Here is a 56,881-nt window from a genome sequence, read left to right as displayed (position 1 = left end):
ATGGAGACCCTTGAGACCCACTACAAGGACCTCTGCGACATCGAGTTCACCATCGAGCGCGGCCAGCTCTGGATGCTCCAGACCCGGGTCGGCAAGCGCACCGCCGGTGCCGCCTTCCGCATCGCGACCCAGCTGGTGGACCAGGGCCTGATCGACGAGGCCGAGGCGCTCCAGCGCGTCAACGGCGCCCAGCTCGCCCAGCTGATGTTCCCGCGCTTCGACGAGTCCGCCCGGAGCGAGCAGCTCGGGCGCGGCATCGCCGCCTCGCCGGGCGCGGCGGTCGGCAAGGCGGTCTTCGACTCGTACACCGCCATCAAGTGGTCGCGCTCGGGCGAGAAGGTCATCCTCATCCGCCGCGAGACCAACCCCGACGACCTGGACGGCATGATCGCCGCCGAGGGCATCCTGACCTCGCGCGGCGGCAAGACCTCGCACGCGGCGGTCGTGGCGCGCGGCATGGGCAAGACCTGTGTCTGCGGCGCCGAGGAGCTGGAGGTCGACACCAAGCGGCGCCGGATGACCGCTCCCGGCGGCGTGGTCGTCGAGGAGGGCGACGTCGTCTCCATCGACGGCTCCACCGGCAAGGTGTACCTCGGTGAGGTCCCGGTCGTGCCCTCGCCGGTCGTGGAGTACTTCGAGGGCCGGATGCACGCGGGCGCCGACGACGCCGACGAGCTGGTCGCGGCCGTGCACCGGATCATGGCGTACGCGGACCGGGTACGCCGGCTGCGGGTACGGGCCAACGCCGACAACGCCGAGGACGCCCTGCGGGCGCGCCGCTTCGGCGCCCAGGGCATCGGCCTGTGCCGCACCGAGCACATGTTCCTCGGTGAGCGCCGCGAGATGGTCGAGCGCCTCATCCTCGCCGACACCGACGACGAGCGCGAGAAGGCACTCAGTGCCTTGCTGCCGCTCCAGAAGAAGGACTTCGTCGAGCTCTTCGAGGCGATGGACGGCCTGCCGGTCACCGTGCGCCTGCTCGACCCGCCGCTGCACGAGTTCCTGCCCGACATCACCGAGCTGTCGGTGCGCGTCGCGCTCGCCGAGTCCCGCAAGGACGCCAACGAGAACGACCTGCGCCTGCTCCAGGCCGTCCACAAGCTGCACGAGCAGAACCCGATGCTGGGCCTGCGCGGGGTACGCCTCGGCCTCGTCATCCCGGGCCTGTTCGCCATGCAGGTACGGGCGATCGCGGAGGCGGCGGCCGAGCGCCGGGCCGCCAAGGGCGACCCGCGTGCGGAGATCATGATTCCGCTGGTCGGCACGGTCCAGGAGCTGGAGATCGTCCGCGAGGAGGCCGACCAGGTCATCGCCGAGGTCGAGGCCGCCACCGGCACCGAGCTCAAGCTGACCATCGGCACGATGATCGAGCTGCCGCGCGCCGCCCTGACGGCGGGCCAGATCGCCGAGGCCGCGCAGTTCTTCAGCTTCGGCACCAACGACCTGACCCAGACGGTCTGGGGCTTCTCGCGGGACGACGTGGAGGCGAGCTTCTTCACCGCGTACCTGGAGAAGGGCATCTTCGGGGTCTCGCCGTTCGAGACCATCGACAAGGACGGCGTCGGCTCGCTGGTCCGCTCGGCCGTCGAGGCCGGCCGGGCCACCCGCCCCGACCTGAAGCTGGGCGTCTGCGGCGAGCACGGCGGCGACCCGGAGTCGGTGCACTTCTTCCACGAGGTGGGCCTGGACTACGTCTCCTGCTCCCCGTTCCGCATCCCCGTGGCGCGGCTGGAGGCGGGCCGCGCGGCCGCTGAGTCGCAGGGCAGCGACTCGCGCTGAAGCTCCGGAGCCGCCGTCGGGTCCCCGACCCTCACCACCGATCCGACGGCGGTTCCGGTTCACATGGAAGGGGCGGCACCCTGTGCGGGGGTGCCGCCCCTTCCGCATGTCCGCGCGCGCTTCCGCTTGTTGTTGTTCCGGGCCCGCCGCGGAGGTGTTTCTGGGTGTGCCCCCGCTTAATTCCTGTTGAAGTGCGGACATTTAACGGGCGCGTGGCCCTAAATGCAGAGTGCGGTTCACGGATCCCCATCCGCGAACCGCACTCTGTCATCCCCGCCGGGCACGGAGCCGCCACCATGCCAACCGCCGCCAGACGAAGCAAAGCCCCCCACGGTCCTCACAACGTCTTTCCGGTCGGCCCGGTGTCGTGCCCGACGTCGTACAGCTTTTCGGTACACACCGGCTGCTCGCGATGCCTTTCAACTGTGGCTGAAAGGCCGGTGGTCACGGCCTGTGACGGTAGGCATACTCAGGGGCGGGACGATTGCGGGTGCAACATGATGCGACACGTTGCAACATTCGAGACAGGTGGAGATTCGGTGCTGCGTATTCATTTCACTGGCGTGGACCTGGCCCGGGTGCGCATGGCGCCTGGTCCGGACGCGCTGTGGGAAACGATTCTCAGCTTTCATCGATTAAGAGACCGTCGGGGCGCCCTAGTCTTCGGTGAATGGCGAACGGAAACGCGTACCCGGTTGAACGGTGAAACACGTCTGCTCTCCGCAGTGGTGCCGGGCCGCGGCTATTTTCCCGACTTTCTCACGCCCACCGAAGGGCCGCACACCATCGACTCCGGGCTCGAAGCCGTCCGCGAGACGGGACAGGACCGGCTGCACGACGAGCTGTCCCGGGTCGCGGGGCCCCGAGGGCTGCCCCGGTGGCTGCGGGCGCTCGCCGACGGGAGCGCCGAGCCGCTGGATCGTCTCATGGGCGTCCTGCGCGGCTACCACCGGGCCGCCATAGCGCCGTACTGGACGCACATCCAGGCCCGCGTGGACGCCGACCGGGCGGCCCGGGGGCGCGCGCTCCTGGACGGCGGGGCGGATGAACTCCTCGCCTCGCTCCCGCCGATGATGCGCTGGCGGGCCCCCGTCCTGGAGGCGGACTACCCGGTGGACCGGGACGTGTACCTGGAGGGCCGCGGGCTGCTGCTCCAGCCGTCGTTCTTCTGCCGGCGCACCCCGGTGTCGCTCCAGGACCCGCTGCTGCCGCCGGTGCTGGTCTATCCGGTGACGCACACCCACACGCCGTACGAGCGGCAGGGCGCGGGCACCGCGCCGGGTCCCTCGCTCGGCCGGCTCGTCGGGCACACCCGCTCGGCGGTGCTCCAGTCGATCGGCCACGGCTGCACGACGAGCGAGCTCGCCCGCCGCGCTGGGGTGTCGCTCGCCTCGGCCAGCCAGCACGCCGGCGTCCTGCGGGAGGCCGGTCTGCTGGTGACCCTGCGGCACGGCAGCGCGGTGCTGCACACGCTGACCCCGCTGGGGTCGGCGCTGCTGCGGGGCGGCCAGCCGGCGGTGGCGGAACGTTCCGCCCCGGTTTCGCTGTAGGGCGCGTCGGTACGGGGGGTTCTCCCGGGGGTGGCCGGAAACAGCCGGTCCCGGGAGGGCCGTCCTACAGCCCGTACCGCACCCCGGTCAGTTGCTCGGAGGCCACCCACAGCCGTTCCCCCGCGGTGTCGTCCAGGGTCCACTTCGCCCGGGACGACCGCGCGGGGGCGCCGCGCCAGCCCTGGAGGCGGGGGCCGGTGAAGGAGTCGGGGCGGACGCCGGGGGCCGTGGCCGCGTAGAGGGTCGGCAGGGCGCCCGCCTCGGCGGGCTGGGCCAGCAGGCGGTTGCCGAGCCGGACCACGCGTTCCGCAGCCCGGCGGCCCTCCATGCGGACGCCCGCCGTCTGGAGGTTGGTGGAGGCGTAACCGGGGTGGGCGGCCGCGGCGACCACCGTCGAGCCCGCGGTGCGCAGTTGGCGGGCCAGCTCGTGGATGAAGAGCAGGTTCGCCGTCTTGGAGCGGGCGTAGGCGATCCAGCGCCGGTAGCGGCGCTCGCTGTTGAGGTCGGTGAGGTCGAGGGCGGACAGGGCGTGCAGCCCGCTGGAGACCGAGACCACCCGCGCCGCCGGAGCCGCCCGCAGCCGGGACAGGAGCAGGCCCGTCAGCGCGAAGTGGCCCAGGTGGTTCACCCCGAACTGCCGCTCGAAGCCGTCCGCCGTCGTGCCGTACGGCAGGGCCATCACCCCCGCGTTGTTGATCAGCAGGTCCAGGCGGTCGTGCGGGTACGTTTCCGCGAAGGCGCGGACGGATGACAGGTCCGCCAGGTCCAGGGGCGCGAACTCCACGTGCGCGCCGTAGACCTGACGATGGATCAGGGCCTCGGCCTCCCTGCCCCTGGCCTCGCTGCGGCAGGCCAGGATCACCCGGGCGCCCTTGCGGGCGAGTTCGCGTGCGGTGACGAGCCCTATGCCGCTGTTGGCCCCCGTGACCACCGCCGTACGGCCGCTCTGGTCGGGGATGTCCCTCGCGCTCCAGCCCTCAGTCATGCGGGTACCGTACCGTCCGGTAGGTCCGGACAGCAGGGGGCCGCCGGGCCGCCGGGCTCAGGCGGCGGCGCCCCCGTCGATCACCAGGTCCGTGCCCACCGCCGACGCGGCGTCGTCCGAGGCCAGATAGAGGACCGCCGCGGCGATCTCCTCGGTGGTCGAGACGCGCCCCAGCGGCGACTGCTCCTTCATCCGCACCGCCCGCTCCGCCTCGCTCTCGCCCGCGCGCAGCGACATCGCGGTGGCCGAGGCGCCGGGGCTGACCGCGTTGATGCGGACGCCGTCCTGGATGTGGTCGAGGGCGGCGGCCCGGGTCAGGGCGGAGACCGCGGCCTTGGTGGTGAGGTAGCCGGCGACGCCCGGGAACCGCTTGTGGGCGCCGAGGTTGGAGGCGATGTTGACGATCGCGCCGCCGTGCTCCTGGGCGCGCATCTGGGCGACCTCGGCCCGCAGGGCGAGGAAGACGCCGGTGAGGTTGGTGTCGAGCATGGCCCGCCAGTCCTCGGGCGCCAGGTCGGCGAGGGCCGCGCCGCCCCCGCGCAGCACCCCGGCGTTGTTGACGGCGACGTCGAGCGAGCCGAAGCGGGCGACGACCGCCGCCACCAGGGCCTGGACGTCCTCGGCGCGCGAGACGTCCGCGGTGAACGCGGCGGCCGTCCCGCCCGCCTCCCCGGCCAGGGCCACGGTCTCCTCCAGGGAGGCGAGGGTACGGCCGGCGACCGCCACCTTGGCCCCCTCGGCGGCGAAGGCGAGCGCGACCGCGCGGCCGATCCCGGAGCCCGCGCCCGTGACGAGGACGGTCCTGCCGGTGAAGCGGGCGGCTGAGCGAGCAGACATATTTGACCAACCGTTCTGTTATGAGGAGAGGAAAAAGGGGCGCCGACTCGACGCGGCGCCCCTGGGGGGCCGTTCAGTCCAGCAGGGTCAGCGCGGCCTCGGCCGCCTCCCGCACCCGCGCCGGGTCCTCGCAGGCCCTGCCCATCACCCGCATGCCCTGCATGAGCACCAGGAACATCCGGGCCAGGGCGCGCGGATCGCGTTCCGGCGCCAGCTCGCCCTGGGCCGTTGCGCGTACGAGCGCGGAGTGCAGCAGCGTCTCCAGCCGCTCCCAGGACTGCTCGACCCGGCGGGCCGCGGCGCTGTCGCGCGCCCCCAGCTCGGCGGCCGTGTTGGTGACGAAGCAGCCGTCCCGGCGGGTCGCGGCGGCCGTGGAGTCGGTGGCGAAGCGGCGCACGACCGCGCGCACCGCGGGCAGCGCCGGGCCGGGCCCCGACAGCTCGCGGAGCAGGATCGCGGTGTGCGCCTCGCCGTACCGGTCGAGCGCCTTCAGATACAGCTCGTGCTTGTTGCCGAAGGTCGCGTAGATGCTGGCCCGGCCGATGCCGAGCCGGTCGACGAGGTCCGCCATCGACGTCGCCTCGTAGCCGCGCTGCCAGAACAGCTCCAGGGCCGACTGGAGCGCGGCGTCCGGATCGAATTCCTTGGTTCTGGCCATGAGGACGACAGTACGGCTATCTGGAACGAACGGTCAAGATTCTTTGGGTGGTCCGTTCAGGACGCCTCGGCCGCGTACGCCTGGATGCTGACCTCGTCGTCGTCCAGGCACCGGCCCGTCTCCAGGTCGAAGCGCTGCTTCAGCAGCGGGGAGGCGACGAAGACCCGGCCCCCGGCGGAGCCGAGCAGCCCGCGCGACATGACGTACGCGCCGGTGAACGGGTCGCGGTTGTCGATCGCGTACGCCCGTCCCGTGCGGTCGGTGAAGACCGCCGCCTGGCGCCCGTCGGGCAGCAGCGCGGCGACCCCGCGGCCCGGGATGAGCCGCTCGCGCCCGCAGACCTCGAACCAGCCGTCTTCCAGTCGCAGTCGGATGCTGTTCTCGTTCATCGTGCGGCCACCTCCAGGGCCAGGACGGGCAGTTCGGGCTTGATCTGGCCGCGCTCGGGCACGAACCGGACCGTGGGGTCGGGCGTGCCGGGCGCGTTGACGAAGGAGACGAACCGGGCGAGGCGCTCGGGGTCCTCGACCGTCTCGGCCCACTCGTCGCGGTAGGCGGAGACATGGGCGGCCATCAGCGCCTCCAGCTCGTCGCAGATGCCGAGGGAGTCGTCGACCACCACGTCCTTGACGTGCTTGAGACCGCCCTCTATCCGCTCCAGCCACACCGAGGTGCGCTCCAGGCGGTCGGCGGTGCGGATGTAGAACATGAGGAACCGGTCGATCAGCCGGACAAGTTCGTCGTCGCTCAGATCCTGCGCCAGCAGGTCCGCGTGGCGCGGGGTGGCGCCGCCGTTGCCGCCCACGTACAGGTTCCAGCCGTTGGCCGTGGCGATCACCCCGAAGTCCTTGGACTGGGCCTCGGCGCACTCGCGGGCACACCCCGAGACGGCCGCCTTCAGCTTGTGCGGGGAGCGCAGCCCCCGGTAGCGCAGCTCCAGGTCGATCGCCATCTTCACCGAGTCCTGCACCCCGTAGCGGCACCAGGTCTGCCCCACACAGGACTTCACCGTCCGCAGCGACTTGCCGTAGGCGTGGCCGGACTCGAACCCGGCGGCCACCAGGCGCGCCCAGATCACCGGGAGCTGGTCGACCCGGGCGCCGAAGAGGTCGATGCGCTGACCGCCGGTGATCTTCGTGTAGAGGCCGTAGTCGCGGGCCACCTCGCCGATGACGATCAGCTTGTCCGGGGTGATCTCGCCGCCGGGGATGCGCGGCACGATCGAGTACGAGCCGTTGCGCTGGATGTTGGCGAGGAAGTGGTCGTTGGTGTCCTGGAGCGCGGCCTGCTCGCCGTCGAGGATGTGGCCGTGGCCGAGGCTCGCCAGGATGGAGGCGACCGCGGGCTTGCAGATCTCGCAGCCCTCGCCGCCGCGCGCGGCCGGGCGTCCGTGCTCGTCCAGGAGCTGCCGGTAGGAGCCGACGCGCAGCGCCAGCGCGATCTCGTACAGCTCCTGGCGGGTCTGCGCGAAGCAGTCGCACAGACCGCCGTCGCCGGTCTTGGGGAGCAGCTTCTCCAGCGTCTTGACGCAGCTGCCGCAGCCCGTGCCCGCCCTGGTGCACTTCTTCACCTCGGGCAGCGAGGCGAGCGGGGTGACCTCGCCCTTGGTGACGTTGTGGCAGGAGCAGATCACCGCGTCGTCCGGCAGCGCCTCCGGGCCCAGCGCCACGGGCGCGCCCAGACCCGCCGGGAGCACCAGCTGCTCGGCCGGGATCGGCGGGACGTGGCCGGTGAGCGGGCGCAGCGTGCCGTACATCTCGGCGTCGCCCACCAGGACCCCGCCCAGCAGGGTGCCGTCGGGGGAGACCACCAGCTTCTTGTAGATGCCGGAGCGGGCGTCGGTGTAGACGACGTCGAGGCTGCCCTCGGCACTGCCGTGCGCGTCGCCGAAGGAGGCCACGTCCACGCCGAGCAGCTTGAGCTTGGTGGACATGTCGGCGCCGGTGAAGGACTTCTCCGGCTCCTGATCGCCCCGCGCCAGCGCGTCGGCGACCGCGACCGCCATCTCGTAGCCCGGCGCGACCAGGCCGTACACCTTGCCGTCGCAGGCCAGCGCGCACTCGCCGATCGCGTAGACGGCCGGGTCGGAGGTGCGGCACCGCTCGTCGACCACGATGCCGCCGCGCTCGCCGACCGCCAGACCGCAGTCGCGGGCCAGCTGGTCGCGGGGGCGCACCCCGGCCGAGAAGACGACGAGGTCGGTGTCGAGGCGGGAGCCGTCGGAGAGGAGCATGCCGTCCACGGCCCGCTCGCCGGTGATCTCCTGGGTGCCGACGCCGGTGTGGACCGACAGGCCCATCCCCTCGATGGTGCGCAGCAGGGCCGCGCCGCCCCCGTCGTCGACCTGCGCGGGCATCAGCCGGGGCGCGAACTCCACGATGTGCGTGGCCAGTCCGAGGCCCTTGAGCGCCCCCGCCGCCTCCAGGCCGAGCAGCCCGCCGCCGACCACCGCGCCGGTCGTCGCGGTGCGGGCGTACTCCTCGATGGCGAGCAGGTCCTCGATGGTCCGGTAGACGAAGCAGCCCGTCAGGTCCTTGCCGGGCACCGGCGGCACGAACGGGTAGGAACCGGTGGCGAGCACCAGCACGTCGTACGCGAAGACGCGCCCGGAGCGCGCGGTGACCGTGCGCCCGGCGCGGTCCACGCTCCGCGCCGGGTCGTCCAGGTGCAGTTCGATGCCGTACTTGTCGATGAACCCCTCCTCCACCATGGAGAGTTCCTCGGGGGTGGTGCCGGTGAAGTACGAGGTGAGGTGGACCCGGTCGTAGGCGGGCCGGGGCTCCTCCGCGAGGACCACCACACGGGCGTGGTCGGTGACCCCCTTCTCGGCGAGGGCTTCCAGGAATCGCTGGCCGACCATGCCGTGGCCGACCACGACGATCGTGCGGGCTGCGGCCGAGGGTGCGGGTGTGGTCATGTCGGAACCCTCCGTCGTGGGTGAGCGGGTGCGGCGGGGGCCAGATGGCCGGCGGCGGGCCGGCATGGTGTCCGAACCCATGACCGCAGCCTGCAAGACGGCTGTTTCCCGGTCGGATCTGACCGGTTTCCCGGGCGCAACGGCCCGCTCAGCCCCGCGACGGGGTGCCTGTGAGTGTTCTGCGCCCACGGCCGGGACGGCCGTGAGCCGCCGCACCCGGCGAGGCCGCGCGACGGGCCGCCGGGCGGGTTCCCCGATGGGCTCCCCGAGGGGCCCCGGGGCTCACTCCCTCCCGGTCAGATGGGCGAAGACCACCACGTTCCCCCGGTAGCCCGTCTTCTCTCCGAACCCGCCGCCGCAGGTGATCACCCGCAGCTCGGGGCGCCCGGCCGGGCCGTACACGCGCCGGTCGGGGAAGGCGTCGTTCGGATACACCTCGACCGCGTCGACGGTGAAGACGGCCGTGCGCCGGTCCGCGCGGGCCACCTCGATACGGCTGCCCTTCTTCAGCGCGCCCAGCGCGTAGAAGACGGCGGGCCCGCGGGCGTCGTCGACGTGCCCGGCCATCACGGCCGTACCGTCGGCGCCCGGCGCGGTCCCGTCCTTGTACCACCCGGCCGAGCCGCCGCTGCCCGGCGGCACGTCCAGGGAGCCGTCCCGGGCGAGGCCGAGCCGGATCACCGGCGCGTCCACCCGGATCGCCGGGATCCGCAGGCGTACCGGCTCGGAGGGGGCCAGGGCCGCTCCGGCGAGGGCGCCGCCGGTGCGGGGCCCGTCCCCGCGCGCGGGGGGCGAGCCGGTCCCGGCGGCCGGTGCGGGGGCGGTCCTCGCGCCGACGAACGCCTCCGCGCGCGCGGGCTGCGGCGGCTCGGACGTCTCGGTGCCCTGCCGCAGCAGCCACACCCCGACGCACACGGCGACGCAGACCAGCCAGCCGTTGCGCCGCCGTGCGGCCTCGGCGTCCCGCAGGGCCTGGGCCGAACGCGCCGACAAGAGCGGTCAGCCCCGGTCGCGCGGCTCGCCGGCCCGGCGGCGCAGCAGCAGCCCGCCGGTGACGGCGGCGACGGCCAGGACGGCCGCCCCGGCCGCGATCTCGGTCCGGTTGGAGGTGGCCGTACTGCCGCCCAGCCCCGTCCGCACATGCCCCCGTGGCTCCTGCCGCTCGTCCGAGGGGTGGTGCTCGCGCTCCTCCGAGGGGTGGTGCTCGCCCCAGTCGCGGAAGGTGTTCTCGCCACCGCCCGAGATGGTCAGCTCGCCCCGCGCGGACTTGCCGCTGTCGCAGGCCACCGTGATCTCGAAGGTCCCGGACCTGGCGGTGGGGGGCACCGTGAACTGCCCGGCGAGCACTTCCTTGTGGGTGGATGCGCGCAGCGGGAACTCCCCGTCGCCCACCGCGCGCGCGTCCCCGGTGGCATGGCCGTCATGGCCGCACGCGGTGGTGTTCACGGTGACGGTGGCGCCCGGCGCGGCCGTCGACGGCCACACCTCCACGCCCGCCCCGCCGAAGTCGTTGGCGTACCCGGGTGCGGCGCCCAGGCCCAGCAGGGCGGCCGCGAGCGCGGAACCGGTCAGCAGGCGGGCAGTGCGCATGGGTCCTCCGGGGAGCGGGATGCCGTGCTTCTCCCTCCGAGGTAAGTGGCCCGCGCGGACGCCCGCTCCCCGGCGGGGGGCGAACGAGTGACGGCGGTGCGCCTCCCGTCACCCGTTCGCGCGGGCGCCCGTGCTCGGGCGGGGGTTCCGCAGGCGGCCTCTCAGACCGCGTCCCACGGCACCTCCGCGTACAGCCGCCACAGGGTCTCCATCAGCTCGGTGTCCACGGCGAAGGCGGTGTCGTCGATCCGGGCCACCGGGGCGATGCCCTGCGAGTTGGTGACGAAGGCCGCCCGGTACGCGCCGAGGCCGCCCAGGGTCACCGGGCGCCGGGCCGTGGCCGTGCCGTACCGGGGCAGCCGCTCCTCGACCAGGGCCATGGTGATGCCCCGCAGCGCCGGGCGGTCGGGCCACACCACCGTGCTCCCGTCCCAGAACGCGATGTTGGTGACGGCCCCCTCGGCGACCTCCCCGCCGGGGCCGGTCAGCAGCGCGTCGGTGTAGCCCTGGTGGACGGCGGCCCGGCCGTAGTACCGCTGGGCGAAGCCGCCGAGGTGCTTGACGTGGGCGACCGGCCGCTCGTAGGGCACGGAGAGCAGGTGCTGCGGCTCCGGAGAGAGGTCGATCGGCGGGCGCACGGTCACCATCACGGCCGGATCCTCGTCCGGGCCGTACACATAGACGCGCACCGCCGCGTCCTCGGCGCCGGCCCCGGCCAGGGCGCGGCGGATGAGCGTACGGACCCGCTCGCCGTCGAGACCCGGGCCGAACAGCTCAACGGTCGCCGCGTCCAGCCGCGCCAGGTGCAGGGCGAGTCCGCGCACCCGGCCGCCGCGCACCTGCATCGCGGTGAAATGCCCGTAATTGCCGGTCAGGGCGGGGATGCGGAGATTCTCCGCGTCGGCGGGGAGGCCGTTGATCTCGACATGGGGGCTCGTCATGGGGCCACCGTAGACCGGGCTTGACCTCAAGCTAAGTCGAGGTGTGAGGCTCCTCCGCATGGACCTCACCACCGCTCCCCACGCGGAGCCCACCGACTCCCGCCCCGCCCCCCTGCGCCTCACCGTCGTCCTCGGCTCCGACCGCGAGGGGCGCTTCGGCCCCGTCGTCGGCCGGTGGCTGCTCGCCCGGCTGCGTGAGCGCGACGACTTCGACGTGGAGGTGGTCGACCTCGCCGAGGACCGGCTGCCGACCTCGATCTCCTACGAACCGGCGCCACCGGTCCGGGCGGTCCTCGACACCGTCACGCCGAAGCTCGCCGCGGCGGACGCCTTCCTGGTCCTCACCCCCGAGTACAACCACTCCTTCCCGGCCTCGGTGAAGAACCTCATCGACTGGCACTTCGTCCAGTGGCAGGCCAAGCCGGTCGGCTTCGTCTCCTACGGAGGGATGTCGGGAGGCCTGCGGGCGGTCGAGCACCTGCGTACGGTCTTCGCCGAGATGCACGCGGTCACGGTCCGGGACACGGTCAGCTTCCACCACGCCCACGGCCTGTTCGGGCCCGACGGCGAACTGGCCGAGCCCAGCGGCCCCGAGACCGCCGTCAAGCGGCTGCTGGACCAGCTCGCCTGGTGGGGCAGGACGTTGCGGGACGCCAAGGAGACCCGCCCGTACGCCGCCTGAGCACGGCGTACGGACGGGAACGGGCGCCGGGCTCAGCCGACGGCGACCGCCGACCAGGCGGCGGCGACCGCGTTCTGCTCCGCGCTGCCGCTGCCGTACAGGTCCTTCGCCGCGTTCAGGGTCGCCGTGCGGGCGGCCGCGTAGTTGGTGGAGGACGTCATGTAGACGGTCAGGGCCCGGTACCAGATCTTGCCGACCTTGTCGTGGCCGATGCCGGAGACCGTGGAGCCGTTGCAGGTGGGGCTGTTGTACGAGACGCCGTTGATCACCTTGGCGCCGCTGCCCTCGGAGAGCAGATAGGCGAAGTGGTTGGCGACGCCGGAGGAGTAGTGGACGTCGAGGTTGCCGACGCCCGAGTACCAGCAGTCCGCCGACTTGGTGTCCGTGGACGGCTTGTCCATGAAGCGCAGGGCGGGCTTGCCGAAGCCCGGCTTCACGATCTTCTCGCCGATGAGGTAGTCGCCCTGGTCGGCGGAGTTGCCCGCGTACCACTCGACCATGGTGCCCATGATGTCGCTGGTGGCCTCGTTGAGGCCGCCGGACTCACCGCTGTAGGTGAGGGCGGCGGTCTTGGAGGTGACGCCGTGCGACATCTCGTGCCCCGCGACGTCGAGGGCGACGAGCGGCCCGAACGTGGTGCCGTCGCCGTCGCCGTACGTCATGCAGAAGCAGCTGTCGTCCCAGAAGGCGTTGTTGTAGTTGCTGCCGTAGTGGACGCGGTTGTACGAGCCCTTCCCGTCGCCGGCGATGCCGTTGCGGCCGTGGACGTTCTTGTAGTAGTCCCAGGTCGTGTTGGTGCCGTACTGCGCGTCCACGGCGGCCGTGGCGCGGTCGGTGGTGGCGCCGTTGCCCCAGTGGTTGTCGGCGTCGGTGAACAGGACGGCGGGCGCCCGCACGAAGCAGATGCCGAAGAAGCACAGGTCCGTCTTGTTCTGGGCGTCACCGGTGTAGGTGTTGCCGCGGGTGGGGTCCTTGAGCTGGTACGTGGTCCCGGACAGCGTGGTCTCCAGGGCCACGGTGCCGCTGTAGAGGGACTGGCCGTCGCCGGTCGCGGTCTCGATGGAGTCCCAGGCGTCGATCGCGGCGCCGGTGCGGGCGTCGGTGAGCACCACGCGCGCGACGGGGTTGCCCTGGGAGTCCCGGCCGGCCGTCTGGGTCCGCCAGGCCAGCCTCGGGGCGCCGTGCAGGGCGTCCACGACGAGCTGCGGCTTGGCGGTCAGCCCCTTCAGACCGGGGTGGGCCGCGCGCACCTCGGCGGAGGCGAGGCCCGCGGCGCGGGGCGCGGAGAGCGCCGGGGTCACGGTCGGGACGGAGAGGTCGTTGGCCACGGCGCGGTCGGCGCCGCGGTAGGCGCCGGAGGGGGCGAGGTGGACGACGAAGTCGCCGCCGAGCACGGGCAGTCCGCGGTACGTACGGTCGTAGCGCACATGCCGGCTGCCGTCGGCGTCCGTGATCACGTCCCGTACGGACGTGCCCTGCGCGGCGGTCACGGCGAGCGCGGCGGCGTGGGCCGTGACCGCGCTGTTCGCGGCCTGGACCGCGGCGTCCCGGACGGGGACGTGCGGCCGGGGTTCGGCCACGGCGGAGGTGGGGGCGAGCGCGGCGGCGATCATGGCGCCGGCCGCGACGGCTATCCCGGCGGTGGTGAGGCGCGATGCGTTCCGTGTCGGTCTCATCGGGCTCCTCGGTCATGGGGGGTCGGTCGGCTCGGGTAAAGCTGATGCCGCATCAGTTTTAGGGGGACATGACAGGGGCTGTCCATAGGGCGGGGGCGCTCCGCGGGGGTGGGGTGAAGTGGGGGGTGGGGTGTTGCCGGGGGTGTTTCGGCCGCGGGAGGTGGACGGTCGCTCGCGCAGTTCCCCGCGCCCCTGGGGGGTGGGGTGGGGCGGGCTTGTTCGGGTGCGGGTGGTGGTGGGTTGCTCGCGCAGTTCCCCGCGCCCCTTAGGGGGTGGGGCGCCTGTGGGGTGTTCGGCTGCGGACCGCGGGTGGCTGAGCGCGCAGTTCCCCGCGCCCCTTGGGGGTGGGGTGTGCCGGGCTTGTTTGGGTGCGGGTCGTGGGTGGCTGGTCGCGCAGTTCCCCGCGCCCCTTGGGGGGCGGCGCATCCTGCCGGTTGGCTCGGCCACGGGCTTTTAGGGGCGCGGGGAACTGCGCGCTCAGCCGTCCACGGTCCGCAGGGGGGGGCAGGCGTCGCAATATGGACGGCGGTCCCCCTAGGGGCGCGGGGAACTGCGCGAGCAACCCACCACGGTCCGCAGGGGGTAGGCGTCGCAACATGGATGGCGGTCCCCCTAGGGGCGCGGGGAACTGCGCGATCAGCCACGATCAACCCGGCACCCGGCACCCCGCACCCCGCCACCCGGGACACTGGTAACAGCCGTGCGCATGCACAGGCACAGCCGTCCGTCGACGGACCGGCGAGGCCGCCGAAGCCCCCGCACCCCGAAGGAGCCCCCCCCCGTGACACCCCCCGAGTGCCTGACCGTCCTGACCACGACCGACAGCCGCGCCGAAGCGGACGCCCTCGCCCGGGGCGCGGTCGAGGCCCGTCTCGCCGCCTGTGCGCAGATCACGGGCCCGATGACCTCCGTCTACCGCTGGCAGGGCGCCGTCGAGACCGCCGAGGAGTGGCGGGTCCAGTTCAAGACCGCCGCCGCGCGGTACCCGGACCTGGAGCGCCACCTGCTCGCCGCCCACCCCTACGACACCCCGGAGATCATCGCGACCCCCGTGGTGCGCGGCAGCGCCGACTACCTGGCCTGGCTCGCGGCGGAGACGGCATGAGGGCCGACGCCCCGGCCGCCCCCGCCCTGCCGTTCTTCGTCTACGGCACCCTGCGCCCCGGCGAGCGCTACCACCGGCTGCTGCTGACCGGCCGCACCGCCCACGAGACGCCCGCGCGGCTGCCGGGAGCGGTGCTGTACGAGGGGCCCGGCTATCCGTACGCGGTGCGGGGCGACGGCGTCGTCACCGGCGCGCTGATCACCCCGCGCCCCGAGGCGTACCCCGAAGTCCTGCGCGTACTGGATCAGTTGGAGGAGTACCGCGGGCCGGGCGACCCCCGCAACCTGTACGACCGGGAGGAGCGGACCGTCGAGCTGCCGGACGGGACGGCGGCCCGCGCCTGGGTGTACCTGGCGGCGGCCCCGCTCGCCCGGGAGCTGCGCGAGCACGGCACCCCGCTGCCCGGCGGCGACTGGCTCAGCCCCCGTCCGCCAGCGCCCGCGCCACCCCGTTCTCCTTCGGCCCGAGGAAGCGCGGACCGGGTTTGAAGGCGGCGTCCAGGGCGGCCTTGCCCGCCGCGAACACCTCGCGGGTGGAGCCGTAGTACCAGGTGGCGTCGTGCACGGCGTCCACCGCGACCCCGTAGGAGTCGACCCCGGCCGCCTCGCACAGCGCCACCGCCCGCCGGATGTGGAACCCCTGGCTCACCAGCACCGCCCGCTCCACCCCGAAGATCTTTCTGGCGCGTACGCACGAGTCCCAGGTGTCGAAGCCGGCGAAGTCGCTGACCACCCGCCCGTCCGGGACGCCGTGCCGCACCAGGTAGGCGCGCATGGCGTCCGGCTCGTCGTACTCGGGCCGCCCGTTGTCCCCGGTCACCAGGACCGCCCTGACCTTTCCGGCCCGGTACAGCTCGACGGCCGCGTCGAGGCGGTGCGCCAGGTACGGCGAGGGCTCGCCCTGCCAGAGCCCGGCCCCGAACACCACCGCGACGCCGGACGCGGGCGCCCGCGCCACCGTGCCGACCTTGCCGTCGGCGGCCGTGAACATCCACGCGGCGGGCGTCAGGGCCAGCGTGCACAGTGCCGCGACGGCCTGCACGGCACGCCGCTGCCCCGTGCGGGTGCGCGGCAGAGCGATCCGTAGGCGAAGGCGCGGCAGGCGCATGGGGTCCCCCTGGGATCGACGGTCCGGCGACGGCGTTACGGGTGGTCGGACGCGGGGGAGGGGGCGCGCGGTTCTGCCCCCGCGCCCCTTCGTGCGAGATCCCGCCGAGATCCCGCCGAGATCCCTCCGCGCGCCCCGCCTCCGTGAGGCGGCGGAAAACACTCGTCACCACGACGCAACGCCATGGCAATGTGGGCCCGGCAGGATCGGTCCACGACGAAGACGCGGCGGATACGGATACGGAGACCGAGACGGATACCGATACCGATACCGATACGGATACGGATACGGATACGGATACCGGCCCCCGGATACCTGGCCCCGGACCGTCCGCACCTCCCGCCCGCCCCGCCCGGGCGGCCGGCTCAGCCACGTACGACTGAACGGGAGCCGCAAGCCGATGCCCACGACCTCCCGGCCCACCCTGGTCGCCGTCGCCCACGGCAGCCGCGACCCCAGGGCCCTGCGCACCGTCACCGCCCTGCTCGACCTGGTCCGCGACCTGCGTCCCGGACTCGACGTGCGGCTCGGCCACATCGAGATCGACGAGCCCGCGCTGCCCGACACCCTCGCCGGACTCGCCGCCGGGCACGGTGACACCGCCACCGACGCCACCGCCATCGAAGCCGACGCCACCGTCGACGCCGTTCTCGTACCGCTGCTGCTGAGCCGCGGCTACCACGTCAAGCAGGACATCCCGGCCGCCGCCGCCGACGCCCCGCGGCTGCGCACCCGTATCGCCCGGCCGCTCGGCCCGCACCCGCTGCTCGTCGAGGCGCTGTACGAACGGCTCGTCGAGGCCGGGTGGGACGACGACCCGCGCGCGCGGGGCGGGCGGGCGGTGGTGCTCGCCGGGGCCGGATCGCGCGATCCCGAGTCGGCCGCCGACACCCGCCGCACCGCCGCGCTGCTCGCCGACCGCCTCGGCGTACCGGTGATGCCCGCCTACGCCTCGGCCGCCGCCCCCACCGTCCCCGACGCCCTGCGGGCGCTCGCCGCGCGCGGCCGCCACCGGGTCGCGATCGCCTCCTACTTCACCGCGCCCGGCCGGTTCGCCACGCAGAGCGCCGCCCACGCGCGCGGGGTCGCCGCCGCCCCGCTCGGCGCCCACCGGGCCGTCGCCCGTCTCGTCCTGCACCGTTACGACCAGGCGCTCGCCGGGGCCCCGTTCACCGCCGCGCCCCGCGAACTCGCCACGGCCTGAACCCCCGCGCCGCCCCGCTTGTCAGTGGTTCCGTTTACTGTCGGTGCATGGAAGGCATCGCAGCACACCACCCCGGGTACGAGTCGACCGACGTCGAGCGGTGGGCCGCCGAGCCGGACAAACGGCCGGGCCGCACCGCCTTCCAGCGCGACCGCGCCCGCGTGCTGCACTCCGGCGCACTGCGCCGGCTCGCGGGCAAGACGCAGGTCGTGACCCCCGGCGAGACCGGCCGCCTCTGGGACGCCAGCCCGCGCACCCGGCTCACCCACTCCCTGGAGTGCGCCCAGGTCGGCCGCGAGCTCGGCGCCGCCCTCGGCTGCGACCCCGACCTCGTCGAGGCGGCCTGCCTCGCGCACGACATGGGCCACCCGCCCTTCGGGCACAACGGCGAGCAGGCGCTCAACGACTTCGCCAAGGACTGCGGCGGCTTCGAGGGCAACGCCCAGTCGCTGCGCCTGCTCACCCGCCTCGAACCCAAGCGCTTCGTGCGCGACGAGCAGAGCGGCGAGCCCGTCAGCGTCGGCCTCAACCTCACCAGGGCCGCCCTGGACGCGGCCACCAAGTACCCCTGGCCGCGCGGCGGGCACCCCACCGACCCGCAGTCCACGAAGTTCGGGGTCTACGAGGACGACCTGCCGGTCTTCGACTGGGTCCGCCGGGGCGCCGTGCCCGACCGCACGTGCTTCGAGGCCCAGGTCATGGACTGGGCGGACGACGTGGCGTACTCCGTCCACGACTTCGAGGACGGGCTGCACGCCGGGCACATCGACCCCAACCTGCTCTTCTCCGAGCCCGAGCGCGAGGACATCTGGCGCGTGGCGATCGGGCGGTACGTGCCGTCCGGCACCGACCCGCAGGAACTGGCGGACGCGCTGGACCGGCTGATGGACGAGGAGTGGTGGCCGCACGGGTACGACGGCTCGGCGGTCGCCCAGGCCCGCCTCAAGGACGCCACCAGCCAGCTCATCGGCCGGTTCTGCCTGGCCGCCGAGGGCGCGACCCGCGAGCGCTGGGGCTCGGGCCGGCTGACCAGGTACGGGGCGGAGCTGGTGGTGCCGCGCGCCGCGCGCAACGAGTGCGCGGTGCTCAAGGCGGTGGCGGTCCGCTATGTGATGCAGCGTGACGAGCAGGAGCGGCTCCGCGCCGACCAGCGCGTCATTCTGGCCGAACTGGCCGAAGCGCTCACGGCGCGCGCTCCGGCGGACGGGCTCGACCCGCAGTTCCGCGCGCTCTTCGCCGCAGCCGGTGACGACCGCGCCCGGCAACGCGTGATCGTCGACCAGATCGGGTCCCTGACGGACGCGGCGGCCCTGTCCCTGCACGCCAGACTCGCCATGCCGCCCCGCTGAGCCGCGGCGGAGCGGCCTTTCCGGCGCCGCACCCCGCCGTATCCCCGTCGTCCCATCGCATTTCCGTACGTATGACGCACCGATCAAGCCCGGCCACTCGGCGCCCCCAACGGAGCAAGCCCTCTTCCCCCATCACGCTCCGTGCGGGACGCTCGCAGATGGCGGTTGAGCAACGAGGAGGCATCAAGTGGTCGACGCAGACCGGACATTTGTCATTGTCGGTGGAGGACTGGCCGGGGCCAAGGCCGCCGAGACCCTGCGCGCCGAGGGGTTCAACGGCCGGGTGATCCTCATCGGCGACGAGCGGGAGCACCCCTACGAACGGCCTCCCCTGTCCAAGGGCTTCCTCTCCGGCAAGGAGGAACGCGACGGCGTCTTCGTCCACGAACCCGGCTGGTACGCGCAGAACGACATCGAGCTCCACCTCGGCCAGACCGTCACCGCCATCGACCGCGAGGCCAGGACCGTCCGCCTGGGCGACGGCACCGTCATCGGCTACGACAAGCTGCTCCTCGCCACCGGCTCCGAGCCGCGCCGCCTGGAGATCCCCGGCACCGACCTCGCGGGCGTCCACCACCTGCGCCGCCTCGCCCACTCCGAGCGGCTGCGCAACACCCTCAAGGCCCTCGGCCGCGACAACGGCCACCTGGTGATCGCCGGGGCGGGCTGGATCGGCCTGGAGGTCGCCGCCGCCGCGCGCGGCTACGGCGCCGAGGTCACCGTCGTCGAGCCCGAGCAGACCCCGCTGCACCAGGTCATCGGCCCCGAGCTCGGCCAGATCTTCACCGAGCTGCACGCCGAGCACGGCGTCCGCTTCCACTTCGGCGCGCGGCTCACCGAGATCGTCGGCCAGGACGGCATGGTCCTCGCCGCCCGCACCGACGACGGCGAGGAGCACCCGGCGCACGACGTGCTCGCCGCGATCGGGGCGGCCCCGCGCACCGCGCTCGCCGAGGCCGCCGGGCTCGCCCTCGTCGACCGCGCCCACGGCGGCGGGGTCGCGGTCGACGCCTCGCTGCGCACCTCCGACCCGGACGTCTTCGCCGCGGGCGACGTGGCCGCGGCCCACCACCCGCTGCTGGACACCCGGCTGCGGGTGGAGCACTGGGCCAACGCCCTCAACGGCGGCCCGGCCGCGGCGCGCGCGATGCTGGGCCAGGAGACCGCCTACGACCGGGTGCCGTACTTCTTCTCCGACCAGTACGACCTGGGCCTGGAGTACTCGGGCTGGGCGCCCCCCGGCAGCTACGACCAGGTGGTGCTCAGGGGCGACGCGGGCAAGCGCGAGTTCATCGCCTTCTGGCTGAGCGAGCGGCGGGTGCTGGCGGGGATGAACGTGAACGTGTGGGACGTCACAGAGGCGATCCAGGACCTGATCAGGGCGGGAACGAAGGGCGTCCAGGTCGACCCGGACCGCCTGGCGGACCCGTCAGTCCCCCTGGCCGACGTGACCAGGCCCTGACATTCGACCCCGAGCCGCCCGCACCCGGCCGGGCGGCGAGGGGGCCGGGGGCCCGACAGGCACCCGGGCCCCCGCCCCGGCGACCGCCGGCACTGTCCTCCCCGCACCGTAGACTTGCCGCGTGGCGGGCAGGATCAACGATGACGACGTGAAGGCGGTCCGGGACGCGGTCCCGATCGACGCCGTCGTGTCCGAGTACCTCCAGCTGCGCAACGCGGGCGGCGGCAACCTCAAGGGCCTGTGCCCCTTCCACGACGAGAAGTCCCCGTCGTTCCAGGTCAGCCCCAGCAAGGGTCTCTTCCACTGCTTCGGCTGCCAGGAGGGCGGCGACACGATCGCCTTCGTCCGGAAGATCGACCACCTGTCGTTCTCCGAGGCCGTGGAGCGCCTGGCCGCCACCGCCGGCATCACCCTGCGGTACGAGGAGGGCGGCTACAACCCCTCCCACCAGCGCGGCGAGCGCATCCGCCTGGTCGAGGCCCACAAGATCGCGGCGCAGTTCTACATCGAGCAGCTCGGCACCAGCCCCGAGGCCGAGATCGGCCGCAAGTTCCTCGCCGAGCGCGGCTTCGACCAGGCCGCCGCCGCGCACTTCGGCGTCGGCTACAGCCCGGCCGGCTGGGACCACCTCACCCGCTTCCTGCGCGGCAAGGGCTTCAGCGACAAGGAGCTGACCCTCTCCGGGCTCTCCCAGGAGGGTCGCCGCGGCCCCATCGACCGCTTCCGCGGCCGGCTGATGTGGCCGATCCGCGACGTCTCCGGCGAAGTCGTCGGCTTCGGCGCCCGCAAGCTCCGCGACGACGACAACGGCCCCAAGTACCTCAACACCCCCGAGACCGCGATCTACAAGAAGTCGCAGGTCCTGTACGGGATCGACCTGGCCAAGAAGGACATCGCCAAGTCCAGCCGCGCCGTGGTCGTCGAGGGCTACACCGATGTGATGGCCTGTCACCTCGCCGGGGTCACCACCGCCATCGCCACCTGTGGCACGGCCTTCGGCGGCGACCACATCAAGATCCTGCGCCGCCTCCTGATGGACAACGGCAGCGCGCGCGTGATCTTCACCTTCGACGGTGACGCGGCGGGCCAGAAGGCCGCCCTGCGCGCCTTCGAGGACGACCAGAAGTTCGCCGCCGAGACCTACATCGCCATCGCCCCCGACGGCATGGACCCCTGCGAACTGCGCCTGGCCAAGGGCAACGAGGCGGTCGCCGACCTGGTCCAGCCCCGCACCCCGCTCTTCGAGTTCGCCATCCGCCAGATCGTCCAGCGCTACGACCTGGAGACCCCGGCGGGCCGCGCCGCCGCCCTCGACGAGGCCGCCCCGATCGTCGCCCGCATCAAGAACGTCGCCTCCCAGCACGAGGTGGCCGTCCAGCTGGCCGGCATCCTCGGCATCCTGGACACCCAGTTCGTCGTCAAGCGCGTGGCCCAGCTGGCCCGTTGGGCCCGCGACCGCGGCGGCAAGGGCCCCGCCCCGGACCGCGGCCGCCCGTACGGGGAGGTGCGGGCCCCGGCCGCCGCCTCCGGGCCCGCCCTGAACCTGCGCAGCCCCGCCCACCGCACCGAGCGCGAGCTCCTCAAGCTTGCCCTGCAGCACCCGCACCTGGTCTCCCCGGCCTTCGACGCGTACGGGGTGGACGAGTTCACGGCCCCGCCGTACGCGGCGGTGCGCCAGTGCATCATGGAGGCCGGCGGCGCCACGGACGCCCCCTCCGACTACCTCCAGGCCGTCATGGAGTCGGCGCCCAACGACACCGTGCGCGCCCTGGTCACCGAGCTCGCCGTGGAGGCGGTCCACGCCCGCGTGGTCGACGAGGCCTACGCGGGCGAGCAGCTCGTCGCCGTCCGCCGCCGCGCCGTCGACCGCCGCCTCCTCGACATCCAGGGCACCCTGGCCCGCCTCGGGCAGAACGGCGACCCCGAGCGACTGGCCGCCGTCCAGAACGAGTTGTGGGTCCTCCAGCAGTACGGCCAGGCGCTGCGCAACCGGGGCGCGGAAGCCCTCTGAGCGCCGGGCGCGGCCCCCTCGGGCGCGCCAGCCCGGACTGCCCGGGCCGCCGCGGGGTACCCGGACCCGTGACAGCGCGGCGCGAGCCGCTCCCGTTGCCACCGCGGTAACCGCCCGGTCACGGACCGGCTTCAAAAAGTCACCGCACGCCCCTCGTGGCGGAGATGTGTCTTACCCCACACTGGGGTGCGGTGCCTGAGTCCTCGGAGCGCGGCCGGCCCACCGAAGGTGGGTACCACACCCCCGCGGATCCGCTCATCGTGTACGGGACGGACAGCGGCCCGGCCGCCCCCGTCCCGCTGCCGCACGCCCCCGATCCGGCAGCGATCACCCTGGAGGTCGCCCCCGTGCAGACCCAGACCCTGACCGACAACGACGTCGTGGCCACCGTGCCCCCGCAGACCCGGGCCGTGCTCCACCCCGAGACCGAAACGCCCCCCGTCGAACTCGTCGACGACGTGGTGGAGGTGCCCGAGCCGCCCGAGCGGGTGCCGGGGCGCGCCGACACCGGCGGCCCCTCCTCCGACCTGTTCCGCCAGTACCTGCGCGAGATCGGGCGCATCCCGCTGCTCACCGCCGCGGAGGAGGTCGAGCTGGCGCGCCGGGTGGAGGCGGGGCTTTTCGCCGAGGAGAAGCTCGCCGGCACCCCGGACCCCGACTCCCAACTCGCCGTGGACCTCGACAAGTTGGTCGTCATGGGCCGGATGGCCAAACGCCGGCTGATCGAGGCGAACCTGCGTCTGGTCGTCTCCGTCGCCAAGCGCTATGTGGGGCGCGGGCTCACCATGCTCGACCTGGTCCAGGAGGGCAACCTCGGGCTGATCCGCGCGGTCGAGAAGTTCGACTACGCGCGCGGCTACAAGTTCTCCACGTACGCGACGTGGTGGATCCGCCAGGCCATGTCGCGCGCGCTCGCCGACCAGGCCCGCACCATCCGCGTCCCCGTCCATGTGGTCGAGCTGATCAACCGCGTGGTGCGGGTGCAGCGCCGGATGCTCCAGGAGCGCGGCTACGAGCCGACGCCCGAGGAGGTCGCCGCCCACCTCGACCTGCCGCCCGAGCGCGTGAGCGAGGTGCTCCGGCTCGCCCAGGAGCCGGTCTCGCTGCACGCCCCCGTGGGCGAGGAGGACGACGTGGCGCTCGGCGACCTGATCGAGGACGGCGACGCGGCGTCCCCCGTGGAGTCGGCGGCCTTCCTGCTGCTGCGCGAGCACCTGGAGGCCGTGCTGTCCACGCTGGGCGAGCGCGAACGCAAGGTGGTCCAGCTGCGCTACGGGCTCGCCGACGGGCGCCCGCGCACGCTGGAGGAGATCGGCCGCATCTTCGGCGTCACCCGCGAACGCATCCGCCAGATCGAGTCCAAGACGCTGAACAAACTCCGCGACCACGCCTTCGCCGACCAGCTGCGGGGCTATCTGGACTGAGCCCCGGCGCCGGGACGGCCCGGCGCCGGAACGGCCTAGTCGACCTCCGCCACCGCCTGCGCGAACTGCGCCGCGTACAGCCGTGCGTACGCGCCCTCGGCGGCCAGCAGTTCGTCGTGCGTGCCCTGCTCCACGATGGCGCCGTTCTCCATGACCAGGATGACGTCGGCGTCCCGGATCGTGGAGAGCCGGTGGGCGATGACGAACGACGTCCGCCCGTGGGCCAGCCGCGCCATCGCCTTCTGGATCAATACCTCGGTACGGGTGTCCACCGAGCTCGTCGCCTCGTCGAGGACCAGGATCACCGGGTCGGACAGGAACGCCCGCGCGATGGTGATCAGCTGCTTCTCGCCCGCGCTCACCCCCGTGCCCTCGTCGTCGATCACCGTGTCGTACCCGTCCGGCAGCGTCCGGACGAACCGGTCCGCGTGCGCCGCCCGGGCCGCCTCCTCGATCTCCTCGCGGGTCACCGGCCGGTCCGCGCCGTACGCGATGTTGTCCGCGATGGTGCCGCCGAACAGCCAGGTGTCCTGAAGCACCATGCCGATGCCCGAGCGCAGCTCCCGGCGCGACATCCGGGCCGCGTCAACCCCGTCCAGGGTGATCCGCCCGTCCGTCACCTCGTAGAACCGCATCAGCAGGTTGACCAGCGTCGTCTTGCCCGCGCCCGTCGGGCCGACGATCGCGACCGTCTGCCCGGGCTCGACCTTCAGCGACAGGTCCTCGATCAGCGGCTTCTCCGGGTCGTACCGGAACGCCACCTTCTCCAGGGTCACCGCGCCGCGCCGCTCCACCGGCCGCTCGGCCGACTCCGCGTCCGGCTCCTGCTCGTCCGCGTCGAGCAGCTCGAAGATCCGTTCGGCGGAGGCGACGCCCGACTGCACCAGGTTCGCCATCGAGGCGACCTGGGTGAGCGGCATGGAGAACTGCCGCGAGTACTGGATGAAGGCCTGCACATCGCCGATCGACAGCGCGCCCGAGGCGACCCGCAGTCCGCCGACCACGGCGACCAGCACGTAGTTCAGGTTCGAGATGAACATCATCAGCGGCTGCATCACCCCGCTGTTGAACTGCGCCCGGAACCCGGCCTCGTACAGCGCGTCGTTCTGCTCGTCGAACTGCCGCGCCGACTCCTCCTGGCGCCCGAAGACCTTCACCAGGGTGTGCCCGGTGTACATCTCCTCCACGTGCGCGTTGAGCCGGCCCGTGGTCTTCCACTGCTGCACGAACTGCGGCTGCGACCGCTTGCCGATCCTCGTCGCGACGAACACCGACAGCGGTACGGTCGCCAGCGCCACCAGGGCCAGCAGCGGCGAGATCCAGAACATCATCGCCAGCACGCCGACGATGGTCAGCAGCGAGTTGATGAGCTGCCCCATCGTCTGCTGCATCGTCTGCGAGATGTTGTCGATGTCGTTGGTCGCCCGGCTGAGCACCTCGCCCCGCTTGGCGCGGTCGAAGTACGACAGCGGCAGCCTCGACAGCTTCGCCTGCACCTGCTCGCGGATCCGGAACACCGTACGGTTGATCGCCCGGTTGGAGAGCCGGGTCGCCACCAGCATCAGCAGTCCCGCGCCCACGTACACCGCGAGCGCCACCAGCAGCACCCGGCCGACCTCGCCGAAGTCGATGCCGTGGCCGGGGGTGAAGCGCACCCCGGAGAGCATGTCGGCGAGCGAGCCGTCGCCCTTGTCGCGCAGCCGCTGGAGCGCCTGCTCCTTGGTCGTCCCGTCCTGCATCTGCCGGCCGACGACGCCCGCGAAGACCAGGTCGGTCGCCTTGCCGAGGATCTTGGGCCCGACCACCGAGAGCGCCACGCTGAGCACCGCGGCCACGAGCATCACCCAGAGCGTGCCCTTCTCCGGCGCGAGCTGCCTGAGCAGCCGCTTCGACGAACCCTTGAAGTCCATCGAGCGTTTGCCGTCGCCCTGGCCCATCATCCGGGCCATGTTTCCGCTCATGCCGCCTCGGCCTCCGTCAGCTGGGAGAGCACGATCTCCCGGTACGTCTCGTTCTCGGCCATCAGCTCGTGGTGGCGGCCGGTGCCGACGACCCGGCCCTCGTCCAGGACGACGATCCGGTCGGCGTCGCGGATCGTGGAGACCCGCTGGGCCACGATGACGACGGTCGCCTCGCGCGTCTCGCGCAGCAGCGCCGCCCGCAGGGCCGCGTCGGTGGCGTAGTCGAGCGCCGAGAACGAGTCGTCGAAGAGGTAGATCTCCGGGCGCTGCACCAGGGTCCGCGCGATGGCGAGCCGCTGGCGCTGGCCGCCGGAGACATTGGTGCCGCCCTGCGCGATCGGCGCGTTGAGCCCGCCCTCCAGCCTGCCGACGAACTCCTTCGCCTGGGCGACCTCCAGAGCGTGCCAGAGCTCCTCGTCGGTGGCGTCGGGATTGCCGTACCGCAGATTGGTCGCCACCGTCCCGGAGAAGAGGTACGGCTTCTGCGGCACCATCGACACCGTCTTGGCGAGCAGGACGGGATCGATCCCGCGCACGTCCTCGCCGTCCACCAGGACCGAGCCGCCCGTCACGTCGAACAGCCTCGGTACGAGCCCGAGCAGCGTGGACTTGCCGCTGCCGGTCGACCCGATGACCGCGGTGGTCTCGCCGGGGCGGGCCACCAGGTCCACACCCTTCAGGACGGACTCCTCGGCGCCGGGGTAGGTGAAGTCGGCGCCGCGGACCTCCAGATGGCCGCTGCGGCGCAGCTCGCGCACGGGGGCCTTCGGCGGCACCACGCTGCTGTCGGTGCCGAGGACCTCCTCGATCCGCTCGGCGCAGACCTCGGCGCGCGGCACCATCATGAACATGAAGGTGGCCATCATCACGGCCATCACGATCTGCATCAGATACGTGAGGAACGCGGTGAGCTGGCCGATCTGGAGGGAGCCGCTGTCGATCCGGTGGGCGCCGAACCACACCACGGCCACCGAGGAGACGTTCACCACGGTCATCACGGTGGGGAACATCAGCGCCATCAGCCGGCCGGTGCCGAGCGAGACGTCGGTCAGCTCGGTGTTGGCGCCCTTGAAGCGGCCCTTCTCGTAGTCGTCCTTCACGAACGCCCGGATCACGCGGTTGCCGGTGATCTGCTCGCGCAGCACGCGATTGACCGTGTCCAGACGGGTCTGCATGGTGCGGAACAGCGGCCGCATCTTCCGCACGATCAGCGAGACGCAGATGCCCAGCACCGGCACCACGGCGAGCAGCACCGCCGACAGCGGCACGTCCTGGCCGAGCGCCATGACGATGCCGCCCACGCACATGATCGGCGCCGACACCATCAGCGTGAACGACATCAGCGTCAGCATCTGGACCTGCTGCACGTCGTTGGTGGTCCGGGTGATCAGGGACGGCGCCCCGAAGTGGCCCACCTCGCGCGCGGAGAACGACTGCACCCGCGCGAAGACGGCCGCCCGCACGTCCCGGCCCAGGGCGGCGGCGGTGCGGGCGCCGAAGTAGACGGCGCCGACGTTGCAGACCACCTGGACGAGGCTGACGGCGATCATGATGCCGCCGAACTCCAGGATGTAGCCGGTGTCCCCGTGAACGACACCGTTGTCGATGATGTCGGCGTTCAGGGTCGGCAGATAGAGGGTCGCGCAGGTCTGGAGCAGCTGGAGCAGCACCAGGAGCGCGATCGGTTTCTTGTACGGAACCAGATGGGTCCGCAGGAGTCGTATGAGCACGTGAAGGCTCTCCGGGTCGGCAAGATCGAGGGGTTCGACCCCCATCTTGCGACACTCCACCCCTGGAACCTCAAGCGATTAAGCCAAGGGCGAGTCAAAAGGATGAGTCAAGGACGGACCTCCGACGCAGTCAAGACGACACGCCGGAAAATCCCCCGTACGGCTTGTTCCGTGCCCTGGTGACCGGGGCGCGCGCTCATGCCCCGGTGTCGAACGCGCCCGGGTGGATCTCGTCCCGCGTCGCGATGTACTGCTGGCGCACCGCCTGCCCCACGGCCAGCTCCTCGCCCGGCTCGAAGACCTGCGCCGCCGCGCCCTGCCAGGCCGGCGGGGTGTGCGCGGCGAGGGAGCCCTGCGAGACGCCGAGCGCCCAGGCCGCCTGCCGGGCCGCGCCGAGCGCCGCGTACTCGGCGGGCTGCGGCACGACCACCTGGGTGCCCAGGATCGCCGGCGCCGCCGCCTGTACGGCCGGCAGCTCGGCCGCGGCGCCGAGCAGGAAGACCCGGCGCACCTCGACCCCGCGCGAGCGCAGTACGTCCAGCGCGTCCGCCAGGGAGCAGAGCATGCCCTCGAACGCGGCCCGCGCCAGGTGCTCGGGCTTCATCGACTCGCGCCGCAGCCCCGAGAGCGTCCCGGCCGCGTGCGGCAGCCGGGGGGTGCGCTCGCCCTCCAGATACGGCAGCAGGACGAGCCCGCTGGCGCCCGGGGTCGACTTCAGCGCCAGCGCGGAGAGCTCCTCCAGGCTCTCGACGGCGAGCATCTCCGCCGTACCGCGCAGCGCCCGTACCGCGTTGCTCGTATGCACGACGGGCAGATGGCGGCCGGTGGCGTCGGCGAACGACGTAATCATCCCGGCCGGGTCGGCCAGCGCCTCGTGGTGCACGGCCATGACCGAGCCCGAGGCCCCGAGCGAGACGACCGCGTCGCCGGGCCCGACCCCGAGGCCGAAGGCCGCGGCCATCGTCTCGCCGGTCCCGGCCGAGATCAGCAGCCCCTCGGGGGTGGTGCCGGCCGCGTCGGAGGGGCCGAGCACCTCGGGCAGTGCCACGTGGTGGCCGAGCGCGAGTTCGACGAGGTCGGGGCGGTAGAAGCCGGTCGCGGCCGACCAGAAGCCGGTGCCGGAGGCGGCCCCGCGGTCGGTGGTACGGCGGGCCGGGCGGCCCAGCAGCTGCCACACCAGCCAGTCGTGGGCCTGGACGATCGCGGCGGTGCGCTGGGCGGCCTCCGGCTCGCTGCGGGCCAGCCAGCGCAGCTTGGCCACCGCCTGGCCGGCCTGCGGCACGCTGCCGACGGCCTTGGCCCACGCCTCGCGCCCGCCGAGCGCGTCGGTCAGGTCCGCGGCGGCCACCTGGGCGCGCTTGTCGTTGCCGGTCAGCGCGGCCCGTACGAGGGAGCCCTGGGAGTCCAGCGCGATCAGCGCGTGCTGCTGGGCGGCGACCCCGATGGCCTGCACCCCTTCGAGCAGCCCGCCCGCCGCGGCCTCGCCCAGCGAGAGCAGCCAGGCCTGCGGATCGACCTCGGTGGCCTTGGGATCGACGGGATGCGGGGCGTACCCCTGCCGCAGGACGGCACCGGTGTCGGTGTCGCAGACGACGATGCGAGTGAAGGCGGAAGAGCTGTCCAGCCCGGCGACTATCCCCATGCGCACGATTCTGCATCACGCGGGGGCCCACCGGGCCCCCGCGCGACCACCGGCTCCCGCGGGGAGCCGGTGTCAGGTGTTGCTGGTGCCCCAGTCGTCCTCGCCGCCCTGGCCGCGCCCGCGCAGCGAGCGCACCCGGTCGGCGATCGACTTCGGCGCCTTGTCCCCGACCTTGTCGGACACCTTCTCGGTCACCGCGTGGATGGCCTTGCCCGCGTACGCCCGGCCGTTCTGCGCGGCCGACTCCGCGGTGTTGCGCACCGCCGGGTTCTGGGCGACCTGGCGGGCGGACTTCTTCAACTGTTCGTAGCGCTCGCGTCCGGCCCGGGTTCCGAGCACGTACCCGACGACGAGTCCGACGGCGAACGTGAGCCGGTAGCGCATGGCGGTCACCCTTCTGTGGCGTCTGGCGACGTCACTGTGACGTCGTGTGCTGCGCCTACCCGCGAAGCCCCGAGATCACCCGGGGCGGAACCGATTGGCGGAGCACCCCCCTGCTTGCGCTAATGTATGTGTCGCAGCGAGCGCACGCCGCCCGGGGACACCCGGGGTAGGTACGTTCGATGCAACGAGACATTCCCCTGTAGCTCAATTGGCAGAGCAGCCGGCTGTTAACCGGCAGGTTACTGGTTCGAGTCCAGTCGGGGGAGCTCGGTCTCCTGTAGCTCAATTGGCAGAGCAGCCGGCTGTTAACCGGCAGGTTACTGGTTCGAGTCCAGTCGGGAGAGCAGTGAAAAGGGCCCCTCGAGGGTCCTTTTTCATGCCCCGGGGAACCGCGCGGGGCATGACGGGGTCCTCATGGGCGTGCGTTGCCGACCATCCGAGGCAGGAGATCGTATGAGCGGCTATGCTGCGGCAGACGGCGCGCACAAATGTGCGCGACGCGCCGTTAGGGGCGGTAGCTCAGCCGGTTAGAGCAGCGGACTCATAATCCGTCGGCCGTGGGTTCGAGTCCCACCCGCCCCACTCTGCGTTCCCTCCGCAGAAACGTTTCAACCTGCGCGGGCGACGCGGTGCGCCTGCGCGGCGCGACGCGTACACCTGCGGGAGAGAGCCCCGACCATTTTGTGGTCGGGGCTCTTTCGCGTGAGCGGGTCCGGGGGGTGGGGGGTGGTGGCTGTACGTTCCGTGCGGGGGGCGGGGGCGGGCGTCAACACGAGCGGTGAGGGCGTCGGGCTGGACCGGGGTCCCGGACCGGGGTCCCGGACCGGGGTCCTGGGCGGGGGGCCGGGGCTGGGGTCCCGGGCGGGGCCGTCCGGCGGGGCGAGGCGGTCCGGGCGCGGGCGGTGGCGCGGGGGGCGGTATTCCGTTCCCTTCCTCCCTCCCCGTTCCGTAATTCTCTCTCCTGTCAAGCCCTGTTCAACCGCGGAGTTCCCGATATTGCACGTCTGATCAGCCACCCGGGCTTGTCGCCGGAGGATTGGGTCCGGGAGATTGACCGCATCGCTTGATTTCGGCGGACCGTAAACGGGAGGCACCACGTGAGCACGGAGCAGGTCTACACGGCGGGCAGCGCCAACTTCGATCCGCTGTACGCGGGGAAGGTGCGGACGGAGGGGCTGGGGATGAAGTTCGACTTCGCGCCCTGGAACATCCCCGAGCCGCAGCCCGTCGTCGTGGCCCTGGAGGCGTCCGGCGCGTTCCGAGGCAAGGTGCTGGACGCCGGGTGCGGCACCGGGCAGAACTCGCTGCACCTCAAGAGCCGCGGCCACGACGTCACCGGCCTGGACTTCTCGCCGTCCGCCATCGGCCAGGCCCAGGAGCGCGCCCGGGAGCGCGGTCTGGACATGACCTTCGCGGTGTCGGACGCCACGAAGTTCGAGGGGATCGAGGGCGGCTTCGAGACCGTCCTGGACTACGGGCTGTACCACGTGCTCAGCGACGAGCAGCGGCGCGCGTACGCCGCCGCCCTGCACCGGGTGACCGCGCCGGGCGCCAAGCTGCACCTGTTCGCCTTCGCCGAGTCCGAGCTGGTCGGCCTGCCGCCCCAGCAGCTGCGGGTGAGCAAGGACAACTTCCGTACCAACCTGGACGGGCAGTGGCGGATCCTCGCCATCGAGGACAGCCTGTGCACCACCAACCACACCCGTGAGTACTTCGAGAAGCAGCGCGAGGAGACGGGCGGCACCCTGCCGTTCGACCCGGACGCCTTCGACGTGGACGAGAAGGGCCGCATCGTCTACCCGATGTCGTACGTGCACGCCGAGCGGATCTGACCCACGGCCGTGACGGGGCCGGGCGTCCGCGAGGACGTCCCCCCGTCACCCGCCGGCCCGGGGCCCGCCGGTTAGCGTCGCCCGGCGTAGGGGTGCCGGGTGGTGTCTGTTCACCTGTAGGCCGGTGTGCGCGACCACCACTGATCCACGAGCAGAACGACGACCGTACGGCGGCCAAGGCCGCGTCGCCGCTCCCCTTCTGCGCCGCATTCGACCGGCGAAGCCGTGCCGCTTCCTGCTCGGCCTGGTCGCCTGAGCATGAGCCTGGACGGTGCCCGCCACGCCTTGGGTTATGGACTGCGCAAGTCTGTACCGGCGTCGCCAACTGCACCGGTGGCAGACGTGGGACCCACTTCCGACGGGGAGCCGGGACCAATGCGCTCGCGTGCCGCGCCGGACATGAGATAGCTTCGCTCATCTTGTACGGCGCCTGGAGGAAACTGAGTTGACGGTGGACGACGAGTGGAAGCCCGAGTACTGGGACCTGGCAGTCGATCTCCTCAAGAAGTATTTCCCGATGGGCCCGGCAGTCACCTTTCCGACGATGCGCACGGGCTATCCCTGGGCGGACCACCGCCCGCGCGTCGCAGACTCTCGCGTTCACGCCAAGAACAACGACGAGTACCACGGTGTAGAGCGTCACGCATGGCAGTACCACGTCACGGTGCAGTACACCGAGGCGTACCACCACTTCTTGATGGCAGCCGCCATGCGGTACGACGACGCCCAGTTGCTGGGGGCCGCCGACGCGGGTCATTCCAGCGCCATCAGGTACTGCATCCGCCACGCGCTCTACAACAAGGCACTCGCCGAGGTGCTGGGAACGGGCCTGCCCTGGCCACGGCCCGAGCGATTCGGTATCGACCCGGAGCAGCACGCGAAGCGGGAGGCCCGCGCGGAACGCGAACTCGACATCGCGTTCTCGCGAGCGCTTCCGCCCGTGGAGCCTCGCCCTGAGCCAGTGCCTCCAGCCGCGACCAGCGCCGCCAAGACCGTCCACAGAGCCGCAGGCCCCGGTCCGGGGTCCGGGGCGTAGCCCCGGGAAGCGGCTCCCCCACCCACCCCGCAGGATCTAGGGAACGGGCGGGGTGGGGGAGATCACGCCTCGGGCCAGGCCCAGGCGTACCAGGTCCTGGGGGCGGAGGCCCAGCTGGTCCGCCGTCCCCCGGACTTCGCCCTCCCCCCGCTTCAGAATCGCCGCCGCCAACTCCGGCGCGATCACCGAGAAGTAGCTCGACGGGGTCAGCCAGGTGCGGCCGGGGGACGCGAGGGCCAGGGCGCCGCCCGAGCCGCCCTCGCCGATCACCAGCGTCGTCACCGGCACCCCCACCCCCGCCACCGCCCCGAAGCACTCCGCGACGGCCGCCCCCTGCCCGGCCCGTTCCGCCGCCGCGTCGTTCGCCGCGCCCGGGGTGTCGACCAGGGTCAGGACGGGCACGCCGAGGCGGTCGGCCAGGTGGAGGAGGCGGGCGGCGGTGCGGTAGCCCGCGGGGCGGGTCGCGGTGCCGGTCTGGGCCGCGTACGCCACCGTACGGCCGTCCCGCGACCCGAAACCGCACAGCATCCCCGCGTCCACACCCCCGCAGCGGTCCCCGCTGATCGGCAGGCGGTGGGTGAAGTAGGCGTCGAGGTAGGCGGCCGCCCGGGGGCGGGACGCGGCCCGCGCCTGCTCGACCGCCTCCCAGCCCGTCCCCGGCAGCCCCGCCCCGCCCAGCGGCGCGGGCACGTCCGCCGGGGCCACCGGGCCGCCCGGAACCCCGCCGGAGAGCAGCCCCAGCCACCTCCCCAGCACCCCGCGCAGCTCCGCCACCGGCACCACCGCGTCCACCGCCCCGGCCGCGAGCTGCCCCTCGGCCGCGTACGCCGCGGGGTCCGCGTCGGCGGGGCGGACCCGGGAGCCCGCGAAGCCCACCTGCGCGCCCGGCAGCGCCAGGACCACGTCCGCGCCCGCGCCCAGCGTGGCCCAGCCGCCACCGGTCGTCGGGTCGCGCAGGACCGCGATCTGCGGCAGCCCGGCGGCGCGCAGCAGCGCGGACTGGCGGGCCACCCGCTGGAGCTGGGTGAGCGCGACCATGCCCTCCTGCATCCGGCTGCCGCCGGTCGCGATCAGCGACACCAGCGGCAGCCGCCGCTCCCGCGCCGCCCGGTACGCCGCCTCCAGGCGGTCGCCCGTGCGCTGCCCCAACGACCCGCCGAGGAAGCCGAACTCGAAGGCCAGCAGGACACAGGCCCGCCCTTCCGCCTCCGCCAGGCCGTACACCACCGACTCCTGCTCGCCGGTGCGCTCCGCCGCCCGCGCCCTCGACGCCGCGTACCCCTCCCAGCCGAGCGGGCCCTCCGCCGGGCCCGTCTCGCGCTCGGGCGGGAACAGTTCGGTGAAGGCGGACGTGGCCGCCGCGATCGCCGCCCGCGCGGTCAGCCGCTCAGCCATTTCCCAGCGCCCGCTTCATGATCTTGCCCATGTCGTTGCGCGGCAGCGCCTGAAGGAAGCGGACCGTACGCGGCCGTTTGTGCGGGGAGAGCTGGGCCGCCACATGCGCGGCCAACTCCTCGGCCGTGGGCGGCGCCTGGGGATCGGCCGCGACCACCCACGCCACGATCCGTTCCCCGAGATCGGCGTCCGGCTCACCGGTGACGGCGGCCTCGCGCACCGCGGGGTGGTCGAGCAGCGCGTTCTCGATCTCACCCGCCCCGATCTTGTAACCGCCGCTCTTGATCAGGTCGGTGGCCCTGCGGCCCACGATCCGTACGTAACCGTCCGCGTCCAGGCTCGCCATGTCGCCGGTACGGAACCAGCCGTCCTCGGTGAAGGCGGCCGCGGTGGCCTCCGGCCGGTTGAGGTAGCCGGTGAACAGGTGCGGGCCGCGCACCTGGATCTCGCCGATGCCGTCCGACTCGTCCGCGAGACGCAGCTCCACGCCCGGCAGCGGCACGCCGACCGTTCCCGGCCGCGGCTCGCCGTCGACCCGTACGCTCGTGTTCATCAGCGTCTCGGTCATCCCGTACCGCTCGATCACCGTGCGGCCGGTCGCCGCCTCGATCCGGCGGTGGTCGTGGACGGGCAGCGCCGCCGACCCCGACACCAGCAGCCGCGCCCCGGCCAGCGCCTTCGCCAACGCCCGGTCCGTGTCGAGGGATTCGGCGATCCGGTGGTACATCGTCGGCACCCCGAACAGCATCGTCGCCCCCGCCGACAGCTCGCGGGCCACCCCCTCCACCGAGAACCTGCCCAAGTGGCGCACCGAGCCGCCGCGCCGCAGCGGGCCGAGGACGCCGAGGATCAGCCCGTGGACGTGGAAGAGCGGCAGCCCGTGGACGAGGACGTCCCGGTCCGTCCAGGCCCAGACCTCCGCCAGCGCGTCGAGCGTGACGGCGACGGCCCGGCGGGGCAGGACGGCCCCCTTGGGCGGGCCGGTGGTGCCGGAGGTGTAGACGACGAAGGCGGGGGAGGCGGGGTCGGGTTCGGCGGCCGGGAGCTCCGCGCCCGGCTCCGCCGTCGTACGTACGCCGATCCTGGTCAGCGCCTCCAGCGCGGGCGGCAGCGACGCGTCGGGGGCGGCGAGGACGGCCGTCGGCGCGCTGTCCGCCAGGATGTGCGCCAGTTCGCGCCCGCCCGTTTTCGGGTTCAGCGGTACGGCCGGGACCCCGGCCAGCAGCGCCGCCACCACCCCGACGACCGTCTCCGGGCTCGGCGTCGCCCAGACCGCGACACGACCGGCTCCGGCGAGCCGGCCCGCCAGGGCGCCCGCGGCCCCGGCGAGTTCCGCGTAGGTGAGGGAGTGCTCGCCGAACCGCAGGGCTTCCTTGCGGTCGGCGGTGCGCAGCGCGGGAAGGAGAGGGGACACGGGAGAGGGCTCCTCGCAGTCGACGGCGATCAGGCAGGAACACCGGCCCGGAAGGGCCACCCGAAACCCTACGCGGCACCGCGATCAAGGAGGTGGCAGAGCGGTGCGAGGGGGTGGTGGCGCGGTGAGGGAGGTGGCAGTGGGGGCGAGGGGGGCGCGATCAGGGAAGCGGCAGTGGGGGCGAGGGGGTGGCGCCGCGATCAGGGAAGCGGCAGCGCGACCTTGACCGCGTACGCCGCGACCAGCCCGTAGCCGATCCGGAACGTCCACGTCCGGGCCGCCTCGGAGATCCGCGCCCCGGCGAACCCGCTCGCCGCGACGAGCAGTTGCTGCCACACGAAGGAGGCGCCGAACACCGCCGCGACGAACACGGCCCCGCTGCCGCCGCCGTGCAGGGTGCTGCCCTGGGCGGTGGTGAGCGCGGTGAAGTAGAGGGCCGTGGTGGGGTTGACGAGGGTGAGGGCGGCGAAGCGGACGAAGACGCGGGCGGGGGTCGCGTCCGGCGGTACGGCCGCGGGGGCGGTGGCGGTGGTGGCCGGTTCCGCGGGGGCGGGGGAGTGGCCGCCGCCGGGTGAGGTGACGCCCTTCGTCGGGGCGGAGGAGTGCGCGCCGGGTGCGGTGAGGCGCTCCGTGGGGGCGGACGGGCTGCCGTCCGCCCCGGCGATCGCCGGTCCTGTGGCGGCGTGCGAATCGCCGTTCGCCCTGGCGACCGGTCCCGTGGGGGCGGACGGGCTCCCGTCCACCTCGGCGACCGGCTCCGTGGGGGCGGGCGGGCTGCCGTCCGTCCCGGCGACCGGTCCCGTGGAGGCGTGCCGGCTGCCGTCCGCCCCGGCCACCGCCGGTCCTGGGGGCGTCGCCGGGCCCCGGGACCCCCACAGCCCCCGCCCCGCGATCACCATCAGCACGCCCGCCGCCACCAGCCGTACCCACGCCTCCACCCCCGCGAGCGTCGACGCCACCCACGGGCCGAGCGCCGTGGCCACCGCCGCGTACGCGAAGTCGACCACCGCCACCGCCGAGGCCGCCGCGACCGCGCCGCGCCGGTCGCGCATGCCCTGCTGGACGAGCAGCACCCCGACCGCGCCCACCGGCATCGCCACGCCCAGGCCCGCCGCCGCACCCGCCACCGCCGTCGTCCACATCTCGCTCATGGGGGTACTGTCCGGCCACGCCCGCCGGGTACGCGGCCGGATATCGGCGCGGACTGCGACAATCGCGGTATGGACCGCTTGGACAGAGAAATCCTCGCCGTACTGCGGGAGGATGCGCGGATCTCGTACCGCGACCTGGGGACGAAGGTGGGGCTCAGCGCCAACGCCGCCGCCGAGCGGGTGCGGCGGATGCGCCGCGAGGGCGTCATCCGGGGCTTCACCACCCTCATCGACCCGACGGCCGACGCGGGGGCGGGGCTCGTCGTCTTCATCGACGTCACCCTGCGCCTGGACACCACGAACGAGGAGTTCGAGAAGGTCGCCCTGAAGCTGCCGGGCATCACGGAGGTCGTGCACGTCACGGGCGAGCACGACTATCTCGTACGGGCGAGGGCGGCCGATCCGGCGGCGCTCGACGGGCTGCTGCGCCGGCTGAAACGGGAGGCGGGCGCGGCCCACTCCCACACCCGGATCGCGCTGCGCGCGGCGTCCGGACCCTGAGCCCCGGGTCATACCGGCGACGGCCAGTGCGTTCCGGCCCTGAGCCCCGGGTCACACCGGCGACGGCCAGTGCGTTCCGGCTCTGAGCCCCGGTCACACCGGTGACTGCCAGGTCACCGTCGTCCCGCGCGCCACGTCATCACCGCTCGCGCCCCCCGTCCCGTCCCCCCTCCCGTCGCCCGTCCCGTCCCCCCTCCCGTCGCCCGTTCCGTCGTCCGTGACCTCCAGGCGGACCCCCGCCCGCCCGTCCGGCAGGACCGCCGCGGCGTCCACCAGGACCTGGACGGAGGAGACGCCCGGGCGGCGGTGCGCGGCGGCGAGCGCCGTGCGCAGGGCGGCGACCAGCTGCCCGGCGGCCGGTTCGCCGACGACCGTGTCCACCGCGCCCTCGAACCGCACCGACGGACGGAACCCGAGCAGGGCGCCCGCGCCGTCCGTCTCGCGCAGCACCCGGCCCCGTACGGTCGTCGGCGCCTCGGCGGGCGGCTGCTGGAGAGCGAAGATGGCGGTACGGACCTCCTGGATCGTGGAGTCCAGCTCGTCCACGGCCCGGGTGAGCAGCTCGTCGGTGTCGTCGCCGGCGGCCTTCGCGGCGCGCCGGCGCGTCGACTCCAGCATCATCTCGGTGGCGAACAGCCGCTGGACGACGAGGTCGTGCAGATCGCGGGCGATACGGTCGCGGTCCTCGTACACCGCGAGCCGCTCCCGGTTGTGCTGCGCGTCGGCGAGGACGAGCGCGAGCGCCGCCTGCGAGGCGAACTGCGCGGCCAGCAGCCGGTCCACGGCGCTGTACGGCTCGGCCCCGCGGCGCCGGGGGAGCGCGAGCGTGCCGATGAGCTTGCCGCCGCTCTGCAGCGGCAGCATCATGCTCGGCCCGAACCGCGTCCGTACGTGGGTGGTCATCCTCGGGTCGGTCGCGGAGTCCTCGATGAACACCGGCTCGCCGCCGAGCAGCTGGACCAGGACGGGGGAGCCCGGCGCGATGGTGGTGCCGACGATGTCGCCGGGGTCGTCCGGCGCGGAGGCGGCGACGATCTCCATCCCGCCCTCCGGGGTGGGTTGGAGCACCACCCCGGCCGCCGCGTCCGCGAGCAGCCTGGCCCGCTCGGCGACCGTCATCAGCGCGTCGGCCGCCGTGTCGCCGGTCAGCAGCGAGGTGGTGACGGCGGCGGCGCCCTCGATCCACCGCTCACGGCGCCGGGCCGTCTCGTACAGTCGCGCGTTGCCGATCGCGATCCCGGCTTGCGAGGCGAGGACCCGCAGCAGCGCCAGGTCCTCGTCGGTGAACGCGCCCCCGCGCCTGTCGGTCACACAGAGATGGCCGAACACCTCGGTGTGTACGCGGATGGGGACGCCCAGGAACGCGTGCGTCGGCGGATGGCCGGGCGGCGCGCCCGAGGAGCGCGGGTCGGCGGCGGGATCGGCCGCCCGCGGTGGTGGCGTGCCGTCGGCGGGATCGGCCACCCGCTGTGGCCGCGTGCCGTCGGCGAGCGCGCCCAGCACCCCGGCGCACCCGTCCGGGAGCGCCGCGATCCGCTCCCGCTCGGCGCCGGTGAGCCCGGCCGTGAACAGCCCGGTGAGCCGCCCGCGCTCGGGGTCGAGCACGCCGAGCGCGCCGTACCGCGCGTCGGTCAGCTCGGCGGCGGTGTCGACGATGTGCTGGAGGGTGGTGTGCAGTTCGCGCTCGGAGCCGACGCCGAGGACGGCATCCAGGAGGAGGGGGAGGGGAGCAGCCCCGGTCCCGGTCCCGGTTCTGGGTCCGGGTCCGGTTTCGGTTCCGGTCCCGGGTTCGGTTCCGGTGCTGGATACGGCGTCCGCCTCGGCCCCGGTTCCGGCCTCGGTCCCGCTGCTGGATACGGCGTCCGTCCCGGGCCCAGACCTGGCCCCGGTCCCGGCCCCGGTCCCGTCCGGCACCCGCCTCACTCCGCCAGCGGGTCGAGGACCATCGGCTCGATCTGGCCGTCCAGCATCGCGCCCAGGCCCAGGATGGCGCAGACGTCCGGGCGTTCGGCGATGGCCACCGGCATGCCCGTCGCCTTGCGCAGCATCTGGTCCAGGCCCGGCAGCAGGGCGCTGCCGCCGACCATCATGATCCCCCGGTCCGCGAGGTCCGCGACGAGGTCCGGCGGGCAGTCGCGCAGCACCTTGCCGATGCCGTCGAGGACGGCGGTCAGCGGGGTGTGGATCGCGTTGCGTACGGCCGCGGTGTCGACCCGGACCGAACGGGCGAGGCCGGTGGCGACGTCACGGCCGTGGATCTCGGTGGAGGCGGGGCCGTGCGGGGTGAGGCCGTTGCCGCTGAGGGCGATCTGGAGGGGGCGTACGGACTGGCTCGGCAGCATCAGCTCGTGCTGGTGGCGCAGGTGCTGGATGACGGCGTGGTCGATGGCGTCGCCGCCGACCGGGATGCGCTGGGCGGTGACGATCGCGCCGAGCGAGAGCACCGCGATCTGGGTGGTGGCCGCGCCGCACACCATGATCATGGTGGCGGTCGGCTGCTCCACCGGGAGCCCGCAGCCGACGGCCGCCGCGATCAGGGTGTCGACCAGCTCGACCCGGTGGGCGCCGAGGCCCACCAGCGTCTCCACGGTCGCGCGCTGGGCGAGCGGGTCGGCCTCGTGCGGGGTGCTGGCGGCGGCGCGCAGCCGGGGCTTGCGCCGCAGCTGTCGCCGGAGCTTCTCGCCGATCAGGTGGCGCAGCATGCGCTGGGCCATCTCGATGTCGACGACCGTGCCGCCGGAGACGGGGCGGGCGACGCGGATGTAGTCGGGCGTACGGCCCGTCATCTTCTCGGCGAACGTGCCGACGGCGATCAGCGCGCCGGTTTGGGTGTTGACGGCCGCGACGCTGGGCTCGTCGACGACGAGTCCCAGTCCCTTGACGAATACGCGCGTCCTCGCGGCCCCGAGGTCGACGGCTACATGGCAACGGCGCAACTGCTCCAGACTGACGGTCACGGCGATCCTCCCGATGGGGTCCTTGATCGAATCGTCCGGCCCCGCGGGGTGGGGCGCGCGCGGGGCTGAGCCGGTCGGGCGTCGGCTGACCGAGTGCCAAGGGGGGCCCGGGCAGGGCCGATCGGGGGACACGGCGCCCCGCCCCGGCGCGCCTCTGCCGGTGCCGGGACGTGGTCTGCGACGGCTTGCCCGGTCTTTGTCTGCGGGGGCGCTCTTGTGCCCGGTCTTTGTCCGCGGGGCGCTCTTGTGCCCGGTCTTTGTCTGCGGCTGGGTGGACGGCTGGTCGCGCAGTTCCCCGCGCCCCTGGGGGTGTCTTGTGCCCGGTCTTTGTCTGCGGCTGGGTGGACGGCTGGTCGCGCAGTTCCCCGCGCCCCTGGGGGGTGGGGGCTGAGCGGCGTTTTCTGGGAGGCGGCCGTCCGCATCAGGGGCGCGGGGAACTGCGCGAGCAACCCAGCGCGACCCGCAGCCGAAAAGGCCCGGCACCGGCCGAGCCTGACACCCCGGGTGCGGCCGTCTGCCTAAGGGGCGCGGGGAACTGCGCGACCAGCCCCGCACGGTCCGCAGACAAATAGGGGCCCCTGGCCGAGCCGCACTCCCCGGGGCCGGCGGTCTACCCAAGGGGCGCGGGGAACTGCGCGATCAGCCAGAGACCACCCGCACACGAACCCCGGGCCAATCAGGGGCGCGGGGAACTGCGCGATCAGCCACAGACCACCGGCAGACGAACCCCGGGCCAATCAGGGGCGCGGGGAACTGCGCGATTAGCCACAGACCACCCGCAGACGAACCCCGGGCCAATCAGGGGCGCGGGGAACTGCGCGATCAGCCGTCCACCGACCCGCACACAAAGTCCGGGCACAAACGCCCCCCACCCCACCTACACCCCCCGCACCCCCTGCAACAACCCCCAGCAAAACTCCCCCACCACAACCCCACCCGCACCCGAACCCGCACCCGAACCCACTCCCACTCCCACCCCCAACTCCACCTCCCACCGCCCCGGCGCACCCCCCTCCCGCGGCCGGGCCGGGGGGAACGCCCGGGACGCCTCCTCCACCGTGCAGGACCACGGGCGCAGATCCGCCACCGTCTCCAGGACCGGGCCCGGCTCCCCGGGCGCCCGGACCAGCCACTCGTTCCACACCACCCCACCCGGCCCCGCCAGCACCTCGAACCGCAGCGTCGGCCACAGCGGCACCGGCCACAGCCGTGCCTCGCACTCCAGGTCGCCGACCCTGCGCCGGGCCACCGCCTCCGGCTCGCCCAGCACCGACCGGTACCGCGCCGCCGCCCCGCGCGAGCGCGGTGAGCGGGTCATCGCCTGCCAGCGCCGGTTGGCCTCCCGCATCCGGGTGGCGGACACCCCCAGCTCGCGGCGGGCGTCCTCGACGAGCCCGGGCTGGTGGTCGGCCATCCGCCGCAGCAGGACGAGCTGGAAGTCGAGCGGGCCGAAACCGTGGGGCTGCGCGTCCGTCATGTCCCCATCCTGCCCGGCCCCGCTGACAACGCACCGAACGCCCGACTTCGTGCCACCGGCACGCCCGGAAGGAGGGGTTCCACACAAGATCCACACATTCCCGGCCCCCATTGTCGACCGCCGCGCGCATAGCCTCCGTTGGCCATGGATTACTGCCACGTCTGCCGACGGCACCTCAACGGCGCACTGGCCTGCGCCGGATGCGGCACCCCCGCGGAGGAACTGCGGCAGCCCGAAATCATCGACCTCGGGGTGTACGAGGCCGCCGCATCCGGTGCGGCCCCGGCCCCCGCGGGTCACCGCCGCGCGCGCCGCGAGCCGCCCCGGGCGGCCGCCCGCCCGCGCCGCCGCGCCCGCAAGCGGCGCGGACGCCTCGTGCTGTTCGGTTCGGCGGGTGTGGTCCTCGCGGCCGGCGCGCTGGGGCTGGCCCGGCTCGCCATGGAGCCGCCGCCGGACGAACGGGGCGCGGCCACGTCCGTACACGAAGAGGAGCAGATCTCCCAGGAGAGCTCCGCGCCCGCGCCGGACCCCAGCGACGCGGGCGGCCCGAAGCGGCCCAGCGCGGTCCCCGCCGGGAACGGTCACGGCACGGGGCACCACCCCGGCCCCGGCGGTACGCGGCCGGGTCCGGGCGCTACCGCGAGCGGGCCCGGGACCGGTGAGGAGGGCTCTCCCGCGCCCGGCGGTTCGCACCCGGCCACCGGGATGACCGGCGCGCCCAGCGCTCCGGCGCCCGCGCCCAGCGGGTCGGACGGGTCGCCGCCGCCGTCCACGTCCCCGGAGCCCTCCACGTCGGAGTCGGCCCCGGCGCCCCCGCAGTCCCCGACGCCCACACCCGCGCCCACCAAGACCTGTGACCGGTTCCTCTGGTGGTGCCTGTAACCCACCCCCGGGGGAGCGCCGGTACCCGGAAGAAGGGCGGCGGCCTCAGTCGGCCCGCCCCGCCTGGCCGGCCCGGTGTGCCTACTCCACCCCCAGCATCCGCCGCAGCAGATCCCGCAGCACCGTCCGCTCGTCCTTCGACAGCTGTGCCAGCGGCTCGCGGGCGAAGTCCAGGGAGTCGCGCAGGGCGGTCGCCGTGCGCAGGCCCTCCTCCGTCGGGGCGGCCAGTTTGACCCGGCGGTCGGCCGGGTCGGGGCGGCGCTCGACGAGGCCGCGCGCCTCCAGGCGGTCGATGATCCCGGTGACGTTCGACGGCTCGCACTTCAGCTTCCGCGCGATGTGCCGCATCGGCACCGGTTCCAGCGCGAGCAGCCCGAGCACCCGCGCCTGCGCGCCGGTGAGCGCGTGCTCGGCGGCGGCGCGCTCGTACTCCTCGTGGTAGCGCCCCACCACCGAGCCGATGAGTTCGACGACTTCGAGGGTGAGGGCATCCATACGCGTGGCCATGGAACCAGCGTACCGAGTTACTTGACAATCTCAAATATTCAGGAGCATGGTTGTTTCAGTACCTGAAGTAATTGGTACCCGACGGGCCCGGCCCCCCACCACCCGGTGGCCGGGCGACCAGTACCTGAAGTTGACGCCCCAGGAGGACGCACCCCATGTCCGCACCGTCCGCACTCCCCGCCACCGGCCGTGAATGGCACCTCGTCTCCCGCCCGCACGGCTGGCCGGTCCCGACCGACTTCGCGCTCCGCGAGGTCCCGGTCGCCGCGCCCGCCGAGGGCCGGATCCTGGTCCGCAACCTCTTCATGTCCGTCGACCCGTACATGCGCGGCCGGATGAACGACGTGAAGTCGTACGTCCCGCCGTTCCAGCTCGACAAGCCGATGGACGGCGGCGCGGTCGGCGAGGTCATCGCCTCGGGCGACGAGCGCTTCGCCGTCGGCGACCACGTGCTGCACGGGCTGGGCTGGCGCGAGTACGCGGACGTGGACGCGAAGCACGCCACCAAGGTGGACGCCTCGCTGGCGCCGCTCTCGACCTACCTCGGCGTGCTCGGCATGCCGGGTCTGACCGCGTACGCGGGCCTGTTCGAGGTCGCCTCCTTCAAGGAGGGCGACGCGGTCTTCGTCTCCGGCGCGGCCGGCGCGGTCGGCAGCCAGGTCGGCCAGCTCGCCCGCCTCAAGGGTGCCTCGCGGGTGATCGGCTCGGCCGGCTCCGACGAGAAGGTGAAGTGGCTGGTGGAGGAGCTGGGCTTCGACGCCGCCTTCAACTACAAGAACGGCCCCGTCCGCGAGCAGCTGCGCGAGGCCGCCCCGGACGGCATCGACGTCTACTTCGACAACGTCGGCGGCGAGCACCTGGAAGCCGCGATCTCCTCGCTGAAGGTGCACGGCCGCGCCACCATCTGCGGCATGATCGCCGGCTACAACGACACCGAGCCGACCCCGGGCCCGCGCAACATGGCCATGATCATCGGCAAGCGGCTGCGGCTCCAGGGCATCCTCGTCGGCGACCACGCGGCGCTCCAGCCGCAGTTCGTCCAGGAGGTGGCCGGCTGGATCGCCTCCGGTGAGCTGAAGTACGGCGAGACGGTCGTCGGCGGCATCGAGAACGGCGTGGACGCCTTCCTCGGCATGCTCCGCGGTGAGAACACCGGAAAGATGGTCGTCTCGCTGGGCGAGTGACCTCGGCCACTCCTGGAGGCCGACAGGGAAAGACCTTATCGGATGACTTCCGCCATCCGATAAGGTCTTTCCACATCCCGGCTGTCGTGGGCGCGAGCGGCCGGGAACGACCAGGAGGAGCACCCAGCATGTCCATCCAGCAGTCCGACGTCCTCTACACCGCCGTCGCCACCGCCGAGAACGGGCGGGACGGCCGGGTCGCCACCGACGACGGCGCGCTCGACGTGGTCGTGAACCCGCCGAAGGCGATGGGCGGCAGCGGCGCGGGCACCAACCCGGAGCAGCTGTTCGCGGCCGGTTACAGCGCCTGCTTCCAGGGCGCCCTCGGCGTGGTCGCGCGCCAGGAGAACGCCGACATATCCGGCTCCACGGTCACGGCCGAGGTCGGCATCGGCAAGAACGACGAGGGCTTCGGCATCATCGTCAGGATCTCCGCCGCCCTCCCCAACCTGGACGCGGCCACCGCCCGCGACCTCCTGGAGAAGGCGCACCAGGTGTGCCCGTACTCGAAGGCCACGCGCGGCAACATCACCGTGGACCTCGCGGTCGCCTGACGCCCCCCGCTTCCCGCGAAGGGCCGCACTCGGCGGGGTGCGGCCCTTCGCCGTGCCCGGGGGCGGGAACGCGCGTACGGGAGGGGCGGATACCGGCCGATAGAGTTCGGCCATGCGTGATCTCGGGGCGGGCTTCGGTTATCTGGTCAAAGGACAGCGATGGGTCACCGGCCACGGCCGGTCCCTGGGGATGGGACTGCTGCCCGGACTGGTCACCCTGGTCCTGTACGCGGCGGCGCTGACCGGGCTCGCCTACGGGGCGGACGACTTGGCCGACTGGGCGACCCCGTTCGCCGACGACTGGTCCTCGCCGTGGCTGAGCCTGTTCCGTGGCTTCCTGACGGTGCTCGTCTTCGCCATGGGCCTCTTCCTCGCGGTCATCACCTTCACCGCGGTGACGCTCCTGGTCGGCCAGCCCTTCTACGAGAAGCTGTCCGAGGACGTCGACCGCGCGGAGAGCGGCGGCGAGGCGCCGGAGTCCGGGCTGCCGCTCTGGCGCGACCTGTGGATCTCCGCCCGTGACTCCGTCCGCGTCCTGACCCGTGTCGCCCTGTACGGAATCGTCCTGTTCGCCCTCGGTTTCCTGCCGGTGGTCGGCCAGACCGTCGTGCCCGCGATCGGCTTCTGCGTCTCCGGCTTCTTCCTCGCCGAGGAGCTGACGGCGGTGGCGCTCCAGCGCCGGGGAGTGGAGCTGGCGGACCGTCTCGTCCTGCTGCGTTCGCGCCGGCTGCTGGTGCTCGGCTTCGGCGTCCCGCTGGCGCTGGCGTTCGTGGTGCCGTTCGTGGCGGTGTTCCTGATGCCCGGCGCGGTGGCGGGGGCGACGCTGATGGTCCGGGACCTGCTGGGCGAGACCGCCCCGGACCCCGACTCCGCCTCCGACTCCGACAGCGGCCCCGGTGCCGAGCCCCGGACGCGCCCCGAGACCGCTACGGGCGGGCCGACGGGCCGGTGATCCGTCCCGCGACCGCCCGGAGTTCGGCCAGGAAGGCGGCCACGGCCGGGGAGTCCGCGCGGCCATGCGGGGTCGCCGCGTAGACCGCCCGGCGCGGAGCATCGTCCGGGTGCAGGGGTACGAGCACGATGTCCGCCCGGACCGACTCCGCGGCGAGGGCGGGCAGCAGGGTCACGCCGAGCCCGGCCGCGACGAAGCCCTGCTTGGCGATCCAGTCCCGTACGACGAGGGTGGTGCGCGGGCGGAACCCGGACTCCAGGACCGGCCGCATCAGCGTGTCCTCGGGGCGGGTGCTGCCCGCCACCCACTCCTCGTCGGCGAGCTCCGCCAGCCGCAGCCGCTCGCGGCCCGCCAGCGGGTGCTCGCGCGGCAGCGCCACGAACATCGGCTCGTCCAGCAGATGCCGCAGCGCACAGCCGTCGAGGGCGCGCCCCGCGGTGGAGCTGACCACGGCGATGTCCAGCTCCCCGGCGGCGAGCAGCCCGAGGTGCTTCACGGAGGGCCCCTCGGTACGGGCGAGGGTCACCCCCGGGTGGCGCCGCCGGAACGCGGCGAGGGCGCGCGGGAGCAGCGCGGCGTCGGCGGTCGAGAACGCCCCCACCCGCAGCAGCCCGCCGTCGAGGGTGCGCAGCGCGCCGAGCTCGGCCCGGGCGGCGGCGAGCCGGTCCCGTACGGCCTCGGCGTGCGGCACCAGCACCCGCCCCGCCTCGGTGAGCCGCACCCCGCGCGCCAGCCGGTCGAAGAGCACGCTCCCCAACTCCTCCTCCAACGCCTGGACCTGCCGGGACACGGCGGACTGGGTGTAGCCGAGCGCCTGGGCGGCGGCGGTGAACGAGCCGGCGGAGGCGACCCGCAGGAAGACGTCGTAGAGGCTGTGGGTGGCGGGCTGGGCACCACCATGCGGATTGTTCATGCCTGACATGCTAGACATTCGCTTGTGGCATGGATGGAGGGATCCATACGGTCATGCCATGACGATGACGATGAGGGCGAACGAAACGAAGATCGCGTTCTTGGGGCTGGGCGGCATGGGCACGCCGATGGCCAGGCGGCTGCTCGCGGCGGGGTACGGGCTGACGGTCTGGAACCGTACGTCCGCCAGGGCCGAGGCGCTGGTGGCCGAGGGCGCCGCGGCCGCCGCGAACCCCGCCGAGGCGGTGCGCGGCGCCGACGTGGTCATCACGATGCTCGCGGACCCGGCGGCGGCGCTCGCCGTGACGGACGCGATGATTCCGGCGCTGCGGGCGGGGACGACGTGGATCGACACGTCGACGGTCGGCCCCGACACGGTCCGCGAGCTGGTGTCCCGCCTCCCCGACGGGGTCGCGTTCATCGACGCGCCCGTGATGGGGAGCGTGGACCGGGCCGCGGACGGCGGACTGCTGATCCTCGCGGGCGGCGAGACCGCTCCGGTGGACGGGCTGCTGGCGGAGCTGGGGTCGGTACGGCGGTGCGGGGAGGTGGGCACCGGGGCGGCGCTCAAGCTGGTCCTGATCAGCGGGGTGATCGGCGGGGTGGCCCTGGTGGCGGAGTCCCTGCGTCTGGCGGGGGCGCTGGGCCTGCCGGAGGACCTGACGCGCTCGGCCCTGGAGGGGAGCCCGCTGGGGGGTCTGGTGGGCCGGCTGTTCGCGACGGAGGCGCACTTCCCGGTGGCGCTGGCGGCGAAGGATGTGGCGCTGGCGACGGGGGTGGGGGGTCTGCCGGTGCTGGAGGCGGTCCAGGGGGTACTGGCGTCCCGCCCGGACCTGGCAACCTCGGACGTGTCATCCCTACACCCCTGACCCGACACCAACGGGCTGCCGCCCCGTCCCCCTTTGCGGACCTACGGCCCGCCCCCTTTCTTCCACCAGCGGCCCGGTGGTGGGCTGGTCGCGCAGTTCCCCGCGCCCCTTGTCCGTGCGGCGTTCGTCTGCGGGCCGGTGGGGGCTGGCCGCGCAGTTCCCCGCGCCCCTTTTCGGTCCGGCCTTTGTCTGCGGGTGGAGTGTGGTTGCTCGCGCAGTTCCCCGCGCCCCTGGGGGGTTGGGGTGACCGGCACCGAGAGGGCAGGGGCCGCAGGCCCCGCCCGTGAGGGGCGCGGGGAACGGCGCGAGCAACCCAAGTCAACCGTCAGCCGACCACCGGGCCCTGAAGGGGCGCGAGGAACTGCGCGACCAGCCCAGGTCAACCGCCAGACGAACTTCCGGCCGATCAGGGGCGCGGGGAACTGCGCGACCAGCCCAGGTCAACCCGCAGACGAACTTCCGGCCGATCAGGGGCGCGGGGAACTGCGCGGTCAGCCCCCGCCGGTCCGCAGGTCACCGCGGAGCGGGAGCGGGGCCGGGGGCCGCAGGCCCCGGACAAGCAGGGGGCCCGGGGGCGCAGCCCCCGGCAAACACCTCAGCCCCCGGACAAGTCACCTCGCCCCCGGGCAAGTCACCCCACCCCACCCCCGGAGGGTTTAGGGAACGGGCGGGGTGGGGGAAAGCGCTACCGCCACTATCGCCCGCACCTGCCCCACAATCACCCCCCGATTCCGCTCGAACCCCGCATCCGTCACCACCCCCGACGCCGGATCCTCGTTCCCCGCCCCGAACTCCAGCACCGGCGTGTGCACATGACCCCCCGGGACCGACAGCCCCAGCCGGTCCCGCAGCAGCGTCGCCCGGTACGCGATCTCGTTGGAGAGGTAGTCGCCCCCGCCCCCGGCCCGCGCCACGGACCCCGCCGACGGCCCGTCCTCCCGTACCACCGGCCCCGTGCCGCCCGCCGGGATCTCCGTCACCGACGTGTGGTCGTACACCGGGAACGGGCCGGTGCGGGCCGCCACGATCGCCGCGTACGGCAGCGTCGTCCTCGTCCACTGCGGCCGGCTCGCCGGGTCGGTGACCGGCACGGGCTCCGTGCGCGAGACGTTCTCGTTGTCCGGGAACCCGCCCCGCCACGCCCCGTTGAAGCGCTCGATGTCGATCCGCCCGACCCGCCCCTGGCTCACCGTGGTGAACAGGTCCACCCGGGGCAGCACCGGCCGCAGCGTCCGCTCGACCGTGCCCGCCGCGAAGTCGTCCCAGCGGACGGGGAACATCGCCGTCTCGATCCGGGCGGGCCCGGCGGCCGTGCTGATCCAGGTGCCGTCCAGCGCCAGCGCCGTCGCCCCCGAGGGGTTGCCGATCCGGATGTCCCGGTCGAGCGTGAACGGGTCGAAGCCGGTGACCAGGATCCTCTTGTAGCCGGCGCCCGAGCCGAGGCGAATCGAGTCCTGGCCCCGCGAGCCCCGCTCCAGACGGTCGAGCAGGGCCGCCCGCCGCGCGGCCGACAGCCCGAACCCGGGCTCCCAGCCCCGCAGCTCGCGCGTCATCCCCAGCCGCGCCCAGTACAGCGGCCGGTCGTCGCCCCGGCTCAGGTCACCGCCCGCCGGGCCGCGCCCCTGCGCCCGGTCCACCGCCCGCCGCCACAGCCCGGCGCCCTCCCGGGCGACCAGCCGCTCGGCCTCGCGGTAGGACCGTACGCCGTCGAGCTCCCGAGCGAACCGCGCGGCCACGTCGTCGAACCCGGAGCGCCGCAGTATCTCCTGCGGAACGGCCCGGTCCAGGCGCTGTTCCTCCACCGTCGGCGGCGCCCCCGTCGCGGTCCGCGCCTGCGCCTGCGCCGGGACCGGCGCGAGCGCCGCGCCGACCGTCATCGAAGCGACCAGCAGGGCGAGCCGCGCCACCCGTACGCCCCGTCCACCCCGTACACGCCGTCCACGAACCACTGGGCATCCTTCCCTCAAGGCCTGGGCGGCCAGTATCGAGAAGGAACTCCCCGGTGACCAGGGGGTCTCGGAGTGACGGGAGGGATCCGGCCGTCAGGCCGGCGGGCGCGCCGCCGTCACATTGCGGTACGCGATCTCCGCCAGCCGCCCCTGCCCGTCCTTGCTGGGGTGGAACCAGTCCCAGTGGCTCAGCTGCTCGCCGGTGAAGCGGTAGTCGAAGACCGCGCCGCCGTCGTAGCGGCAGTAACGGTCCTTCGCGCACACCTCCTTCAGCGCCTTGTTGTACGCCACCACGCGCGCGTACACCGCGTCGCGCCGCTCGGCCGCCGCGGGCCCCAGGTCGTCGGCGTCCCCCAGCATCGACTGGCAGATGCCGAGCTTCCAGATCTGCTTGCCCAGCGCGTTGCCCCGGCCCTGCGACCACAGGCGCTTGAGGTCCGGCACGCTCGACACGTACACCTGCGTCTTGGGCAGTCCGGCGCGCAGCTGGCGCAGTGACCGCTCGAAGCCCGACCGGAAGTCGGCCACCGAGGTCATGCCGTCGACCGAGTCGCGGCAGGCGTCGTTGCCGCCGACCATCACCGTGACCAGCTCGGGGCGGTGGGCCGCGGCCCGGGTCAGCTGGGCCGGGAGGTCGGACATCCGGGCGCCGGTACGGGCGTAGTTCCAGCTGCGGGCGGCGGCGGAGGCGGGGCCGAGCAGCCGGGACGCCAGCGAGCGCACCCCCGCGTCGCTGCCGGTCGCCCAGGACGCCTCGGGGCAGTCGGCGAGGACCATGCAGGCGTCGAAGCCCCGGGTGATGGAGTCGCCCACGGCGGCGATCGACGCGGGGCGCGGGTTCCAGGGGGAGGAGGGTGTCGGCGAGGGCTTGCGGGCGGTTCCGGGGCGGTGCTCGACCGGCGCGCCCGAGCTCGTGCACCCCGCCGTGACGGCGAGGGCGAGCGCGGTGAGGGCGGCGGCGGGCGCGGTGCGGCCCCGCCCGGTGCGGCTCCGGCGTGTCGGCGGCGTCCCCTGGTCCATCCCCATGGTCCCCTCCCTCGGGTGCCCCTGGCGTCCTGGCGAGTGAAAGCTTCGTGTTTCCCGGGCCCAGGACCGACCGTACGACACCTTTCTGTCTGCTCCGCGCGGTAGCTTTGGCCCGTCCAGCCAGAGGTGCCACGCCAGACGGCTCCGGTAAATTACATCACGTCACATACTGTCCCCATTCAGGAGATTAACTCCCGATGCTGTTTACTGTTGAACCCCGGGGCAGAATGTCAGGTGCTGTCCTGACCGGGACCGGTAGGGGCGCGAGGCCGCTGGGGAAGGCGAACCTCGAACCGCACTGGAGGTCCCGGTGACGACACGTGGAGTTCTGTACATCCACTCCGCCCCCCGCGCGCTGTGCCCGCACGTCGAGTGGGCCGTGGCGGGGGTGCTCGGTGTGCGCGTCCAGCTCGACTGGATCCGCCAGCCCGCCTCGCCCGGCACCTGGAGAGCCGAGTTCTCCTGGCAGGGCGAGCCCGGCACGGCGTCCAAACTCGCGTCCGCCCTGCGCGGATGGCAGATGCTGCGGTTCGAGGTCACGGCGGAGCCGTGCGCCACGGCCGAGGGCGAGCGCTACAGCGCCACGCCCGACCTGGGAATCTTCCACGCCGTCACCGGCATCCACGGCGACATCCTGATCCCCGAGGACCGGCTGCGGGCGGCGCTGGCCCGCTCGCTGCGCGAGGAGACCGACCTGGAGGCCGAGATCGCCCGCCTCCTCGGCAAGCCCTGGGACGACGAGCTGGAGCCGTTCCGGTACGCGGGCGAGGGCGCGCCCGTGCGGTGGCTGCACCAGGTCGTCTGACCACCCCGGGCCGACGCGCCCGTGAGCAGCGGGAAGGGCCCCCACCGAGCGGTGGGGGCCCTTCCGGTCGGCTACGGGCGCCGTGGACGCGCGCGGCTCAGACGGAGCGGAACGCCAGGACGACGTTGTGGCCGCCGAAGCCGAACGAGTTGTTGATCGCGGCGATCGACCCGGACGGCAGCGCGCGCGGCTCGCCCCGCACGATGTCGGCCTCGACCTCGGCGTCGAGCTCGTCGACGTTGATGGTCGGGGGCGCGACGCGGTGGTGCAGCGCCAGGACCGTCGCGACGGTCTCGATGCCGCCGGCGCCGCCGAGCAGGTGCCCGGTCATGGACTTGGTCGCGGAGACCGCGATGTGGTCCATGTCGTCGCCGAGGACCTTGCGCAGCGCCTTGATCTCGGCGACGTCGCCCTGCGGGGTGGACGTCGCGTGCGCGTTGAGGTGGACGACCTCGGACGGCTTGAGGTCCGTGGAGTCCAGCAGGTTCTGCAGGGCCGCCGCGACACCCCGGCCGGTCGGCTCGGGCTGCGCGATGTGGTGGCTGTCGGCCGACAGGCCCTGGCCGAGCACCTCGCAGTAGACCCGGGCGCCGCGCTCGGCGGCGTGCTCGGCCGACTCCAGGACGACGACACCGGCGCCCTCGCCGAGGACGAAGCCGTCACGGGCCTTGTCGTACGGGCGCGAGGCCTGCTCGGGGTTCTCGTTGTTCTTGGACATCGCCATCATGTTGGCGAACGCCGCCACGGGCAGCGGGTGGATGGCCGCCTCGGTGCCGCCGGCCACCACGACGTCGGCGCGGCCGGTGCGGATCATCTCCACGGCGTAGCCGATCGCCTCGGCGCCCGAGGCACAGGCGGAGACGGGGGTGTGGACGCCCGCGCGGGCGTTCACCTCCAGGCCGACGTTGGCCGAGGGGGAGTTCGGCATCAGCATCGGGACGGTGTGCGGGGAGACGCGGCGTACGCCCTTCTCCTTGAGCACGTCGTACTGGTCGAGCAGGGTGGTCACGCCGCCGATACCGGAGGCGATGACCGTGCCGAGGCGCTCGGGGGCGATGGGCTGGTCGTCGCCGGCGGGGGCGGTGTAGCCCGCGTCGGCCCAGGCCTCCTTGGCCGCGATCAGCGCGAACTGCGCCGAGCGGTCCAGCTTGCGGGCGAGCGGGCGGGGCAGTACCTCGCCCGGGTCGACGGCGGCGGTCGCGGCGATGCGGACCGGGAGGTCGGCGAAGCGCTCGCCCTCCAGGGGCCGGACGCCGGAACGGCCCGCCAGCAGACCTTCCCAGGTCGAGGCGGAGTCGCCACCCAGCGGTGTGGTTGCGCCGATACCGGTGACGACCACGGTGCGATTGGTCGAGCTCACAGGAAATTTCTCCACGGTGTAAGGGGGGATCAGCGGCGCCACCGCCGGGTGGCGGCAGTCACGCGGAACTGAGTCCGGGACTGAGTCGGGGACTCAGGCCTGGTGCTTCAGGATGTAGTCCGCGGCGTCGCCGACGGTCTTGAGGTTCTTGACGTCGTCGTCCGGGATCTTGACCTCGAAGCGCTCTTCGGCGGCGACGACGACCTCGACCATGGACAGCGAGTCGACGTCCAGGTCGTCGGTGAAGGACTTGTCCAGCTGGACGTCCTCGACGGGGATACCGGCGATCTCGTTGACGATCTCGGCGAGACCCTCGAGGATCTCTTCCTGGGTGGCGGCCATGTGGCGCTCCTTCGGTGTTTTTACGGGTATGCGGGCATCCGGAAGATCCGGTGTGCCTAGGGGAGGGTAACGACCGTCGCGGCGTAGACGAGACCCGCCCCGAAGCCGATGACGAGCGCGGTGTCACCGCTCTTCGCCTGTCCGGTCGCCAGGAGCCGCTCCATAGCGAGCGGGATCGAGGCGGCCGAGGTGTTGCCGGTGGTCTCCACGTCACGGGCGACCGTGACGTGCTCCGGCAGTTTGAGAGTCTTCACCATCGAGTCGATGATCCGCATGTTGGCCTGGTGCGGAATGAAGACGTCCAGGTCGTCCGCGCTGATTCCGGCCGCGTCCAGCGCCTGCTGGGCGACCTTCGCCATCTCGAACACGGCCCAGCGGAACACCGCCTGGCCCTCCTGCGTGATCGCAGGGAACTTGCCCGCGGAGTCGTACGCGGTCCACGGCACGGTCTGCTTGATGGTCTCGGACTTGTCGCCCTCGGAGCCCCAGACGGTACGGGCGATGCCCGGCTCGTCCGCGGGGCCCACGACGACCGCGCCCGCGCCGTCACCGAACAGGAAGGCCGTCGCGCGGTCCTCCAGGTCGGTCAGGTCGCTGAGCCGCTCGACGCCGATGACCAGCACGTACTCCGCGGAACCCTCGACGATCATGCCCTTGGCGAGGGTCAGGCCGTAGCCGAAGCCCGCGCAGCCCGCGGAGATGTCGAACGCGGCCGGCTTGACCGCGCCGATCTTGTCCGCGATCTCGGTGGCGACGGCCGGGGTCTGCTTGAAGTGCGAGACCGTGGAGACGATCACTCCGCCGATCTGCTCGGGGGTGAGACCGGCGTCCGCGATGGCCTTGCCCGCGGCCTCCACCGACATCGCCGTCACGGTCTCCTCGTCGGAGGCCCAGTGCCGGGTGCTGATGCCGGAGCGGGAGCGGATCCACTCGTCGGACGAGTCGATCTTCTCCAGGATGACCTCGTTGGGGACCACCCGGGTCGGCCGGTAGCCGCCGACGCCCATGATCCGGGCGAACGGCGCGCCCTTGCTGGGCTTGATCTTCGCCATGCTGCTGGGGCTCCTTATTCGGCACCCGCCGCGTCAGCGGCAGGCGTCCCGGTCTCGGCGATGAGCGCGCGGGCCGCGTCGAGGTCGTCCGGGGACTTCAGGGCGACGGTCCTCACGCCGGGCAGCGCGCGCTTGGCCAGGCCGGTCAGGGTGCCGCCGGGGCACACCTCGATCAGCGCGGTGGCACCCAGTTCCCGGAACCTCTCCATGCAGAGGTCCCAGCGGACGGGGTTCGAAACCTGGTTCACCAGGCGGCTGACGACCTCGGTGCCGGAGGCGACCGTGGCGCCGTCGGCGTTCGAGACGTAGGGGATCCTCGGGTCGGAGACGTCGAGCGAGGCCGCGGCCTCGCGCAGCTCCTCGACCGCGGGAGCCATGTGGTGCGTGTGGAACGCGCCCGCGACCTTCAGCGCCACGACCCGGCGCACGCCCTCGGGCTTGTCCGCCTCCAGGGCGGCCAGCTGCTCCAGGGTGCCCGCGGCCACGACCTGCCCGGCGCCGTTCACGTTCGCCGGGGTGAGGCCGAGCTTCTCCAGGTGCGGGAAGACGACCTCGGGCTCACCGCCGAGCAGCGCGGACATACCGGTCGCGGTGATGGCCGCGGCGCGGGCCATGCCCAGGCCCCGGGTGCGCACGAAGCCGAGCGCGGCCTCCTCGGAGAGAACGCCCGCGTACGCGGTGGCGGTGATCTCGCCGACGCTGTGGCCCGCCACCGCGCCGGGGGTGATGTCACCCAGTGCCGCGGCGGACAGCAGACCGGCGGCGACCAGCAGGGGCTGGGCCACGGCGGTGTCGCGGATGGCGTCCGCGTCCGCCTGCGTGCCGTAGTGGACGAGGTCGAGCCCGATGGCGTCGGACCACGCGGCGAGCCGGTCGGCGGCGCCGGGGAGGTCGAGCCAGGGAGTCAGGAAGCCGGGCGTCTGAGCGCCTTGGCCGGGAGCGACGAGTACGAGCACTCTCACACTCTCTCTTGTGGACGGCCCTGCTCGCCCGTGGGGACAGGGACGAAGAACCGTCGGGGGAATTGTGGGTGTCCGACAAAAGTCTAGGACTGAGGATCTCCGTCGGCCAGACGCCCCAGGATCAGGGCGATCCGGAGCGTGAAGGCGGAACGCACATCGGAGGGGGACCAGCCGGTGACGTCCGTCACACGTCGTAGCCGGTAGCGCACGGTGTTGGGGTGGACGAAGAGCATCCGGGCCGCGCCTTCGAGACTGCTCGCCTGTTCCAGATAGACGCTCAGGGTCTCCAGGAGCGCCGAGCCCGCCTCCTCCAGCGGTCTGTAGATCTCCTCCACCAACTGCTCCCGCGCAGCCGGATCGGAGGCGATCGCGCGCTCCGGGAGGAGATCGTCCGCCAGAACGGGCCGGGGAGCGTCCTGCCAGGCGGTGCACGCCTTGAGGCCGGCGGCGGCGGCCTGGGCGGAGCGGGTGGCCGCCAGCAGGTCGGGGACGACCGGTCCGGCCACCACGGGACCGGCCGCGTACGGGCCGATCAGGGCCTTGGCGACCTGGAGCGGATTGTCGCTGCCGCCCGCGATCACGACCAGGCGGTCCCCGAGCACCCCGGTGAGGACCTGGAGCTTGGCGTGCCGGGCGGCCCGCCGGATGGCCTCCACGGTCAGTTCGCTGTCGCCGTCGGGGGCGGTGCCGAGCACCACGCACACGTGCTCGGGGGAGTTCCACCCGAGGGCGGCGGCCCGGGAGACGGCCCCCTCGTCGGCCTCGCCGGAGAGCACCGCGTTGACCACCAGCGACTCCAGACGGGCGTCCCAGGCACCGCGTGCCTCGGCGGCCTGGGCGTACACCTGGGCGGTGGCGAAGGCGATCTCGCGCGCGTAGACGAGCAGGGCCTCGCGCAGGATCGACTCGTCGCCGGGCGCCGCGACCTCCTCGATCGCCGTCTCCATGACCTCGATGGTGGTGCGCACCATCTCGACGGTCTGGCGCAGGGTGATCGCCCGGGTCAGCTCGCGCGGCGCGGTCCCGAAGACGTCCGTGGAGATCGCCTGCGGGGTCTCGGGGTGCCGGAACCACTCGGTGAAGGCCGCGATACCGGCCTGCGCGACCAGACCGATCCAGGACCGGTTCTCCGGCGGCATCGCCCGGTACCACGGCAGCGTCGCGTCCATGCGGGCGATCGCGTTCGCGGCGAGCCGGCCGGAGGACTGCTCAAGGCGCTTGAGGGTCGCGGTGTGCGGATGGGCGGCGGTCGGCGGCGGCTGCTGCGATTCGGGTTCGGGCACGGGGACAAGACTGCCTTATCAGGACGGGTGTGTGTCCTGCCGGGGGTTCGGGGGGCGTTCCGGGGCCGCCCGGCGGGGCTACCGTGGACCCCGTGATTTCCGTGAGGCGCGCCGACGAGCGCTACCGGGGCGGTGACGCGGCGGCCGGCATCGAGTCCCTGCACGCGTTCTCCTTCGGCCGTTTCTACGACCCGGACAACTTGCGCTTCGGCCCGGTCCTGGCCTGCAACGAGGAACGGCTCGCCCCGGGGGCGGGCTTCGGTGAACACCCGCACAGCCATACCGAGATCGTCACCTGGGTGGTGGAGGGCGAACTCACCCACCGCGACTCCACGGGCCGCGCCACGGTCGTACGGCCGGGGGACGTCCAGCACCTCAGTTCGGCCGCCGGGGTGCGGCACGAGGAGCGCAACGACGGCACGGCCCCGCTGGTCTTCGTCCAGATGTGGCTCGCTCCCAGGGAGCCGGGCGGCACCCCGTCGTACGAGATCGTCCGGGGCATAGCCGACTCCACGCCGTACGCGGTCCTGGCGTCCGGGGCGCTGCTGCACGTCCGCCGCCTCGCGCCCGGCGAGCGCACGGCGGTGCCGGACGCGCCCGGGGTGTACGTCCACGTGGTACGGGGCGAGGTCGACCTGGGCCCCGAGCGGCTGGCCCCCGGCGACGCGGCCCGCACCACGAACGAGCCGGCCCTGGAAGCGATCGCCCGCACCGGGGCGGAGCTGCTGTTCTGGGAGCTGAACGAGGTGTAGCGCGCTTTCCCTGCGGCTGAGCCGGGTACTCCGGCTGCGGCGGACAACCTAGGGGGCGCGGGGAACTGCGCGAGCAACCCACCACCGTCCCGCAGACAAAGTCCGGGCCGAAAGGGGCGCGGGGAACTGCGCGAGCAACCCACCACCCACCCGCACCCGACCGGCTACCCGAGTTCCCCCCGCACCGCGTCGGTGAACGCGGGCCACACCTCGGCCGCCCACGGCCCGAACGCCCGGTCCGTCAGAGCCACGCACGCGGCCGAGACGTCCGGGTCGATCCACACGAACGTCCCCGCCTGCCCGAAGTGCCCGAAGGTCCGGGGCGAGGAGGAAGCCCCCGTCCAGTGGGGGGACTTCGCGGACCGGATCTCGAACCCCAGGCCCCAGTCGTTGGGGTTCTGGTGCCCGAACCCCGGCAGCACCCCCTTCGTCCCCGGGAACTGCACGGTCATCGCCTCGGCGACCGTCATCGGGTGCAGCAGCCGCGGCGCCTGCACCTCCGCCGCGAACCGCACCAGGTCGTCGACGGTGGAGACGCCGTCCTTGGCGGGCGAGCCGTCGAGCGAGGTCGACGTCATCCCCAGCGGTTCGAGCACGGCCTGGCGCAGATAGTCCGCGAAGGGGATGTCCGTCGCCTTGGCGATGTGGTCGCCCAGCACCTCGAACCCGGCGTTGGAGTAGAGCCGCCGCTCCCCGGGCGCCCCCATCACCCGGTGCTCGTCGAACGCGAGCC

Annotated in this window: 50 protein-coding genes and 3 tRNA genes (2 of these 53 only partly in view); 23 read left to right on the top strand and 30 right to left on the bottom strand. The window is 73.2% G+C overall.

The window, feature by feature from the left end; translation table 11 throughout:
- Together ppdK and AC069K_RS23480 are read left to right on the top strand one after the other, a co-directional pair.
- Positions 1-1,779, top strand: partial view of a pyruvate, phosphate dikinase gene (gene ppdK / locus AC069K_RS23485; protein ID WP_358833430.1) — the 3' portion only. 945 nt of this gene lie to the left of the window's left edge; 1,779 of the gene's 2,724 nt are visible here — the last part of the coding sequence; the start codon falls outside the window, past its left edge; it ends in the stop codon at positions 1,777-1,779.
- A 539-nt stretch (positions 1,780-2,318) separates the two neighbouring features.
- Positions 2,319-3,329 (top strand): ArsR/SmtB family transcription factor, encoded by a 1,011-nt coding sequence (locus tag AC069K_RS23480; protein WP_478619356.1) that lies wholly within the window; start codon positions 2,319-2,321, stop codon positions 3,327-3,329.
- Between the two features lie 64 nt (positions 3,330-3,393).
- Here AC069K_RS23480 and AC069K_RS23475 read toward each other — a convergent pair whose 3' ends face one another.
- The 8 genes from AC069K_RS23475 to AC069K_RS23440 all read right to left on the bottom strand — a co-directional run bounded on the left by AC069K_RS23475 (position 3,394) and on the right by AC069K_RS23440 (position 11,257).
- On the bottom strand, positions 3,394-4,314 hold the full coding sequence (locus AC069K_RS23475) for an oxidoreductase (protein ID WP_478619353.1): 921 nt from the start codon (positions 4,312-4,314) through the stop codon (positions 3,394-3,396).
- Positions 4,315-4,371: 57 nt separating this feature from the next.
- Positions 4,372-5,151 carry an SDR family NAD(P)-dependent oxidoreductase gene (locus AC069K_RS23470; RefSeq protein ID WP_478619350.1) on the bottom strand — a complete coding sequence of 260 codons (780 nt, stop codon included), beginning with the start codon at positions 5,149-5,151 and terminating at the stop codon, positions 4,372-4,374.
- A 73-nt stretch (positions 5,152-5,224) separates the two neighbouring features.
- On the bottom strand, positions 5,225-5,809 hold the full coding sequence (locus tag AC069K_RS23465) for a TetR/AcrR family transcriptional regulator (RefSeq protein WP_478619347.1): 585 nt from the start codon (positions 5,807-5,809) through the stop codon (positions 5,225-5,227).
- A gap of 56 nt (positions 5,810-5,865) precedes the next feature.
- Entirely contained in the window at positions 5,866-6,198 is a 333-nt protein-coding gene (gene nirD / locus AC069K_RS23460; protein WP_358833435.1) for a nitrite reductase small subunit NirD, read from the bottom strand.
- Positions 6,195-8,726 (bottom strand): nitrite reductase large subunit NirB, encoded by a 2,532-nt coding sequence (nirB, locus tag AC069K_RS23455; protein WP_365110744.1) that lies wholly within the window; start codon positions 8,724-8,726, stop codon positions 6,195-6,197. The genes nirD and nirB overlap by 4 nt, the downstream gene beginning before the upstream one ends.
- 282 nt (positions 8,727-9,008) lie before the next feature.
- Positions 9,009-9,719 carry a class F sortase gene (locus AC069K_RS23450; RefSeq protein WP_365110741.1) on the bottom strand — a complete coding sequence of 237 codons (711 nt, stop codon included), beginning with the start codon at positions 9,717-9,719 and terminating at the stop codon, positions 9,009-9,011.
- A gap of 6 nt (positions 9,720-9,725) precedes the next feature.
- The gene (locus AC069K_RS23445) at positions 9,726-10,316 is read right to left on the bottom strand and encodes a hypothetical protein (RefSeq protein WP_478619342.1); all 591 of its coding nucleotides are present in this window, start codon (positions 10,314-10,316) and stop codon (positions 9,726-9,728) included.
- A 161-nt stretch (positions 10,317-10,477) separates the two neighbouring features.
- Complete coding sequence (locus AC069K_RS23440; RefSeq protein ID WP_478619339.1) at positions 10,478-11,257, bottom strand: aminotransferase class IV family protein; 780 nt, start codon at positions 11,255-11,257, stop codon at positions 10,478-10,480.
- A 58-nt stretch (positions 11,258-11,315) separates the two neighbouring features.
- Between AC069K_RS23440 and AC069K_RS23435 the strand changes: the two genes are divergently transcribed.
- Positions 11,316-11,939 (top strand): NADPH-dependent FMN reductase, encoded by a 624-nt coding sequence (locus tag AC069K_RS23435; protein ID WP_478619336.1) that lies wholly within the window; start codon positions 11,316-11,318, stop codon positions 11,937-11,939.
- 32 nt (positions 11,940-11,971) lie between these two features.
- Here AC069K_RS23435 and AC069K_RS23430 read toward each other — a convergent pair whose 3' ends face one another.
- The gene (locus AC069K_RS23430) at positions 11,972-13,615 is read right to left on the bottom strand and encodes a M4 family metallopeptidase (RefSeq protein WP_478619333.1); all 1,644 of its coding nucleotides are present in this window, start codon (positions 13,613-13,615) and stop codon (positions 11,972-11,974) included.
- A 781-nt stretch (positions 13,616-14,396) separates the two neighbouring features.
- Between AC069K_RS23430 and cutA the strand changes: the two genes are divergently transcribed.
- Positions 14,397-14,720 carry a divalent-cation tolerance protein CutA gene (gene cutA, locus AC069K_RS23425; protein WP_478619330.1) on the top strand — a complete coding sequence of 108 codons (324 nt, stop codon included), beginning with the start codon at positions 14,397-14,399 and terminating at the stop codon, positions 14,718-14,720.
- Positions 14,717-15,208 (top strand): gamma-glutamylcyclotransferase family protein, encoded by a 492-nt coding sequence (locus tag AC069K_RS23420; RefSeq protein ID WP_365110723.1) that lies wholly within the window; start codon positions 14,717-14,719, stop codon positions 15,206-15,208. Before cutA ends, AC069K_RS23420 begins: the two co-directional genes overlap by 4 nt.
- On the opposite strand, the gene AC069K_RS23415 is transcribed toward AC069K_RS23420, so the two are convergent.
- The gene (locus tag AC069K_RS23415) at positions 15,138-15,827 is read right to left on the bottom strand and encodes a SanA/YdcF family protein (protein ID WP_478619326.1); all 690 of its coding nucleotides are present in this window, start codon (positions 15,825-15,827) and stop codon (positions 15,138-15,140) included. The two genes, AC069K_RS23420 and AC069K_RS23415, sit on opposite strands and share 71 nt — an antisense overlap.
- Before the next feature lie 379 nt (positions 15,828-16,206).
- Between AC069K_RS23415 and AC069K_RS23410 the strand changes: the two genes are divergently transcribed.
- The 5 genes from AC069K_RS23410 to AC069K_RS23390 all read left to right on the top strand — a co-directional run bounded on the left by AC069K_RS23410 (position 16,207) and on the right by AC069K_RS23390 (position 23,277).
- The gene (locus AC069K_RS23410) at positions 16,207-17,031 is read left to right on the top strand and encodes a sirohydrochlorin chelatase (RefSeq protein ID WP_478619425.1); all 825 of its coding nucleotides are present in this window, start codon (positions 16,207-16,209) and stop codon (positions 17,029-17,031) included.
- A 47-nt stretch (positions 17,032-17,078) separates the two neighbouring features.
- Complete coding sequence (locus AC069K_RS23405) at positions 17,079-18,380, top strand: deoxyguanosinetriphosphate triphosphohydrolase (protein ID WP_478619323.1); 1,302 nt, start codon at positions 17,079-17,081, stop codon at positions 18,378-18,380.
- A 187-nt stretch (positions 18,381-18,567) separates the two neighbouring features.
- On the top strand, positions 18,568-19,842 hold the full coding sequence (locus AC069K_RS23400) for an NAD(P)/FAD-dependent oxidoreductase (RefSeq protein ID WP_365110710.1): 1,275 nt from the start codon (positions 18,568-18,570) through the stop codon (positions 19,840-19,842).
- A 121-nt stretch (positions 19,843-19,963) separates the two neighbouring features.
- A complete protein-coding gene (gene dnaG, locus AC069K_RS23395) occupies positions 19,964-21,853 on the top strand; it encodes a DNA primase (protein ID WP_478619319.1) in 1,890 nt (629 codons plus the stop codon).
- Between the two features lie 191 nt (positions 21,854-22,044).
- On the top strand, positions 22,045-23,277 hold the full coding sequence (locus AC069K_RS23390; protein WP_365110704.1) for an RNA polymerase sigma factor: 1,233 nt from the start codon (positions 22,045-22,047) through the stop codon (positions 23,275-23,277).
- Positions 23,278-23,312: 35 nt separating this feature from the next.
- On the opposite strand, the gene AC069K_RS23385 is transcribed toward AC069K_RS23390, so the two are convergent.
- From AC069K_RS23385 to AC069K_RS23370, 4 genes are all read right to left on the bottom strand, one after another.
- Positions 23,313-25,238, bottom strand: a complete 1,926-nt coding sequence (locus AC069K_RS23385; RefSeq protein ID WP_478619315.1) for an ABC transporter ATP-binding protein — start codon at positions 25,236-25,238, stop codon at positions 23,313-23,315.
- Entirely contained in the window at positions 25,235-26,968 is a 1,734-nt protein-coding gene (locus tag AC069K_RS23380; RefSeq protein ID WP_365110801.1) for an ABC transporter ATP-binding protein, read from the bottom strand. The genes AC069K_RS23385 and AC069K_RS23380 overlap by 4 nt, the downstream gene beginning before the upstream one ends.
- A 196-nt stretch (positions 26,969-27,164) precedes the next feature.
- A complete protein-coding gene (locus AC069K_RS23375; RefSeq protein WP_478619312.1) occupies positions 27,165-28,610 on the bottom strand; it encodes an FGGY family carbohydrate kinase in 1,446 nt (481 codons plus the stop codon).
- A gap of 72 nt (positions 28,611-28,682) precedes the next feature.
- Positions 28,683-28,994: a YtxH domain-containing protein gene (locus AC069K_RS23370; RefSeq protein WP_358837388.1), complete on the bottom strand. Its 312-nt coding sequence runs from the start codon at positions 28,992-28,994 to the stop codon at positions 28,683-28,685.
- A gap of 193 nt (positions 28,995-29,187) precedes the next feature.
- Between AC069K_RS23370 and AC069K_RS23365 the strand changes: the two genes are divergently transcribed.
- The 5 genes from AC069K_RS23365 (at position 29,188) to AC069K_RS23345 (ending at position 31,862) form a co-directional block, all read left to right on the top strand.
- Positions 29,188-29,260, top strand: a tRNA-Asn gene (locus AC069K_RS23365).
- A 5-nt stretch (positions 29,261-29,265) separates the two neighbouring features.
- Positions 29,266-29,338 (top strand) — tRNA-Asn (locus tag AC069K_RS23360).
- Between the two features lie 164 nt (positions 29,339-29,502).
- Positions 29,503-29,576, top strand: a tRNA-Ile gene (locus tag AC069K_RS23355).
- A gap of 515 nt (positions 29,577-30,091) precedes the next feature.
- A complete protein-coding gene (locus tag AC069K_RS23350; RefSeq protein WP_365114024.1) occupies positions 30,092-30,826 on the top strand; it encodes a class I SAM-dependent methyltransferase in 735 nt (244 codons plus the stop codon).
- Between the two features lie 445 nt (positions 30,827-31,271).
- Positions 31,272-31,862, top strand: coding sequence for a hypothetical protein (locus AC069K_RS23345; protein ID WP_478619307.1), 591 nt, complete (start codon positions 31,272-31,274; stop codon positions 31,860-31,862).
- A gap of 36 nt (positions 31,863-31,898) precedes the next feature.
- On the opposite strand, the gene AC069K_RS23340 is transcribed toward AC069K_RS23345, so the two are convergent.
- The 3 genes from AC069K_RS23340 to AC069K_RS23330 all read right to left on the bottom strand — a co-directional run bounded on the left by AC069K_RS23340 (position 31,899) and on the right by AC069K_RS23330 (position 35,822).
- Positions 31,899-33,257 (bottom strand): carboxyl transferase domain-containing protein, encoded by a 1,359-nt coding sequence (locus AC069K_RS23340; protein WP_478619304.1) that lies wholly within the window; start codon positions 33,255-33,257, stop codon positions 31,899-31,901.
- On the bottom strand, positions 33,250-34,671 hold the full coding sequence (locus AC069K_RS23335) for an acyl-CoA synthetase (RefSeq protein ID WP_478619301.1): 1,422 nt from the start codon (positions 34,669-34,671) through the stop codon (positions 33,250-33,252). Before AC069K_RS23335 ends, AC069K_RS23340 begins: the two co-directional genes overlap by 8 nt.
- Before the next feature lie 200 nt (positions 34,672-34,871).
- Positions 34,872-35,822 carry a hypothetical protein gene (locus AC069K_RS23330; RefSeq protein ID WP_478619298.1) on the bottom strand — a complete coding sequence of 317 codons (951 nt, stop codon included), beginning with the start codon at positions 35,820-35,822 and terminating at the stop codon, positions 34,872-34,874.
- A gap of 69 nt (positions 35,823-35,891) precedes the next feature.
- On the opposite strand from AC069K_RS23330, the gene AC069K_RS23325 reads away from it, so the two are divergent.
- Entirely contained in the window at positions 35,892-36,323 is a 432-nt protein-coding gene (locus AC069K_RS23325) for an Lrp/AsnC family transcriptional regulator (protein ID WP_358837318.1), read from the top strand.
- A 93-nt stretch (positions 36,324-36,416) separates the two neighbouring features.
- Here AC069K_RS23325 and AC069K_RS23320 read toward each other — a convergent pair whose 3' ends face one another.
- From AC069K_RS23320 to AC069K_RS23310, 3 genes are all read right to left on the bottom strand, one after another.
- Positions 36,417-38,036: a GAF domain-containing protein gene (locus AC069K_RS23320; protein ID WP_478619422.1), complete on the bottom strand. Its 1,620-nt coding sequence runs from the start codon at positions 38,034-38,036 to the stop codon at positions 36,417-36,419.
- A 206-nt stretch (positions 38,037-38,242) separates the two neighbouring features.
- On the bottom strand, positions 38,243-39,280 hold the full coding sequence (locus AC069K_RS23315) for a rod shape-determining protein (protein ID WP_358837319.1): 1,038 nt from the start codon (positions 39,278-39,280) through the stop codon (positions 38,243-38,245).
- A gap of 877 nt (positions 39,281-40,157) precedes the next feature.
- Entirely contained in the window at positions 40,158-40,757 is a 600-nt protein-coding gene (locus AC069K_RS23310; protein ID WP_478619293.1) for a hypothetical protein, read from the bottom strand.
- Between the two features lie 144 nt (positions 40,758-40,901).
- Here AC069K_RS23310 and AC069K_RS23305 point away from each other — a divergent pair, with 144 nt between their 5' ends.
- Positions 40,902-41,639: an SCO2400 family protein gene (locus AC069K_RS23305; RefSeq protein WP_478619290.1), complete on the top strand. Its 738-nt coding sequence runs from the start codon at positions 40,902-40,904 to the stop codon at positions 41,637-41,639.
- 81 nt (positions 41,640-41,720) lie between these two features.
- On the opposite strand, the gene AC069K_RS23300 is transcribed toward AC069K_RS23305, so the two are convergent.
- The gene (locus AC069K_RS23300) at positions 41,721-42,146 is read right to left on the bottom strand and encodes a MarR family winged helix-turn-helix transcriptional regulator (protein ID WP_365114007.1); all 426 of its coding nucleotides are present in this window, start codon (positions 42,144-42,146) and stop codon (positions 41,721-41,723) included.
- 155 nt (positions 42,147-42,301) lie between these two features.
- On the opposite strand from AC069K_RS23300, the gene AC069K_RS23295 reads away from it, so the two are divergent.
- From AC069K_RS23295 to AC069K_RS23285, 3 genes are all read left to right on the top strand, one after another.
- Positions 42,302-43,330 (top strand): NADP-dependent oxidoreductase, encoded by a 1,029-nt coding sequence (locus AC069K_RS23295; RefSeq protein ID WP_478619287.1) that lies wholly within the window; start codon positions 42,302-42,304, stop codon positions 43,328-43,330.
- Positions 43,331-43,458: 128 nt separating this feature from the next.
- Positions 43,459-43,884: an organic hydroperoxide resistance protein gene (locus AC069K_RS23290; RefSeq protein ID WP_365114003.1), complete on the top strand. Its 426-nt coding sequence runs from the start codon at positions 43,459-43,461 to the stop codon at positions 43,882-43,884.
- Positions 43,885-43,996: 112 nt separating this feature from the next.
- The gene (locus tag AC069K_RS23285; protein WP_478619282.1) at positions 43,997-44,836 is read left to right on the top strand and encodes an EI24 domain-containing protein; all 840 of its coding nucleotides are present in this window, start codon (positions 43,997-43,999) and stop codon (positions 44,834-44,836) included.
- Here AC069K_RS23285 and AC069K_RS23280 read toward each other — a convergent pair.
- Positions 44,811-45,749: a LysR family transcriptional regulator gene (locus AC069K_RS23280; RefSeq protein ID WP_478619279.1), complete on the bottom strand. Its 939-nt coding sequence runs from the start codon at positions 45,747-45,749 to the stop codon at positions 44,811-44,813. The genes AC069K_RS23285 and AC069K_RS23280 overlap by 26 nt on opposite strands.
- Positions 45,750-45,807: 58 nt before the next feature.
- Between AC069K_RS23280 and AC069K_RS23275 the strand changes: the two genes are divergently transcribed.
- Positions 45,808-46,617, top strand: coding sequence for an NAD(P)-dependent oxidoreductase (locus AC069K_RS23275; protein WP_478619276.1), 810 nt, complete (start codon positions 45,808-45,810; stop codon positions 46,615-46,617).
- A 656-nt stretch (positions 46,618-47,273) separates the two neighbouring features.
- Here AC069K_RS23275 and AC069K_RS23270 read toward each other — a convergent pair.
- Positions 47,274-48,494: a pyroglutamyl-peptidase I gene (locus AC069K_RS23270; RefSeq protein WP_478619419.1), complete on the bottom strand. Its 1,221-nt coding sequence runs from the start codon at positions 48,492-48,494 to the stop codon at positions 47,274-47,276.
- A gap of 165 nt (positions 48,495-48,659) precedes the next feature.
- Positions 48,660-49,586, bottom strand: coding sequence for an SGNH/GDSL hydrolase family protein (locus tag AC069K_RS23265; RefSeq protein WP_365111494.1), 927 nt, complete (start codon positions 49,584-49,586; stop codon positions 48,660-48,662).
- 316 nt (positions 49,587-49,902) lie between these two features.
- Here AC069K_RS23265 and AC069K_RS23260 point away from each other — a divergent pair, with 316 nt between their 5' ends.
- Positions 49,903-50,397: a DUF3145 domain-containing protein gene (locus AC069K_RS23260; RefSeq protein WP_358835754.1), complete on the top strand. Its 495-nt coding sequence runs from the start codon at positions 49,903-49,905 to the stop codon at positions 50,395-50,397.
- A 97-nt stretch (positions 50,398-50,494) separates the two neighbouring features.
- Here AC069K_RS23260 and fabF read toward each other — a convergent pair whose 3' ends face one another.
- The 5 genes from fabF to AC069K_RS23235 all read right to left on the bottom strand — a co-directional run bounded on the left by fabF (position 50,495) and on the right by AC069K_RS23235 (position 55,396).
- Entirely contained in the window at positions 50,495-51,757 is a 1,263-nt protein-coding gene (gene fabF / locus AC069K_RS23255; protein WP_365111384.1) for a beta-ketoacyl-ACP synthase II, read from the bottom strand.
- Between the two features lie 93 nt (positions 51,758-51,850).
- A complete protein-coding gene (locus AC069K_RS23250; protein ID WP_356825481.1) occupies positions 51,851-52,099 on the bottom strand; it encodes an acyl carrier protein in 249 nt (82 codons plus the stop codon).
- Positions 52,100-52,155: 56 nt separating this feature from the next.
- Positions 52,156-53,151, bottom strand: a complete 996-nt coding sequence (locus AC069K_RS23245; RefSeq protein ID WP_365111387.1) for a ketoacyl-ACP synthase III — start codon at positions 53,149-53,151, stop codon at positions 52,156-52,158.
- A 14-nt stretch (positions 53,152-53,165) separates the two neighbouring features.
- Positions 53,166-54,107, bottom strand: a complete 942-nt coding sequence (locus AC069K_RS23240; RefSeq protein ID WP_478619269.1) for an ACP S-malonyltransferase — start codon at positions 54,105-54,107, stop codon at positions 53,166-53,168.
- An 89-nt stretch (positions 54,108-54,196) separates the two neighbouring features.
- A complete protein-coding gene (locus tag AC069K_RS23235) occupies positions 54,197-55,396 on the bottom strand; it encodes a PucR family transcriptional regulator (protein ID WP_365111394.1) in 1,200 nt (399 codons plus the stop codon).
- 92 nt (positions 55,397-55,488) lie between these two features.
- Between AC069K_RS23235 and AC069K_RS23230 the strand changes: the two genes are divergently transcribed.
- Positions 55,489-56,148: a pirin family protein gene (locus AC069K_RS23230; protein ID WP_478619267.1), complete on the top strand. Its 660-nt coding sequence runs from the start codon at positions 55,489-55,491 to the stop codon at positions 56,146-56,148.
- Positions 56,149-56,312: 164 nt separating this feature from the next.
- On the opposite strand, the gene AC069K_RS23225 is transcribed toward AC069K_RS23230, so the two are convergent.
- Positions 56,313-56,881, bottom strand: partial view of a serine hydrolase domain-containing protein gene (locus AC069K_RS23225; RefSeq protein ID WP_478619264.1) — the 3' portion only. The gene runs 244 nt beyond the window's last position; 569 of the gene's 813 nt are visible here — the last part of the coding sequence; its start codon lies beyond the right edge, outside the window; the stop codon is at positions 56,313-56,315.

This window comes from Streptomyces sp. NPDC043908, from assembly GCF_056435525.1.
Note: the sequence above shows the minus strand (reverse complement) of the source record. Positions and strands in the feature narration are given on the sequence as shown.

Bases quoted from the DNA above. Each gene is read 5' to 3' on its own strand.
- AC069K_RS23290 (WP_365114003.1), top strand. From the start codon at position 43,459: ATGTCCATCCAGCAGTCCGACGTCCTCTACACCGCCGTCGCCACCGCC.
- AC069K_RS23420 (WP_365110723.1), top strand. From the start codon at position 14,717: ATGAGGGCCGACGCCCCGGCCGCCCCCGCCCTGCCGTTCTTCGTCTAC.
- AC069K_RS23275 (WP_478619276.1), top strand. From the start codon at position 45,808: ATGACGATGACGATGAGGGCGAACGAAACGAAGATCGCGTTCTTGGGG.
- AC069K_RS23415 (WP_478619326.1), bottom strand. From the start codon at position 15,827: ATGCGCCTGCCGCGCCTTCGCCTACGGATCGCTCTGCCGCGCACCCGC.
- AC069K_RS23295 (WP_478619287.1), top strand. From the start codon at position 42,302: ATGTCCGCACCGTCCGCACTCCCCGCCACCGGCCGTGAATGGCACCTC.
- AC069K_RS23385 (WP_478619315.1), bottom strand. From the start codon at position 25,238: ATGAGCGGAAACATGGCCCGGATGATGGGCCAGGGCGACGGCAAACGC.
- AC069K_RS23310 (WP_478619293.1), bottom strand. From the start codon at position 40,757: ATGACGGACGCGCAGCCCCACGGTTTCGGCCCGCTCGACTTCCAGCTC.
- AC069K_RS23435 (WP_478619336.1), top strand. From the start codon at position 11,316: ATGGACCTCACCACCGCTCCCCACGCGGAGCCCACCGACTCCCGCCCC.
- AC069K_RS23405 (WP_478619323.1), top strand. From the start codon at position 17,079: ATGGAAGGCATCGCAGCACACCACCCCGGGTACGAGTCGACCGACGTC.
- nirD (WP_358833435.1), bottom strand. From the start codon at position 6,198: ATGAACGAGAACAGCATCCGACTGCGACTGGAAGACGGCTGGTTCGAG.
- AC069K_RS23330 (WP_478619298.1), bottom strand. From the start codon at position 35,822: ATGAGCGAGATGTGGACGACGGCGGTGGCGGGTGCGGCGGCGGGCCTG.
- AC069K_RS23280 (WP_478619279.1), bottom strand. From the start codon at position 45,749: ATGAACAATCCGCATGGTGGTGCCCAGCCCGCCACCCACAGCCTCTAC.
- AC069K_RS23250 (WP_356825481.1), bottom strand. From the start codon at position 52,099: ATGGCCGCCACCCAGGAAGAGATCCTCGAGGGTCTCGCCGAGATCGTC.
- AC069K_RS23445 (WP_478619342.1), bottom strand. From the start codon at position 10,316: ATGCGCACTGCCCGCCTGCTGACCGGTTCCGCGCTCGCGGCCGCCCTG.
- AC069K_RS23465 (WP_478619347.1), bottom strand. From the start codon at position 5,809: ATGGCCAGAACCAAGGAATTCGATCCGGACGCCGCGCTCCAGTCGGCC.
- AC069K_RS23305 (WP_478619290.1), top strand. From the start codon at position 40,902: ATGGATTACTGCCACGTCTGCCGACGGCACCTCAACGGCGCACTGGCC.
- AC069K_RS23340 (WP_478619304.1), bottom strand. From the start codon at position 33,257: ATGGCTGAGCGGCTGACCGCGCGGGCGGCGATCGCGGCGGCCACGTCC.
- AC069K_RS23270 (WP_478619419.1), bottom strand. From the start codon at position 48,494: ATGACGGTCGGCGCGGCGCTCGCGCCGGTCCCGGCGCAGGCGCAGGCG.
- nirB (WP_365110744.1), bottom strand. From the start codon at position 8,726: ATGACCACACCCGCACCCTCGGCCGCAGCCCGCACGATCGTCGTGGTC.
- AC069K_RS23325 (WP_358837318.1), top strand. From the start codon at position 35,892: ATGGACCGCTTGGACAGAGAAATCCTCGCCGTACTGCGGGAGGATGCG.
- AC069K_RS23370 (WP_358837388.1), bottom strand. From the start codon at position 28,994: ATGCGCTACCGGCTCACGTTCGCCGTCGGACTCGTCGTCGGGTACGTG.
- AC069K_RS23475 (WP_478619353.1), bottom strand. From the start codon at position 4,314: ATGACTGAGGGCTGGAGCGCGAGGGACATCCCCGACCAGAGCGGCCGT.
- AC069K_RS23285 (WP_478619282.1), top strand. From the start codon at position 43,997: ATGCGTGATCTCGGGGCGGGCTTCGGTTATCTGGTCAAAGGACAGCGA.
- AC069K_RS23265 (WP_365111494.1), bottom strand. From the start codon at position 49,586: ATGGACCAGGGGACGCCGCCGACACGCCGGAGCCGCACCGGGCGGGGC.
- AC069K_RS23430 (WP_478619333.1), bottom strand. From the start codon at position 13,615: ATGAGACCGACACGGAACGCATCGCGCCTCACCACCGCCGGGATAGCC.
- AC069K_RS23300 (WP_365114007.1), bottom strand. From the start codon at position 42,146: ATGGCCACGCGTATGGATGCCCTCACCCTCGAAGTCGTCGAACTCATC.
- AC069K_RS23440 (WP_478619339.1), bottom strand. From the start codon at position 11,257: ATGACGAGCCCCCATGTCGAGATCAACGGCCTCCCCGCCGACGCGGAG.
- AC069K_RS23470 (WP_478619350.1), bottom strand. From the start codon at position 5,151: ATGTCTGCTCGCTCAGCCGCCCGCTTCACCGGCAGGACCGTCCTCGTC.
- AC069K_RS23375 (WP_478619312.1), bottom strand. From the start codon at position 28,610: ATGGGGATAGTCGCCGGGCTGGACAGCTCTTCCGCCTTCACTCGCATC.
- AC069K_RS23245 (WP_365111387.1), bottom strand. From the start codon at position 53,151: ATGGCGAAGATCAAGCCCAGCAAGGGCGCGCCGTTCGCCCGGATCATG.